Annotated in this window: 42 protein-coding genes and 2 pseudogenes (1 of these 44 running past the window's edge); 24 read left to right on the top strand and 20 right to left on the bottom strand. The window is 56.8% G+C overall.

All coding sequences use genetic code 11. The features are described 5' to 3' along the window. Together KUL93_RS07685 and metG are read left to right on the top strand one after the other, a co-directional pair. Positions 1 to 1,187, top strand: partial view of a heavy metal translocating P-type ATPase gene (locus KUL93_RS07685; RefSeq protein WP_249419358.1) — the final stretch only. The gene continues 1,393 nt to the left of window position 1, outside the view; 1,187 of the gene's 2,580 nt are visible here — the last part of the coding sequence; its start codon lies beyond the left edge, outside the window; the stop codon is at positions 1,185 to 1,187. A gap of 67 nt (positions 1,188 to 1,254) precedes the next feature. Beyond that, entirely contained in the window at positions 1,255 to 3,450 is a 2,196-nt protein-coding gene (gene metG / locus KUL93_RS07680; RefSeq protein WP_217126486.1) for a methionine--tRNA ligase, read from the top strand. Positions 3,451 to 3,557: 107 nt separating this feature from the next. On the opposite strand, the gene dnaE is transcribed toward metG, so the two are convergent. Genes dnaE through KUL93_RS07665 form a run of 3 tightly spaced genes read right to left on the bottom strand, consistent with a single transcriptional unit; the run spans position 3,558 to position 10,394 of the window. Beyond that, the gene (dnaE, locus tag KUL93_RS07675) at positions 3,558 to 7,088 is read right to left on the bottom strand and encodes a DNA polymerase III subunit alpha (protein WP_217126485.1); all 3,531 of its coding nucleotides are present in this window, start codon (positions 7,086 to 7,088) and stop codon (positions 3,558 to 3,560) included. Beyond that, positions 7,085 to 8,065: a quinone oxidoreductase family protein gene (locus tag KUL93_RS07670; protein ID WP_217126484.1), complete on the bottom strand. Its 981-nt coding sequence runs from the start codon at positions 8,063 to 8,065 to the stop codon at positions 7,085 to 7,087. Before KUL93_RS07670 ends, dnaE begins: the two co-directional genes overlap by 4 nt. 13 nt (positions 8,066 to 8,078) lie before the next feature. Next, a complete protein-coding gene (locus tag KUL93_RS07665; protein ID WP_217126483.1) occupies positions 8,079 to 10,394 on the bottom strand; it encodes an NADP-dependent malic enzyme in 2,316 nt (771 codons plus the stop codon). Positions 10,395 to 10,583: 189 nt separating this feature from the next. Between KUL93_RS07665 and KUL93_RS07660 the strand changes: the two genes are divergently transcribed. From KUL93_RS07660 to KUL93_RS07605, 12 genes are all read left to right on the top strand, one after another. Then, positions 10,584 to 11,942: a Na(+)-translocating NADH-quinone reductase subunit A gene (locus KUL93_RS07660; protein ID WP_217126482.1), complete on the top strand. Its 1,359-nt coding sequence runs from the start codon at positions 10,584 to 10,586 to the stop codon at positions 11,940 to 11,942. Further along, positions 11,942 to 13,153: an NADH:ubiquinone reductase (Na(+)-transporting) subunit B gene (locus KUL93_RS07655; protein ID WP_217126481.1), complete on the top strand. Its 1,212-nt coding sequence runs from the start codon at positions 11,942 to 11,944 to the stop codon at positions 13,151 to 13,153. Before KUL93_RS07660 ends, KUL93_RS07655 begins: the two co-directional genes overlap by 1 nt. Then, positions 13,140 to 13,967 carry a Na(+)-translocating NADH-quinone reductase subunit C gene (locus KUL93_RS07650; RefSeq protein ID WP_217126480.1) on the top strand — a complete coding sequence of 276 codons (828 nt, stop codon included), beginning with the start codon at positions 13,140 to 13,142 and terminating at the stop codon, positions 13,965 to 13,967. The genes KUL93_RS07655 and KUL93_RS07650 overlap by 14 nt, the downstream gene beginning before the upstream one ends. Beyond that, entirely contained in the window at positions 13,964 to 14,623 is a 660-nt protein-coding gene (locus KUL93_RS07645) for an NADH:ubiquinone reductase (Na(+)-transporting) subunit D (protein WP_217126479.1), read from the top strand. Before KUL93_RS07650 ends, KUL93_RS07645 begins: the two co-directional genes overlap by 4 nt. Before the next feature lies 1 nt (position 14,624). Then, entirely contained in the window at positions 14,625 to 15,230 is a 606-nt protein-coding gene (gene nqrE / locus KUL93_RS07640) for an NADH:ubiquinone reductase (Na(+)-transporting) subunit E (protein ID WP_217126478.1), read from the top strand. 20 nt (positions 15,231 to 15,250) lie between these two features. Next, complete coding sequence (nqrF, locus tag KUL93_RS07635; protein WP_217126477.1) at positions 15,251 to 16,465, top strand: NADH:ubiquinone reductase (Na(+)-transporting) subunit F; 1,215 nt, start codon at positions 15,251 to 15,253, stop codon at positions 16,463 to 16,465. Between the two features lie 21 nt (positions 16,466 to 16,486). Beyond that, the gene (gene nqrM, locus KUL93_RS07630) at positions 16,487 to 16,684 is read left to right on the top strand and encodes a (Na+)-NQR maturation NqrM (RefSeq protein WP_217126476.1); all 198 of its coding nucleotides are present in this window, start codon (positions 16,487 to 16,489) and stop codon (positions 16,682 to 16,684) included. Next, entirely contained in the window at positions 16,678 to 17,082 is a 405-nt protein-coding gene (locus KUL93_RS07625) for a CBS domain-containing protein (protein ID WP_217126475.1), read from the top strand. The genes nqrM and KUL93_RS07625 overlap by 7 nt, the downstream gene beginning before the upstream one ends. Before the next feature lie 75 nt (positions 17,083 to 17,157). After that, the gene (locus tag KUL93_RS07620) at positions 17,158 to 18,078 is read left to right on the top strand and encodes a branched-chain amino acid transaminase (protein ID WP_217126474.1); all 921 of its coding nucleotides are present in this window, start codon (positions 17,158 to 17,160) and stop codon (positions 18,076 to 18,078) included. 10 nt (positions 18,079 to 18,088) lie between these two features. After that, on the top strand, positions 18,089 to 18,301 hold the full coding sequence (locus KUL93_RS07615; RefSeq protein WP_217126473.1) for a zinc-finger domain-containing protein: 213 nt from the start codon (positions 18,089 to 18,091) through the stop codon (positions 18,299 to 18,301). Next, positions 18,301 to 19,698: a phosphomannomutase/phosphoglucomutase gene (locus KUL93_RS07610; protein ID WP_217126472.1), complete on the top strand. Its 1,398-nt coding sequence runs from the start codon at positions 18,301 to 18,303 to the stop codon at positions 19,696 to 19,698. The genes KUL93_RS07615 and KUL93_RS07610 overlap by 1 nt, the downstream gene beginning before the upstream one ends. A gap of 54 nt (positions 19,699 to 19,752) precedes the next feature. Next, the gene (locus tag KUL93_RS07605; RefSeq protein ID WP_217126471.1) at positions 19,753 to 21,612 is read left to right on the top strand and encodes a GGDEF domain-containing protein; all 1,860 of its coding nucleotides are present in this window, start codon (positions 19,753 to 19,755) and stop codon (positions 21,610 to 21,612) included. 62 nt (positions 21,613 to 21,674) lie between these two features. On the opposite strand, the gene alaS is transcribed toward KUL93_RS07605, so the two are convergent. Genes alaS through KUL93_RS07570 form a run of 7 tightly spaced genes read right to left on the bottom strand, consistent with a single transcriptional unit; the run spans position 21,675 to position 33,300 of the window. Beyond that, complete coding sequence (alaS, locus tag KUL93_RS07600) at positions 21,675 to 24,278, bottom strand: alanine--tRNA ligase (protein ID WP_217126470.1); 2,604 nt, start codon at positions 24,276 to 24,278, stop codon at positions 21,675 to 21,677. Between the two features lie 36 nt (positions 24,279 to 24,314). Beyond that, positions 24,315 to 26,315 carry a VC_2705 family sodium/solute symporter gene (locus KUL93_RS07595; RefSeq protein ID WP_217126469.1) on the bottom strand — a complete coding sequence of 667 codons (2,001 nt, stop codon included), beginning with the start codon at positions 26,313 to 26,315 and terminating at the stop codon, positions 24,315 to 24,317. A gap of 12 nt (positions 26,316 to 26,327) precedes the next feature. Continuing rightward, the gene (locus KUL93_RS07590) at positions 26,328 to 28,526 is read right to left on the bottom strand and encodes a 3'-5' exonuclease (protein WP_217126468.1); all 2,199 of its coding nucleotides are present in this window, start codon (positions 28,524 to 28,526) and stop codon (positions 26,328 to 26,330) included. Beyond that, on the bottom strand, positions 28,526 to 28,906 hold the full coding sequence (locus KUL93_RS07585) for a response regulator transcription factor (RefSeq protein ID WP_217126467.1): 381 nt from the start codon (positions 28,904 to 28,906) through the stop codon (positions 28,526 to 28,528). The genes KUL93_RS07590 and KUL93_RS07585 overlap by 1 nt, the downstream gene beginning before the upstream one ends. Beyond that, positions 28,878 to 31,607 (bottom strand): sensor histidine kinase, encoded by a 2,730-nt coding sequence (locus KUL93_RS07580; protein ID WP_217126466.1) that lies wholly within the window; start codon positions 31,605 to 31,607, stop codon positions 28,878 to 28,880. The genes KUL93_RS07585 and KUL93_RS07580 overlap by 29 nt, the downstream gene beginning before the upstream one ends. Beyond that, positions 31,600 to 31,755, bottom strand: a complete 156-nt coding sequence (locus KUL93_RS07575) for a hypothetical protein (RefSeq protein WP_170141305.1) — start codon at positions 31,753 to 31,755, stop codon at positions 31,600 to 31,602. The genes KUL93_RS07580 and KUL93_RS07575 overlap by 8 nt, the downstream gene beginning before the upstream one ends. Positions 31,756 to 31,767: 12 nt before the next feature. Continuing rightward, positions 31,768 to 33,300: a M48 family metalloprotease gene (locus KUL93_RS07570; protein WP_217126465.1), complete on the bottom strand. Its 1,533-nt coding sequence runs from the start codon at positions 33,298 to 33,300 to the stop codon at positions 31,768 to 31,770. 66 nt (positions 33,301 to 33,366) lie between these two features. On the opposite strand from KUL93_RS07570, the gene moaC reads away from it, so the two are divergent. Then, entirely contained in the window at positions 33,367 to 33,855 is a 489-nt protein-coding gene (moaC, locus tag KUL93_RS07565; protein ID WP_217126464.1) for a cyclic pyranopterin monophosphate synthase MoaC, read from the top strand. A 41-nt stretch (positions 33,856 to 33,896) separates the two neighbouring features. On the opposite strand, the gene KUL93_RS07560 is transcribed toward moaC, so the two are convergent. From KUL93_RS07560 to KUL93_RS11800, 10 genes and pseudogenes are all read right to left on the bottom strand, one after another. After that, positions 33,897 to 34,721, bottom strand: coding sequence for an ABC transporter substrate-binding protein (locus KUL93_RS07560; protein WP_217126463.1), 825 nt, complete (start codon positions 34,719 to 34,721; stop codon positions 33,897 to 33,899). 66 nt (positions 34,722 to 34,787) lie between these two features. After that, on the bottom strand, positions 34,788 to 35,513 hold the full coding sequence (locus tag KUL93_RS07555) for an ATP-binding cassette domain-containing protein (RefSeq protein ID WP_217126462.1): 726 nt from the start codon (positions 35,511 to 35,513) through the stop codon (positions 34,788 to 34,790). Positions 35,514 to 35,515: 2 nt separating this feature from the next. Continuing rightward, positions 35,516 to 36,223 (bottom strand): ABC transporter permease, encoded by a 708-nt coding sequence (locus KUL93_RS07550; protein WP_217126461.1) that lies wholly within the window; start codon positions 36,221 to 36,223, stop codon positions 35,516 to 35,518. A 15-nt stretch (positions 36,224 to 36,238) separates the two neighbouring features. Further along, positions 36,239 to 36,490 carry a hypothetical protein gene (locus tag KUL93_RS07545; RefSeq protein WP_217126460.1) on the bottom strand — a complete coding sequence of 84 codons (252 nt, stop codon included), beginning with the start codon at positions 36,488 to 36,490 and terminating at the stop codon, positions 36,239 to 36,241. A 56-nt stretch (positions 36,491 to 36,546) separates the two neighbouring features. Beyond that, a complete protein-coding gene (locus tag KUL93_RS07540; protein ID WP_119335444.1) occupies positions 36,547 to 36,804 on the bottom strand; it encodes a MoaD/ThiS family protein in 258 nt (85 codons plus the stop codon). A gap of 9 nt (positions 36,805 to 36,813) precedes the next feature. Continuing rightward, on the bottom strand, positions 36,814 to 38,115 hold the full coding sequence (locus tag KUL93_RS07535; RefSeq protein WP_217126459.1) for an NAD(P)/FAD-dependent oxidoreductase: 1,302 nt from the start codon (positions 38,113 to 38,115) through the stop codon (positions 36,814 to 36,816). A gap of 75 nt (positions 38,116 to 38,190) precedes the next feature. After that, on the bottom strand, positions 38,191 to 40,041 hold the full coding sequence (locus KUL93_RS07530) for an aldehyde ferredoxin oxidoreductase family protein (RefSeq protein ID WP_217126458.1): 1,851 nt from the start codon (positions 40,039 to 40,041) through the stop codon (positions 38,191 to 38,193). 13 nt (positions 40,042 to 40,054) lie between these two features. Next, positions 40,055 to 40,528, bottom strand: coding sequence for a 4Fe-4S dicluster domain-containing protein (locus tag KUL93_RS07525; protein WP_217126457.1), 474 nt, complete (start codon positions 40,526 to 40,528; stop codon positions 40,055 to 40,057). A 78-nt stretch (positions 40,529 to 40,606) separates the two neighbouring features. Further along, a complete protein-coding gene (locus KUL93_RS11805; protein WP_430408206.1) occupies positions 40,607 to 41,065 on the bottom strand; it encodes an EAL domain-containing protein in 459 nt (152 codons plus the stop codon). A 154-nt stretch (positions 41,066 to 41,219) separates the two neighbouring features. Further along, positions 41,220 to 42,215 (bottom strand): annotated as a pseudogene (locus tag KUL93_RS11800) (diguanylate cyclase domain-containing protein); the annotation flags it as partial. A gap of 827 nt (positions 42,216 to 43,042) precedes the next feature. Between KUL93_RS11800 and corA the strand changes: the two are divergent. The 9 genes and pseudogenes from corA to KUL93_RS07475 form a co-directional block, all read left to right on the top strand. After that, complete coding sequence (gene corA, locus KUL93_RS07515; protein WP_217126455.1) at positions 43,043 to 44,005, top strand: magnesium/cobalt transporter CorA; 963 nt, start codon at positions 43,043 to 43,045, stop codon at positions 44,003 to 44,005. Positions 44,006 to 44,054: 49 nt separating this feature from the next. After that, complete coding sequence (locus KUL93_RS07510) at positions 44,055 to 47,966, top strand: glycosyltransferase (protein ID WP_217126454.1); 3,912 nt, start codon at positions 44,055 to 44,057, stop codon at positions 47,964 to 47,966. A gap of 3 nt (positions 47,967 to 47,969) precedes the next feature. Further along, a complete protein-coding gene (locus tag KUL93_RS07505) occupies positions 47,970 to 49,130 on the top strand; it encodes an iron-containing alcohol dehydrogenase (protein ID WP_217126453.1) in 1,161 nt (386 codons plus the stop codon). Between the two features lie 18 nt (positions 49,131 to 49,148). After that, complete coding sequence (locus tag KUL93_RS07500; RefSeq protein ID WP_217126452.1) at positions 49,149 to 50,405, top strand: radical SAM protein; 1,257 nt, start codon at positions 49,149 to 49,151, stop codon at positions 50,403 to 50,405. Between the two features lie 47 nt (positions 50,406 to 50,452). After that, positions 50,453 to 51,634: an ATP-grasp domain-containing protein gene (locus KUL93_RS07495; RefSeq protein WP_217126451.1), complete on the top strand. Its 1,182-nt coding sequence runs from the start codon at positions 50,453 to 50,455 to the stop codon at positions 51,632 to 51,634. Beyond that, positions 51,627 to 52,760 carry a Gfo/Idh/MocA family protein gene (locus KUL93_RS07490; RefSeq protein ID WP_217126450.1) on the top strand — a complete coding sequence of 378 codons (1,134 nt, stop codon included), beginning with the start codon at positions 51,627 to 51,629 and terminating at the stop codon, positions 52,758 to 52,760. The genes KUL93_RS07495 and KUL93_RS07490 overlap by 8 nt, the downstream gene beginning before the upstream one ends. After that, positions 52,757 to 53,851 carry an FkbM family methyltransferase gene (locus KUL93_RS07485; RefSeq protein WP_217126449.1) on the top strand — a complete coding sequence of 365 codons (1,095 nt, stop codon included), beginning with the start codon at positions 52,757 to 52,759 and terminating at the stop codon, positions 53,849 to 53,851. Before KUL93_RS07490 ends, KUL93_RS07485 begins: the two co-directional genes overlap by 4 nt. A 37-nt stretch (positions 53,852 to 53,888) precedes the next feature. Next, positions 53,889 to 57,368 carry a glycosyltransferase gene (locus KUL93_RS07480; RefSeq protein ID WP_217126448.1) on the top strand — a complete coding sequence of 1,160 codons (3,480 nt, stop codon included), beginning with the start codon at positions 53,889 to 53,891 and terminating at the stop codon, positions 57,366 to 57,368. 109 nt (positions 57,369 to 57,477) lie between these two features. Next, positions 57,478 to 57,671 (top strand): annotated as a pseudogene (locus tag KUL93_RS07475) (IS481 family transposase); the annotation flags it as partial.

Genomic DNA, 57,671 nt, shown 5'->3' with positions numbered 1-57,671 from the left:
TTGTGATGCTCATCGCAATTGCCGCCGCGCTGATCTGGCTCAACTTCGGGCCGGAACCCCGGATTGCGCATGCGCTCGTGGCGCTCACCTCGGTCTTGATCATCGCCTGCCCGTGCGCGCTTGGGCTCGCGACCCCCATTTCGATCATCGTCGGCGTGGGTAAAGCGGCAGAATATGGGGTGTTGATCCGTAACGGCGACGCCTTGCAAACCGCAAGCAAACTGGACGTCGTCATCGTGGACAAGACGGGAACCGTGACCGAAGGCCGCCCCCGTGTCGTCGCGATCGAAAGCGCTTCGCTCGATGACGCGGAACTGCTCCAACTCGCGGCCGGGATTGAAAACAGCTCGGAACACCCGCTTGCCCTTGCAGTGGTCGAAGCGGCCCGCGAGCGCGGAGTTGGGATCCCGCCCGTTGCGCAGTTCGAAGCCCTCTCGGGCAAGGGGGTGCAAGGGATCGTTGCCGGCAAGCGGCTCCAGATTGGTCAAGCGCGCTGGTTTGAAGCGCAGGGAATCGACTTCAGTGCTTGGCGAGATCGGGCCGATGCTCATGCCCGCAACGCCGCCACCCCACTCTTCGTCGCTGTCGATGGACAACCGGCCGGCCTCATCGCCGTTGCCGACCCGATTAAGCCAGACAGCCGCGACGCCATTGCCCGCCTCCACCAGCTTGGCCTCAAGGTCGTGATGCTTAGCGGTGACGTGCGCACCACCGCTGAAGCCGTCGCTCGCCAAGTCGGCATCGACGACGTGATTGCCGAAGTGCTGCCTCAGGAGAAGGCCAACCACGTCCGCCGGTTCAAGGCACAGGGGCTCAAAGTGGCGATGGTCGGGGACGGCATCAACGACGCTCCCGCGCTTGCCGAAGCGAACGTGGGCTTCGCGATCGGCACGGGGACCGACGTCGCGATCGAAAGTGCTGATATCGTCCTCATGCGGGGCTCACTCCACGGCGTTGCCGACGCCATCGAAATTTCCGCCGCGACGGTGCGCAACATCACCCAGAATCTTTTCGGCGCCTTTCTCTACAACGTGCTGGGGATTCCCATCGCTGCGGGTCTTCTCTATCCGGTCACCGGTTGGCTTCTTAATCCTCTGATCGCCGGCGCAGCGATGTCGCTCTCCTCGGTTACGGTGGTGACCAACGCCAACCGGCTGCGGCTCTTTCGCCCGTCGCGGCGCGGGTAGCCCCTCGCCTCATGCTCTGTGATCCCACGCTATAATTGCTCATTGCACTGCAATACTTGCCGAACCCATGAGCCGAAAAATCCTCGTTACCAATGCCCTTCCCTACGCCAACGGCGACATCCACCTCGGCCACTTGGTGGGCTACATTCAGGCCGACATCTGGGTGCGTTACCAACGGATGTGTGGTCATACCGTCCACTATGTCTGTGCCGACGATACCCACGGCACCCCCGTGATGCTGCGCGCCGAAAAAGAGGGCATCACTCCCGAAGCACTGATTACCCGAATGCGCGAAGCTCACCTTGCCGATTTCAGCGATTTCCTGGTGGCGTTCGACCACTACCACTCGACCCACAGCGAAGAGAACCGCCGCTTCGCCGGAGAGATCTACCGCAAACTCAAAGCGGCAGGCCTCATCGTCGAACGGGAGATCGAACAGCTCTACGACCCGGTCAAAGCGATGTTCCTGCCAGACCGCTTCGTCAAAGGCACCTGCCCGCGCTGCAAAGCACCAGACCAATACGGCGACAACTGCGAAGCGTGTGGTGCGGCGTACGCTCCCACCGAGTTGATCGATCCCTACTCGGCGGTTTCGGGCGCAAAACCCGTTTTGAAACATTCGACCCATTACTTTTTCAAACTCTCCGACCCCCGCTGTGTGGCGTTTCTGCGCGAATGGACGCGCGGCACCAACGCACGGGGCGAAGCGCGGCTGCCGCAACAAGCGGCAAACAAACTCAAAGAGTGGCTGGGCGAAGAGAATGAGAGCCACCTCGCCGACTGGGACATTACCCGCGATGCCCCCTATTTTGGTTTCGAGATTCCCGACGCGCCGGGCAAATATTTCTACGTCTGGCTCGACGCGCCGATCGGTTATTTCGCCAGCTTCGCAGCTCTTGCGGCAAAACTCGGGATCGACCCCACGCCCTACCTCGACGCTGCGGCCGCCGAGCGCGAAGGAACCGAACTCGTCCATTTCATCGGTAAAGACATCCTCTATTTCCACGCGCTCTTTTGGCCGGCGATGCTCCATTTTTCCGGGTATCGCACGCCAACGCGGGAATACGTAAACGGCTTCCTGACCGTCGATGGCGCGAAGATGAGCAAGAGCCGTGGCACCTTCATCACCGCGCGTTCGTGGCTCGATCTGGGGCTCAACCCCGAATGGCTCCGCTACTACTTCGCGACCAAATCGAACGGCACGATGGAAGACGTCGACCTTGGGCTCGACGACCTGATCGCAAAAGTCAATAGCGACCTCGTCGGCAAATTCGTGAACATCGGTTCGCGTCTGGCCGGTTTCATCCACAAGCGGTTCGCGGGTCGTTTAGGGAGAGCGAACGCCGAAGTGCTCGCCCCTTTTGCCGCGCGCTTTCGTGATCCGGCGCTCCATGCGGCGTTCGAAAACGGCGACTTCGCAGCGGTAACCCGTGCGGCGATGGAACTTGCGGAAGCAGCAAACGCCTACATCAACGAAACCAAACCGTGGGCGTTGGCGAAAACAGAGCAGCTCGAGCAGCTCCACGAAGTGTGCACCACGGGACTGACGATGTTCCGCGACATCGCCCGGCTCTTGAAACCGATCCTGCCGCGGACGGTGGCACGCGTCGAAGGGTTTTTGGCGCTGGAACCCCTGGCATGGCAAGGCGAATGGGCGCCACTGCCCGAAGGCCACGCAATCGCCCCGTTTGAGCCGTTGATGACCCGGCTGGAACGCGTGCTGATCGACCAACTGCTCGACGCCAACCGCGCTACGATCACAAAAACCGATGCGCCAAACGCTGCGGCGCACTCGGCAACCGACGCAGCGCGTCCGGAAACCACCCAGCCAAACGCAGCAACGGTCGATGCGTCAGCCGCTTCGCATGGTGCCGCAGAGGGCGCTCTGCCTGCCCCGCAACTTGCGCCTCAGATCACCATCGAGCAATTTGCGGCCGTTGACCTGCGCATCGCCCGCATCGTTCAAGCCGAAGCCGTTCCCGAAGCCAAGAAACTGGTCAAACTCACGCTCGACATCGGTGAGCGCCATCCCGACGGCACCCCGCGCTACCGCACCGTCTTTGCCGGAATCAAAGCTGCGTACCCACCGGAAGCGCTCACGGGGCGGCTCACGGTGATGGTGGCAAACCTGGCACCGCGCCAAATGCGCTTTGGCGTCTCCGAAGGGATGGTGCTCGCCGCAAGCGACGAATCGGGCACCATACCGGGACTCTTTCTGCTGGCGCCCGACAGCGGCGCACTGCCCGGTATGCGGGTGAAATGATCGACCCAAGACCCTCGAAACGATCCGCAACGATCTCAGTAAGCGCGGCATCGTCCTGCTTCTGAATTGCCTTGACTAGCAAATGGGCGACAGACTGCCGTGCCGCTTCAGTAGCGCAACGCGACGCGCAGCTCTGGGAACCCGCGCAATTGCGTAAGGAGCGCATCCTCGGGTTTGACCCGAATCGCGTCACGAGCGGCACGCAGAGTCACCACTGCGCCCTCGAAAAACGCCACGCGCATTTCGATTTTTGCCCCTTCGGGCGACGCACTCGGCACGCGAAACGCTTCGATCGTCTCGCTCAACCGTTGCGCCGCCACCGGAGAATCGACCACCGATTCGGCAATGGTGATCTCGATCGCCTTGAGTTGCCGCGCCCGCCATTGGGAAAGGGAAAGCGCCTCTTCGGCAACGACCCGCACTCCCCCACTATAGTCATCCGGCGAAACCTTGACCCGCACGACGAGCGGTTCATCCACGACCACGATCTGCCGCACCGCGTCATAGACTTCCCGATAAAAAAGCACCTCGCACGGTTCGCTACCATCGTCAAGGGTCACGAACGCCATCCGACCCCGCGCCCCCATTTTGGTTCTGAGCTCGACCACGACGCCACACACCCAAACGGCGTCGCGGCTTGGGGCCAATTGCGCGAGCTTGGTGGGGACCGTTTGCCGCAACTCCGCTGCATACGCGGTAAAAGGATGACCGGAAAGAAAGAAACCCAGCGCCAGTTTCTCCTCTTTCAACCGCTCCCGTTCGGTCCACGGGCGCACTGCCGGAAATTCGGGGGTGTAGGATCCGCTTGCTGCGGGCTCGTCATCGAAAAGCCCACATTGCTGCGCAGACGCCGCCCGTTGTTCCGCTACTTCGAGCGCGAGCCCCACACTCGCAAGTAGCCGTGCCCGATCACAGAATCCATCCGGTGTGCGCAAATGGGCATGGCCCGGAAGCGTATCGAGCGCTCCAGCGCGCACCAACTGTTCAAGCACACGGCGGTTGACCACCCGCCGGTCGACCCGGCGCACCAGGTCAAACAGGTCGTGAAATGGGCCATGTTGTTGCCGTTCCGCGACGATCGCATTCGCAGCCGGTTCCCCCACCCCCTTGATCGCACCCAGGCCGTAGCGGAGGGTCGTCGCGTCGATCGCTTGAAAGCGGTAATCGGAACGATTGACGTCCGGAGGCAAGACGGTCAGGCCATTGGCGCAGGCGTCGTCATAGAAAACCTTCACCGCGTCGGTGTCGTCCATGTCGGAGGAGAGCGTCGCGGCAAAGAAAGGGGCAGGATGGTGGCGCTTGAGCCACGCGGTCTGGTAGGTCACCACCGCGTACGCCGCCGTGTGCGACTTGTTGAACCCGTATTCGGCAAATTTTTCCATCAAATCGAAGAGGCGCATCGCCAGCGCCTCGTCGTAGCCGCGCGCGATCGCCCCTTGACGGAAGATCTCACGGTGTTTCGCCATCTCCTCCGGCTTTTTCTTCCCCATCGCGCGCCGTAAGAGGTCGGCCGCCCCCAGCGTGTACCCCCCAATGATCTGCGCGATCTGCATCACCTGCTCTTGATAGACGATCACCCCGTAGGTGGGCTCAAGACACGCTTTGAGGTCTGGATGAAAGTAGTCGATCGTCTGTTTGCCTTGCTTACGGAGGATGAAGTCATCGACCATCCCGGACCCCAACGGCCCAGGGCGATAGAGCGCGAGCACCGCGATGATGTCCTCGAAGCGGTCGGGCTGCAGCTTCTTGAGGAGCTTCTTCATTCCTTCCGATTCCAGCTGGAAGACCGCGGTGGTATTCGCGTCACGCAGGAGCTGGTAGGTGTGAGGATCGTCGAATCCCATGCGCGCCAAGTCGGGGCGTGCCCCGGTCAGCCGTTCGATCTGATCGAGCGCTTCGCGGATGATCGTGAGGTTTCTGAGTCCCAGAAAATCGAACTTCACCAACCCAACTGCCTCGACGTCGTCTTTGTCGAACTGCGACACCGGGCTGGGGTCATCGCCCTCTTGCACGAACAACGGGCAAAAATCGGTGATTTTCCCCGGAGCGATCAGTACCCCACCTGCGTGCATCCCGACGTTGCGCGTCAGGCCCTCGAGCGGTTGCGCCAATTCGAACAACTGGCGAATCGCCTCCCCGTCTTGGGGGTCTTCCATCAGCTCGTGGAGCTGGGGCTCCAGTTCAAGCGCTTTCGCAAGCGAAACCGGCTTCACCCCTTCGGTAGGTATGAGCTTCGAGATGCGGTCGCACAACCCATAGGGAAGACCCAACACGCGGCCGACGTCGCGCACCACCGCTTTGGAGGCCATCGTACCGAAGGTGGCGATCTGGCTCACCGCCTCGGCGCCATAGCGTCGGCGCACGTAGTCGATCACCCGATAGCGCTTCTCCTGGCAAAAATCGACGTCGAAGTCGGGCATCGAGACCCGTTCCGGGTTCAAAAACCGTTCGAAAAGGAGCGCATAGGAGAGTGGGTCGAGATCGGTGATCCGCAGCGCATAAGCAACGAGCGAGCCCGCACCCGAACCGCGGCCCGGTCCCACCGGCACATCGTTTTGTTTCGCCCAGTTGATGAAGTCGGCAACGATCAAGAAGTACCCGGGAAACCCCATCTGGATGATGGTGTCGCACTCGAACGCCAGCCGTTGCTCGTAACGGGGGCGCTCCCGCTCCCGCTCTTCCGGATCCGGAAAGCGCTCTTCGAGTCGAGCCGCGAGCCCACGCTTTGCTTCGCTGATGAAGAATTCGTCGAGCGACATCCCTTCCGGGGTCGGGAACGCCGGCAAAAAGCTCTTGCCCAACGTGATCGTCAAATTCGCCTTTTGCGCAATGAGGAGCGTATTCTCGAGCGCTTCCGGGAGATCGGCAAAACGATCTGCCATCTCCTCGGCGGAGAGGAAATACTGCGCTTCTGTGAACGGGCGCGGACGGTTGGGATCGTTGAGGACATACCCTTCGGCGATGCAGAACCGCACCTCGTGGGCGGTGAAATCTTCTGGGCGAAGGAACTGGATGGGATGTGTTGCGACCACCGGTACACCCAACTCTGCCGCAAAAGGGACCGCTGCCGCCAAGTATTCCGCTTCGTTGGGGAGACCCGCACGCTGCACCTCGACAAAGAACGCGCCGTCGGGAAAACACCCGGCCCAGTGGGCCAGCGCTGCTTTCGCCCCCCGTGTCTCTCCTGCCAACAATGCTGGCGCCAGCACGCCACGGGCGCCACCCGAAAGCGCCATGAGTCCGGCACACGTTTCACGAGTGAGCCACTCCGGGCGCAAGAGCGCCTGGCCACGATGCTGATTCTCGAGCCAGGCGCGTGAAACCAATTCGCACAGCTGCCGATAGCCGTCGCGGTTGCGAACGATCAAGAGCAGTTCAAGGGCACGTTCGGGGTCATTCGGCGCATCCGGGTGGGCAACACGGGCGTCAACCCCGATAATCGGCTTCACCCCAGCGCTGCGGCACGCCTTGTAAAACTTGACCAGCCCAAAGACGTTCATCACGTCGGTGATCGCCAGTGCGGGCATCCCTTCGGCGGCAGCCCGTTTCACCGCGTCCGGGATTGTGACGATCCCTTCGCGAATCGAAAATTCGGTATGCAACCGAAGATGAACGAAAGGATGCGCCTGCGTGCTCATGGCACCAGGATCGTGCTCGCTACCGTCTGCCGTGACGCCAATGCCCGATGCGCGTCGGCTGCGTCGGACAACGCAAACCGCTGCCCGATCTCGACCGTGAACCACCCCGCTTGCCACGCAGCGAACAGCTCTTCCGCCATTTTGAGGAGGTTGGCCCGCTCGGCCGTATAAGTAAAGAGCGTCGGACGGGTGAGAAAGAGTGACCCTTTCGCGGCGAGCAACCCGATATCGAAAGGGGGCACCTTACCGGAAGCGTTGCCGTACGAGACCATCAACCCCAGCGGACGCAACGAATCGAGCGAGCCTTCGAAGGTTGCGGCACCCACGGAATCATAGACGACGTCGACACCGCGCCCGCCGGTCCATTCACGCACCCGTTCTGGAAAGGACTCCCGGGTATAGACGATCACGTGGTCGCAACCGAGCGCTTTGGCCCGTGCCGCTTTTTCGTCATTACCCACCGTACCGATCACTTGTGCGCCCAGACGCTTCGCCCACGGCACGAGAATCGACCCCACCCCGCCGGCAGCCGCATGGACCAACAGCCACTCCCCTGGTTGTACCTTGTGGGTCTGCCGCAACAGGTACTGCGCCGTGAGCCCCTTCAGCCACATCGCTGCGGCGACCTCGAACGAGACCGCATCGGGCAATTTCACCGCGCGGTCGGCGGGAATGTTGAGCGCTTCCGCGTACGCACCCGGAGTGGGAGTGAGATAGACCACCCGATCGCCCACGTGTAGATCGGTGACCCCTTCTCCCACCGCGACGACTTCGCCCGCCCCTTCTTGACCGAGACCAGAGGGCAGCGGCACGGGATAGAGACCAGTGCGATGGTAGATATCGATGAAATTGACACCAATGGCCCGGTTACGCACTTGCACCGCTCCGGGTCCCGGGGGAGGCAACGAGACCGGTTGCCACTGCATCACCTCGGGCCCACCGTGTTTCGAGATCCGAATCGCGTGAATCGTCGTCATGGCGTACTCCTGATCACGGGTTGATCAAACGGTGGCGCAATTCGTTGGCGTCGACCACCGCCACCGCCGTCATATTGACCAATCGCCGCACCGTTGCCGACGGCGTCAAAATCTGCACCGGCAACGCGGCCCCAAGCAGCATCGGCCCGACCGACACCCCCTGGCCGGAGACCTGTTTCACCAGATTGAACGCGATATTCGCAGCGTCAACGGTTGGCATGATCAGCACGTTCGCTTCACCGCTCAAGGTGCAGTCTTCCTCATCGATCAAGCGAGCGCGAATCTCCGGGGAGAGCGCTGCATCGGCGTGCATCTCGCCGTCCATGTTGAGGTCGGGGCGTAACGCATGCAGGAGATCGCGTGCTTCCCGCATCTTGCGCGCCGAAGGCGTTTGGGCCGAACCGAAATTGGAATGGGAAAGGAGCGCAACCCGCGGTTCGACTCCAAAACGGGCGAACTCGTCGGCTGCCATCGCCGCGATTTGCGCCACCTGCTCGGCGGTCGGGTCGTAATTGACGTAGGTGTCGGCCACCGCCAACGTGTGCTTGCCGGTCATCACGATGTTCATCGCCGCCAAGAGTTTCGCACCCGGCGCCAAACCGATCACGTCGCGGACGTGCTGCAGGTGGTATTCGAATGTGCCAAAGGTTCCGCAGAGCACCGCGTCTGCTTCACCATTTTTGAGCAGCATACACCCAATGAGCGTCGTATCGCGGCGCATACGCGCTTTGGCGATTTCCGGCGTGATCCCGCGCCGCGCCATCATCTTGTGGTACTGTTGCCACAACGGCTTGTAGCGCGGGTCGGACTCGGGATTGACCAGGTCGAAATCGCGTTCCGGTTCCAGCGATAAGCCCAATTTTTTCAGCCGCATCTCGACCACCGCCGGACGACCGATCAGAATCGGCCGTGCCAGCCGTTCGTCGATCACGGCGCGCGCCGCATGCAATACCCGTTCGTCTTCCCCTTCGCAGAAGATCACGCGCTTTTGCGCGATCGGCAGCGAACGCGCCACGGTAAAGATCGGTTTCATCACCACACCGGAGTGGTAGACGAAATTTTGCAGTTGCGCTCGGTAGGCGTCGAAGTCGTCGATCGGCCGTGTCGCAACGCCCGAGTCCATCGCCGCCTTCGCCACGGCGGGCGCGATTCGGACGATCAAGCGGGGGTCGAAGGGCTTCGGGATGAGGTAGTCGGGGCCAAAGATCAATTCGATCCCACCATAGGCGTTTGCGACCACGTCGTTCGTCTCCGCACGCGCCAGATCGGCAATCGCATGGACACACGCGATCTTCATCGCTTCGGTGATCGTGGTCGCGCCCACATCGAGCGCACCGCGGAAGATGAAGGGAAAGCAGAGGACGTTGTTCACCTGATTGGGGTAATCGGAACGGCCGGTTGCGATGATCGCGTCGGGGCGAACCGCTTTCGCCTCTTCCGGCATGATCTCCGGCGTCGGGTTCGCCAACGCAAAAATCAGCGGGTCCTTGGCCATCTTCGCCACCATCTCGGGCTTGAGCACCCCCGCTTGCGACAACCCCAAGAAGACGTCTGCGCCTTCGATCACCTCGGCGAGCGTGCTCGCCGTGGTCCGTTGCGCATAACGCGCTTTGTTGGGCTCCATGTTGGGCTCACGCCCTTCGTAGATCACCCCTTTGGAATCGCAGACGAAGACGTTCTCTTTGCGCAACCCCAACTGGCACATGAGATCCAAGCACGCGATCGCAGCAGCGCCAGCGCCTGAGCAGACCAGCTTGATCGTTTCGATCCGCTTGCCCACGACGATCAAACCATTCAGAAGCGCCGCAGCCGATATGATCGCGGTGCCGTGCTGATCGTCGTGGAAAACCGGGATCTTCATCCGCTCCCTTAGCTTCTTCTCGATATAAAAGCATTCGGGCGCTTTGATGTCTTCAAGGTTCACTCCCCCCAGGGTCGGTTCGAGCGCGGCAACGATTTCGATCACCTTGTCGGGGTCGTTTGCGTCGAGCTCAATATCGAAGACGTCGATCCCCGCGAACTTCTTGAACAGACACCCTTTCCCCTCCATTACCGGCTTTGCGGCGTACGGTCCGATGTTGCCCAAGCCCAACACCGCGGTTCCGTTGGTGATCACCGCAACGAGGTTACCCCGAGCGGTGAGTTCGTAGGATTGCAACGGGTCTTTGGCGATCGCCTCGCACGCGAACGCCACACCGGGTGAATAGGCAAGCGCGAGATCGCGTTGGTTGGAGAGACTTTTGGTCGGGACAACCGAGATCTTGCCCGGGGTGGGGTAGCGATGGTACTCGAGCGCTGCTTCACGAAAAGCGGGGTCGCGCGTGCTCATGGTGGGTATCACTCCATTCAGGATGCATCAGAGCGGGATCCCGACGAGTTTACCGCGCTGATCTCCTTCTTTGATAATTCCTTGATAAAAACAATTGACCGGAAGCTCCCTTCAAAATGAGTCAATTTTGATTCAGAAAAGATAGAATAATGCAATTTTTTGCATACGGGGAAAAAAGAGAGCGCGACCATGCACACTGTGACGCTATCGCGAGGGCTCTCCTTGCCGCTGCCCGGTGCGCCCCAGCAGCAGATCAGCGGCCACACGGCGCCCATTCGCCACGTGGCGCTGCTGGGACCCGATTACCGGGGCATGCGGCCCAAGCTGCTGGTTGCCGAAGGCGACCGGGTGACGAAAGGAGCACCGCTCTTTGCCCACAAAAAATTCCCAACTGTCTTGTTCACCGCACCGGCAACCGGGACGGTTGTCGCGATCGAGCGGGGCGCGCGCCGCGCGTTGCTCAACGTTGTGATCGAATGCGACGCCGACCCGAACGCCGAAGAAACCCGGTTCGAACCGATTGCGCCCGACGCTCTGCTCGACCTCGACACCGAAGCGGTCGTTTCGCGCCTCTGCGCCAGCGGTCTGTGGACGGCGCTACGCACTCGGCCCTTCGGCAAGATTCCTGACCCGGCGAGTCGCCCCGCCGCGATTTTCGTCACCGCGATCGATACCCGCCCCCTTGCCGCCGACCCAGTGGTCGTCATCGGTGAACGTCCCGAAGCGTTTCGCGCCGGGATGGCCATCCTGGCACACCTCACCGACGGCAAAATCTATCTGTGCCAAGCCCCTGGCGAACACCTGCCGATGCCCGAAGGCGCGCGTTACCGTTCCGTGGCGTTTGCGGGTCCGCATCCGGCGGGGCTCCCAGGCACCCATATCCATTTCCTCGAACCGGTTTCACTCGAACGCACCGTCTGGTATCTCAACTACCAGGACGTGATCGCGATCGGGACCCTCTTTCTGGAAGGGCGCATCGACACCGAGCGCGTCGTCGCACTGGGTGGTGAGATGGTGCGGCAGCCGCGTCTCGTGCGGGTTCCGCTCGGGGCAAGTATCGAAGCGCTGCTGGAAGGCGAACTCTGCGACGGCCCTTGCCGTCCCATCTCGGGTTCGCCGCTCGATGGACGCCGCGCGGTCGGGCCGCTTGCGTATCTCGGGCGTTACCATCTCCAAGTGAGCGTCCTACCCGAACCCAAACGCGACGATAAGCCGCTGCTCGGGTGGATCAATCCGCTGCTGCCGCGCTTTTCGCTCTTTCGCGTGCTCTTCAACCGCAACGAGGCGCCACGCTTTACCACGGCCCAGCAAGGGAGTCCCCGGGCGATGATCCCCACGGGCATTTTCGAAGAGATCTGCCCGCTCGAAATCCTGCCTACGCAACTGTTGCGCTATCTGGTCGTCGGGGATACCGACATGGCTCAGAAATTGGGTTGCCTGGAGCTCGAAGAAGAAGACGTTGCGCTCTTCTCATTCGCCTGCGTGGGGAAAACCGACTATGGCGCCTACTTGCGCGCCGCACTCGAAAAGATCGAACGGGAGGGCTAATGTCGCTCAGAGACCGATTCCACCGTTGGGAGCCCCACTTCCTGCCCGGAGGCAAATGGGAGCGGTGGTACCCGCTCTACGAGATGGTCGAAACCTTCCTCTACTGGACCAACCAGCCGACGAAGAGCGCCCCGCACGTGCGCGACGCGATCGACCTCAAGCGGATGATGAGTTACGTCGTGGTCGCGCTGCTGCCCGCCGTGCTCATGGCCTGTTACAACACGGGTTACCAAGCGAACCTCGCCGTGAGCGCGTTCGGCGCCGAAAAGGGCGATTGGCGCGGTGCGCTCTATCTCGCGCTCGGCTTTTCGTTCGACCCGGAAAGCGTCGTCGGCAACTTCGTGCTGGGACTCCTCCATTTCCTTCCCATCTACCTCACCACGCTGGTGGTGGGGGGACTCTGGGAGGTCCTCTTCGCCATAGTGCGCAAACATGAAGTCAATGAAGGGTTCCTGGTCACCTCGATGCTCTACACCTTGACGATGCCACCGAACGCGCCGCTGTGGCTCGTGGCGTTGGGCATCAGTTTCGGCGTCGTCTTCGGCAAGGAGATTTTCGGCGGCACGGGAAAGAACTTCCTCAACCCAGCGCTTACCGGCCGCGCGTTCCTCTTTTTCGCGTATCCGAGTGCGATGTCGGGCGACACCGTTTGGGTTGCCGTCGATGGATACGCCCGCGCCACGCCGTTGGGAATCGGCGCATCCGAGGGCATGGCAGGTATCGCGCAAGCCGGCTACACTTGGTGGGACGCCTTCCTGGGGTTCATTCCTGGGTCGCTGGGAGAAACCTCGGCGCTCGCAATCCTCATCGGAGGGTTGTTCCTCCTCTACACCAAGATCGCCTCCTGGCGGATCGTTGCCGGCGTTGCGATCGGGGTGATCGTGACTACACTGCTCTTCAACTGGTTCGGCCCCGCAAACAACCCGATGGCGGCGATGCCGTGGTATTGGCACTTCGCCGTGGGTGGCTTGATGCTCGCGATGTTTTTCATGGCCACCGACCCCGTTTCCGCGTCGATGACCCAAGCCGGACGCTGGATTTTCGGTCTGTTGATCGGCTTCATGGTGGTGCTGATCCGCGTTGCCAACCCCGCCTTTCCGGAAGGGGCGATGCTCGCGGTCCTCTTTGCGAACGTCTGGGCCCCGTTCATCGACTATCTGGTGATGCGTTGGCATCTCTCGCGTCGGGAGCGTCGCTATGTCCAACTCTGAAACCTTCAACCTGAAAGCGATCTGGGCGCTACCCAACGACGACCTGCGTAAGATCGTCGCCGTGGCGCTCGTCGTCTGCTTCTTCTGCGCCGCACTCGTCTCGGCCACGGTCGTGGCGCTGCGCCCACTGCAACAGCACAATCAAGCAGCATTTCGGGCGAAGAACATCGTCGAAGTCGCCGGCATTTGGCAGCCAGGCAGCCCGATTTCTCCCGCCGAAGCCCTCAAGTCGCTCGAACAGGTGTGGGTGGAGCTGGGAACGGGCCGGGTTCTCGATACGCCGCCGCCCCTACCCGCTGACCCGCAAAAAATCGCGCGTGACCCCAACTGGTCGCAACCGCTTGCGCGCAGCGAAGACCCTGCGCGCATCAAACGGCAGCCCAAAGTGATGCCCGTCTACCTGAAGCGCGACGCGAACGGCAAAGTCACAGTGATCGTACTCCCCATCCACGGCTCCGGTCTTTGGTCGACGATGTGGGGTTTCCTGGCGTTGGAAGGGGATGGCACCACGATCCGCGGTCTCAAGTTCTACCAACAGGCAGAAACGCCGGGTCTGGGCGGCGAGGTGGAAAACCCCAAATGGCGCGCGCTGTGGCACGGCAAACGAGCTTTCGACGAACAGGGTCAGGTAGCGATCCACGTCGTCAAAGGCCGTGTCGATCCCAACACGCCGGAAGCGCAGTTCGCCGTCGATGGGTTGGCGGGCGCGACGCTCACTTCGAAAGGGGTCGATCAAACCGTCCGTTTCTGGTTGAGCGAACGCGCGTACGGACCCTTCCTGCAATCATTGAGAAGCAAGGGGGATGGGCAATGAGCGAAATCAAAAAGACCCTGACACAACCGATCGTAGCCAACAACCCGATCATCTTGCAGGTGCTCGGGATCTGCTCGGCGCTTGCGGTCACCTCGAAACTGTCCACCGCGCTCACGATGGCGATCGCGCTCACGCTCGTGACCGCATTCTCGAACCTATTCATCAGCCTGATCCGTGAGCATATCCCCGGTTCGATCCGCATCATCATCCAGATGACGATCATCAGTACGCTTGTGATCGTCGTCGACCAGTTCCTCAAAGCCTTCGCGTTCGAGATCAGCCGAGAACTCTCGGTTTTCGTCGGCCTCATCATTACCAACTGCATCGTGATGGGACGTGCCGAGGCCTATGCGATGAGCCATCCGCCCGTAGCAAGCTTCTGGGACGGTATCGGCAATGGGCTCGGGTATAGCGCGATCCTCCTTACCGTCGGCTTCGTCCGCGAACTCCTCGGCTCTGGCACGCTCTTTGGCTATCCGGTGCTGCTCACGGTGAACGACGGCGGCTGGTACGTCCCGAATGGGCTTTTGCTGCTTCCCCCAAGCGCCTTCTTCCTGATCGGACTCATCATCTGGGCCGTGCGCACCGGGCAACCGAAACAGCGCGAAACCGCAGAATTCCGCGTCCGCCCGGCGCCGCAGTCGGAGGGGGTGTGAGATGGAACTCCTGAACCTCTTCATCACCGCGGTCTTCATCGAAAACCTGGCGCTCTCCTTCTTCCTGGGGATGTGCACCTTCTTGGCCATTTCGAAAAAGATCGAAACGGCGATTGGCCTGGGGATTGCGGTGGTGGTGGTGCAATCGCTCACCGTGCCGCTCAACAACCTCATCAACCACTATCTGCTCGCCGAAGGGGCGCTCGCCTGGGCGGGACTACCCGATGTCGACCTCTCGTTTCTTGGCTTTCTGAGCTTCATTGGGCTGATCGCCGCTGCCGTGCAGGTACTCGAGATGTTTCTGGACCGCTACGTTCCCGCGCTCTACAACGCGCTGGGAATCTTCCTGCCCCTCATCACCGTGAACTGTGCGATTCTGGGCGGCACGCTCTTCATGGTCGAGCGCGACTACACCTTTGCCGAGAGCGTGGTCTATGGCGTCGGCTCCGGTTTGGGGTGGGCGTTGGCGATCGTGCTGATGGCTGCGGTACGGGAAAAGCTCAAATACGCCGATATCCCGGCCGGTCTCCAAGGGCTGGGCAGCGCCTTCATGACCGCTGGCTTGATGGCGCTCGGCTTCATGGCTTTCTCTGGACTGAAACTCTGACACGCGAACGGAAGTGACTCATGATTGAAGTCGTCTTGGGCGTATTGTTCTTCGTAGCGATCGTTTTGGCGCTGGTGGCGTTCATCCTTGCCGCGCGCAAACGGTTGGTTGCCAGCGGTACGGTTCCCCTCGAAATCAACGGGGAAAGAACCATCGAAGCGCCAGTGGGCAGTAAACTCCTTGGCGCGCTTGCCGACGCGAAGCTCTTTGTGAGCTCGGCGTGCGGCGGGGGCGGTTCGTGCGGCCAGTGCAAGGTGAAAGTGCTCGAAGGTGGGGGCGCGTTGCTGCCCACCGAAGCGGCACACATCAACAAAAAGCAGGCGCGTGAAGGCTACCGCCTCTCCTGTCAAGTCGCGGTCAAACAACCGATGAAGATCGAAGTGCCGGAAGAGGTCTTTGGCGTCAAGAAGTGGGAATGTACCGTCAAGAGCAACCGCAGCGTCGCCACCTTCATCAAAGAGCTGGTGCTCGAACTCCCTCCTGGGGAAAACGTCGATTTCCGCGCCGGTGGCTACATTCAGATCGAAGCACCGCCTCATGTCCGTCACTTCAAAGATTTCGATATCCCCGAACCCTTTCGCAGTGACTGGGAAAAGATGGGGCTCTTCGATCTGGTCTCCCAAGTGGACGAGCCGATCGTGCGCGCCTACTCGATGGCGAACTATCCCCTCGAAAAAGGGATCATCATGCTCAACGTCCGGATCGCCACGCCGCCGCGCCCCGGGCTTCCGCCAGGGAAAATGTCGTCGTACATCTTCGGCCTCAAACCCGGTGACAAGGTGACGATTTCCGGTCCGTTCGGCGAATTTTTCGCCCGTGATACCGATAACGAGATGGTTTTCATCGGGGGCGGCGCAGGGATGGCGCCGATGCGTTCACACATCTTCGACCAACTCGAACGTTTACACAGCAAGCGCAAGATCACCTTCTGGTACGGGGCTCGGTCGAAGAAAGAGCTCTTCTACGTCGACGACTTCAACCGGCTGCAGGAAAAATATCCCAATTTCCGCTGGTTCATCGCACTCTCCGACCCGCAACCCGAAGACAACTGGACGGGCTATACCGGTTTCATCCACAATGTGCTCTACGAACACTACCTCAAAGATCACCCCGCGCCGGAGGATTGCGAATACTACCTCTGCGGCCCCCCCGTGATGACCGCTGCGGTGACGCGGATGCTCCTCGATCTGGGGGTTGAGCGGGAAAACATCCTCTTTGACGATTTTGGCGGCTAATTCGCACTGGGAGCATGGCGCATGAATACCTTTCTCGCTACCCTTGCCGCGTTTCTCCTCTTCATCCTCTTCGCGGCAATTGGCGTACTCTTTGGGCGCCGCGCGCTCCAAGGTTCTTGCGGCGGTCTTGGCCGTTTTGGCATTTCCTGTGACGGGGGATGCAGCCGTCCGTGCCCACGCAAGGCGGCTGCGCAAGAGGAGAAGGAGCGATCATGCTAACCGATTTCTACGTCCGCGATTTCGTCCGCCGCGATCCGCTCGTCTTTCACCCAGAAACCGCGCTCACCGAAGCGCTGGAAGCGCTCGTCGTCCATCGCGTGAATGGTGCGCCGGTGACCGACCGTTTCGGCAAATTGATCGGGTTCTTTTCCGAAAAAGATCTGCTGAAGCCGCTCGTTGCCGATGCGTACCTCAACGAACTGGCCGGCAATGTCGGTGATTTCATGAACCGCACAGTGGTCACCCTTGACGCTGAGGATACCCTCCTCGATGCCGCGCGGGCATTCGCCGAAAACCATTACCATGCCTATCCGGTGGTCGAAGATGGGACGTTGATCGGCGTGTTGGACCGTTCGCGCCTCATCGCCACCATCGCGAAAATTCTCCATACGGTCTAAGCCCGCCCCCTTCTTGGCGTTCGGACGTTGCGCTACAATTGGCAGATTACCACCCATTCTTGAGGAGCTTCGGCGATGTCGATGTCCGATCGCGACGGCACCATCTGGTACGACGGCGAACTTGTGCCCTGGCGCGAAGCGACCACCCATGTACTCACCCACTCGCTCCACTACGGTCTGGCCGTGTTCGAGGGCTTACGCGCCTACGAAACGGAGCGCGGCCCGGCGATCTTTCGCCTACGCGAACACACCGAACGGCTCCTCAATTCCGCAAAGATCTACCTGATGCCGATCCCCTACTCGCTGGAAACGCTGATGGAAGCGCAAAAAGCGGTGGTGCGCGCCAACAACCTCACCTCGTGCTACATCCGTCCCATCGCCTTTTACGGCTCGGAAAAGATGGGGGTTTCGCCGCGAGGGGCCAAGGTGCACGTTGCCATCGCCGCGTGGCCATGGGGCGCTTATCTCGGCGAAGAGGGGTTGCAAAAAGGAATTCGTGTCAAAACCTCGTCGTTTCAGCGCCAACACGTAAACGTCACGATGCCCCGCGCCAAAGTAGCAAGCACCTACGCCAACTCGATCCTCGCCAACCTTGAGGTCACCAGCCAAGGGTACGATGAGGCGCTGCTTCTCGACACCATGGGTTTTGTTGCCGAAGGCGCTGGGGAGAACCTCTTCCTGGTGAAGAACGGGCAACTCATCGAACCTGAGATCGCGTGCGCGCTCACCGGAATCACCCGCGACACCGTCCATCACATCGCGCGTGAGCTCGGCATTCCGCTCGTTTCGCGGCGTTTGACCCGCGACGACGTCTACATCGCCGATGAAGCCTTTTTCACCGGCACTGCCGCCGAAGTCACCCCGATCCGCGAGCTTGACGACCGTGTGATCGGCTCGGGCAGCCGTGGCCCCATCACCGAAAAGATTCAAGCGCGTTACTTTGAGATCGTAAACGGCCGCGCCCCCGAATACGACCACTGGCTGGCGTACGTCTAAGGAGCCCGAAATGAGCGAAAACCCTCTCGATTCGGTCCGAAAAGAGCGGCAAATCCCCGTGACCGCTGCCGATCTGCCGCTCTGCTGCCCGTTACCCGATGAACCGGTGGCGCTCCTGCATCCGCGCGTCTATCTCGACCCGGTCACGAGCGGGAAAGCGGTCTGCCCCTACTGCAGCCGCGAATTCCTCTTTACTGGCGAACCCCCGAAAGGCCACCACTGATGACCCCGTTCGTCCCAGACGCGTCGATCTTCAAAGCCTATGACATTCGGGGGATCGTCGATCGCACGCTGACCTCGGAGGCCGCATTTGCAATCGGCTGGGCGCTGGGGAGCGAAGCGGTCGCGCGCGGTGTTACCGAAATCGTTATCGGTCGCGACGGCCGGTTATCGGGCCCAGCCCTTGCTGACGCGCTGTCGCGCGGCATCCGGCACGCTGGCGTCGGTGTCATCACGATCGGCTCCGTTCCAACCCCCGTCACCTATTTCGCTGCCGAACACCTAGGCACCCACTCGTGCGTTTCGGTCACCGGCAGCCATAACCCGCCCGAATACAACGGCTTCAAAATGGTCCTGGCGGGCGAAACCCTCTACGGGCCGCTGATTGCCGACCTGCGCCGCCGCCTGCACGAAAACGATCTGGTCGTCGCGGCTCAGCCAGCAACCGAACGGGAAATCGACGTCGTCCCCGCGTACCTTGCGCGCATCACGAGCGACGTGCACCTGGCGCGTCCGATGAAAATCGCGATCGACTGCGGCAATGGCGTAGCTGGGGCGGTTGCGCCGCAGCTCCTTACCGCGCTCGGCGCCGACGTGCTCCCGCTCTATTGTGACGTCGATGGCACTTTCCCCAACCACCACCCAGACCCGTCAAAACTCGAAAACCTCCGCGACCTCATCGCGACGGTCACTTCCGGCGACGTCGAACTCGGTTTGGCGTTCGATGGCGACGGTGACCGTCTGGGGGTGGTCACCCCATCGGGAGCGGTGATCTTCCCCGATCGGCAATTGATGCTCTTTGCCGCGGATCTCCTGGCGCGCAATCCGGGCGCGACGATCCTCTACGACGTCAAATGCACCCGCCATCTCGCCCCATGGATCCGCAACCATGGCGGAACGCCGCTCATGTGGAAAACGGGCCACGCGTTCATCAAACAAAAGCTCAAAACAAGCGGCGCGCTCCTTGCTGGCGAAATGAGTGGCCACCTCTTCTTCAAAGAGCGCTGGTACGGTTTCGACGATGGACTCTACGCGGCAGCCCGCCTCTTGGAGATCCTCTCCCGCGCTGACAACCCCAGCGCCCTCCTGGAAAACCTGCCCGATTCCCTCGCCACCCCTGAGCTCAACATCAAAATGGGCGAAGGGGAACCGCACCAGCTCGTCGAAAAACTCCAGCACTACACGGGCTTTACCGGCGCAACCGAAATCATCACGCTGGACGGCGTACGGGTAGAGTATCCCGACGGCTTTGGTCTTGCGCGTGCCTCGAACACCACGCCTGTGCTCGTTTTGCGCTTTGAAGCGGAGAACGAAGCGGCGCTTGCCCGGATCCAACGCGATTTTGCCCAGGCACTCGCTGCCGTGTGGCCGGGGATCGACCTCACCCAGCTCTCCCAGTGATTGTGCTATAGTTCTCCGCCATAACCATAACCACACTACGGTGGAGAACGGGCCGTGCGCCTTGCAACCAAAGTCAGCGCCTTCTACCTTGCGGCAACCGCAGCGCTTGTGGTTGTCCTCACTGCGGTCACCCTGTTGGCCTTTCGCAGTTACTCGCTCACCTCGGCAACGGCGCATGCCCAAACGGCGGCGGAAATCGTCCGGGTCCACCTCACCGAAGCGATGCTACTTGGCACGATCGGTGAGCGGGCGCGCTTTCTCGAGCGCCTCCGCGACGTCCAGAACTTGCGCAATGTCTATGTGATGCGCTCTCATCTCGTCGATGAGCAATTCGGCAAAACCCGCAAGGGGGAGCGCGAACCCGATCCGGTCGAAGCGGCAGTGCTTCGTACCGGTGCCCCCCACTTCGAGATCGTCGAAACGCTCACCGAATCCTATTTTCGCGCCACCATCCCCTACATCGCCACGGCCCATGGCACCCCCAACTGCCTGCAATGCCATCAGGTTGCCGAAGGGTCGGTGTTGGGAGCGATCACGGTCACGATCGACCTCAACATCCTGCGCCAGCACGCAATCGTCACGGTGATGGCGATCGTGCTGGTCATTGCTCTTTTCGCGGTCTCGCTCCTGTGGCTGCTCAACCGCCTGTTGCGTCCTGTGACCCAGACCGCAGACGAGATCGCCGAGGTGGTCCATCAAGGGGTCGAGGGGCGATTCACGCAGCGAATCCATCCGAGAAGTAACGACGAAACGGGGCGAATCGCCCGCGAGGTCAATCGCCTCCTCGATGCGATCGATCGTGCTCTGACGCAGATCAACGAGCAGATCGCTCGGGTCGCCGGTTGGCGGCAACGTCACAACAACCAGTTGCAGGCAGGGGTTGATGCGGTGGCAACGCTAGCGGCGATCGCCCACTTCAAGCAGTCGATCGAAGAGGATCGCGAAGTTGCGGAAATCTACCGCCGCATCCTCTACTTGAGCCGCGAGCGGTTTGCCGTTCCCGAAACGACGCTGCTGGAACCCCACAACGGAGCGATCCGGGTCATTGGCGATGAGGGACAGCCGCTGACCCGCTGCTGCCCAGGCTGCGTCGCTGCGATCGCCGAATCCCCAGAGCTCTGCCGTGCCTATCGCACCGAACATCTGGTCGATGGGCTCTCCGACCCAACCGTGTGCTCCGCACAAGCGGTCACCCCTGAACGGCCCGATTGGGGCTATCTCTGCTTTCCCATCCGCTTTTCGGGAGCAGTTGGCGCGATTGTCCAGTGGCGTTTGCCGCGCGCAGCAGGGGAAACGGCGCTTGTGCGGGCTGAAGCGTTTGAGCGCTATCTCAAAGAGGCGGCTCCCGTTTTGGAATCGAAGCGGTTGATGGCGGAACTCAAAGAGAGCGCGCTGCGCGATCCCCTGACGGGGCTACGGAACCGCCGTTTCCTCGAAGAGTCGGTCGAACTCCTCATCGCCCGAACGCTTCGCGAGCAGCGCCACCTCACGACCATGATGATCGACATCGACTACTTCAAGCAGGTAAACGACACCTTCGGCCATGACGCTGGCGATGCGGTGATCCGCTTTGTGGCAAAACTCCTGCTTGAGTCGGTGCGCTCGAGCGATTGGGTGATCCGCTTCGGCGGTGAGGAGTTTTTGGTGATCCTCGTAGATACACCCGCCGACGCGGCGGTTGCGGTCGCCGATAAGATTCGTGGCAACCTCGAAGCAAGCGCAATTCCCCTTCCCGATGGAACGACGATTCAAAAGACGCTCTCGGTGGGAATCGCCGATTTTCCGAGCGACTCGGACGCCTTCTGGCGGGCGGTGAAATACGCCGACGTTGCGCTCTACCACGCCAAGGCAACCGGGCGCAACCGCGTCGTGCGCTTTACCCCCGAGCTGTGGCAGGAAAACGGGAAATATTGAGGCAGGGTTGCTTGCGCGCTGCGCAAACCGCGCGGGAAGCCCCCCCGCGCGAGCGGCTCCCACTATGCAACAGCAAGCGCCTCGGCCAGACGGGCTGGATCGCCGCCCCCCGCTTGCGCAAACTCCGGCTTACCCCCGCCACGGCCGCCGATGGTCGCGGCAACCCGCTTCACCCAATCGCCTGCCTTCACCTGCGCCACCGCCGCGCGGCCAACCGCCGCAACGAAGACGGCTTTGCCGTCGATCGCTGCAGCAAGGAGCACAGCCGCTTCAGGGCCCAGTCGGTCCCGCGCCGACTCCGCAAGCCGCTTCAACGCCTCGACCGAATCGACCTCGACCTGCGCAACCAACCGTTTCACGCCGTCGCGCACCTCCGACCGAGCAACGAGCGCTTCGGCATACGCCGCCGCAGCACGCTCCACCGCCCGTTCGCGCGCTTTTTCCGCGGCTTTGAGGGCCTCTTGGAGCGCCGTGATCCGCTCGGGCACTTCGTCCCGAGCCACCTTGAGCCGTTCGGCAGCAGCGCCGAGCGTCGCGTCGAGCTGTTGGACGTAGGCCAACGCGACTTCCCCAGCCACCGCTTCGATGCGCCGGATGCCCGATGCAATCGCCGTTTCCAACGTGATCTTCACCAGCCCGATATCGCCGGTACGCGCCACGTGGGTTCCGCCACAAAGCTCTTTGGAACTGCCGATCGACAGCACGCGCACCGTTTCGCCATACTTTTCCCCGAAGAGCATCATCGCGCCCGAGGCTTTCGCGGCCTCCAGCGGCATCACTTGAGCAGAAACGGGAGTGTTCGCGAGCACTTCGTCGAGGATACGGCGCTCGATCGTCGCGATCTCCTCGGCAGTGAGCGGTTTGGGGTGGGAAAAATCGAAACGCAACCGCTCCGGCGCGACTTCGGAGCCCTTCTGCTCGACATGAGGCCCCAGTACGTCACGCAGCGCTTTGTGTAAGAGGTGCGTGGCCGAATGGTGGCGGGCAGTTGCCGCGCGCGCAGCGTGATCAACCCGCGCCGTCACCCGGTCACCGACCCGGATCACACCGGTTGTGACCACGCCATGATGGCCATGGACGTCGGCCCGTATCTTCTGGGTATCTTCGACCGCGAAAAGCCCGTCGGTGGCGCGCAATAGCCCACGGTCGCCCACCTGGCCGCCCGATTCGGCGTAGAACGGCGTTGCCGCGAGCACCACGACACCACTCTCTCCCTCTTCGAGCGCCGCAACCGACGCGCCTTCACGGTAGAGCGCGACCACCTCGCTTTCGGTTTCCAGATGCTCGTACCCTTCGAAAGCGGTTGCTGGCCCGGCGTAGTCGATCGCTTCCAGGTTCACTTTGAACTTACCCGCTGCGCGCGCCATCGCCTTTTGCCGCGCCATCGCAGCGTCGAACCCCGCCGCATCGACGGTGAGGCCGCGTTCGCGCAGGACGTCAGCGGTGAGGTCCAGCGGAAAACCGTACGTATCGTGCAGCTTGAACGCCAATTCACCGTCGAGCATACGCTCACCCCGTGCTTCGAGCTCGGCGACTGCGGCTTCCAGCATCGCCATACCGTTGGCGATCGTCGCGAAGAAGCGCTCCTCTTCGGCCTGCAACGTGGCTTCGACCAACTGCTGGCGCGCCGCGATTTCCGGGTAGGCCTCGCCCATTTCGGCGACGACGGACGCAACCAGTTTCCAGAAGAATGGGGCCCGCACGCCCAGTTTCCACCCGTGGCGGATCGCGCGACGGATGATGCGGCGCAGCACATAACCGCGCCCTTCGTTACCGGGAATCACACCGTCGGCGATGAGAAAGGTTGCCGCACGGATGTGGTCGGCCAACACCTTGAGGCTTGGACTATCTCGGTCGGCACAGCCCGTCACCTCTTGCGCCGCTGCGATCAGCGTTTGAAAGAGATCGATCTCATAGTTGGAATGGACCCCTTGCAAGACCGCGGCGATGCGTTCCAGCCCCATGCCGGTATCGACGCTCGGCTTGGGCAACGGGTGCATCTCCCCTTTTTCGTCGCGGTTGTACTGCATGAAGACGAGGTTCCAGATCTCGATATAGCGATCCCCGTCTTCATCGGGCGATCCCGGCGGTCCGCCCGGGATTTCCGGGCCATGGTCATAGAAAATCTCGGTGCATGGTCCACACGGGCCGGTGTCCCCCATCATCCAGAAATTGTCCGAAGCGTACCGCGCCCCTTTGTTGTCGCCGATGCGCACCACGCGTTCTGCGGGAACCCCTACCGACTCGGTCCAAATGCGGTAGGCTTCGTCGTCCTCGGCATAGACCGTCACCCAGAGCCGTTCGGCAGGAATCGCGAAAACTCGGGTCACCAACTCCCACGCGTAATGGATCGCCTCGTGCTTGAAGTAATCCCCGAAGCTGAAGTTGCCCAACATTTCGAAGAAAGTGTGGTGCCGCGCCGTATAGCCGACGTTTTCCAGGTCGTTGTGCTTGCCGCCGGCGCGCACGCACTTTTGCGCGGTAGTCGCCCGCTTGTAGGGACGTTCGTCAAACCCCAAGAAAACATCCTTGAACTGATTCATCCCCGCGTTGGTAAACAGCAACGTGGGGTCACCGTGCGGGACGAGGGAACTCGAGGGAACGACCTCGTGCTCTTTGCTGCGGAAAAACTCGAGAAACGCTTGACGAATCGCTGCGGTTTTCATCGTGGTTCCGAAAAAATGACCTAAATATCGATTTTATCACTCCGGTTGCTGCATCCTCGCGACAAACGCAGCGTCGCTTGCGCGCGCGCCCCAACCGAAAGCGCCCACCACCGCATGAGCGCCAAACCCGAACAACACCCCGAACACACCACAAGCCACCGGGTCGATTCCCCAAATTCGGGTGTCGCCGGCAAAGCCAAAGACCGGATGGTTGAGGACGTAATAGAGGACGCTCACCGCAAAGCCGCCAACCATCGCCACCACGGCCCCGACACGGGTTGCCCGCCGCCAAAAGATTCCGAGCAAAACCGTGGGAAAAAGGGTTGCTGCAGCCAGAGAAAACGACAGACCCACCAACAGCAGAATGGTATCGAGCCTGAGTGCCGCAACCCATGCCGCGAAAACGGCCGTGAGCAACAGCAAGGTTTTATTCACCAATAAGCGGCGATGGGTGCTCGACTGCGCTTTCATCAAACGCTTGTAATAGATATCGTGCCCCAACGCGTTGGAAATGGTGAGCAGTAACCCATCGGCGGTCGAGAGCGCGGAGGCCAGCGCGCCTGCCGCGACCAACCCCGCGATGGTATAGGGCAACGCGCTCAATTCGGGCAGCGCCAACACCACCGCATCGGGACTCAACCGCAATTCGGCACTTTGGATCAAACCGTCGCCATTGCGGTCGGTGAAGGTTGCCAACCCCAGATTGGTCCAATTCGCCAACCAATGGCTCGCCGCTTCGATCGACGTCCCGAACCACTGCCCCAATTCCACACGGGCAAAGAGCGCGTAGAGTGGCGCACACAGGTAGAGGATCGCCACGAAAAAGAGCGTCCATGCCGTTGAGGTGCGCGCCTCTTCGACCGTGCTCGTCGTGTAGTAGCGCATCAAGATGTGCGGCAACGCAGCCGTTCCCACCATCAAAACGAACATCAGCGCCAAGAAATTGCGCCGCTTCTCGTCTTTTTCCGCTTCGCTTTGGCCGCTCCACGCGGCGAAAAAGGGGCGAAGCGGCAGCGCCGCCCGCTCCGCGTCCGCTAAGCGCGCGATCCAAAACGCACGCGCACTGTCTGCGCCTTTCGTGAGCGCGCGCAACTCGTCCTCCATCGCACGCAAAGATTCAGGGCGCTCTCCTGCTTCGCGCGCAATCTGCCACCGCTCCCACAAACGCAATCGCTCCGGTTCGACCGACTGCGGCCAAGCAGCCAACAACTGGCGGTAATGGTCGGCCTCTGCCTGGAATTGCGCCCGCACCGCGATCTCTGCGGGATCGAAGGTCACCCGCTCTTCGATCGCCCGTTCGGCCTGTGCCAATTGGGGCATCGCCAAATGGGGAATGGGGAGGTCGAACCGCTGCTGCGAAAGTACCACGAGCGGCGCAACGTACGCGACGATCAGGATCAAGTACTGGGAGACTTGCGTCCACGTCACACCCCGCATCCCACCCAGAAACGAACAGACCAAAATACCAGCCAAGCCGATGAAGAGCCCGATTTCGAACGGCACGCTAGCAAAACGGCTTGCGACCAGACCGACCGCGTAGATTTGCGCGACCAGATAGACAAACGAAGCCAACACCACCGCGCAAACAGCCAACCACTCCGCAGTGGGTCCGTAGCGTTCACCGACGAGCTCGGGGACGGTGAATTGCCCGAATTTGCGTAAATAAGGTCCGAAAAAGAGCGCCACCAGCACGAACCCACCGGTCCAGCCGGTGAGGTAGGCCAACCCTTCGAACCCCTGGTGGTAGATCGCCCCCGCCAGCCCGATGAACGACGCTGCACTCATCCAGTCAGCTGCGGTAGCCATCCCGTTGGCGATGCCGGGGATGCGGCGCCCAGCGACGTAGTACTCGACCACGTCCTGGGTGCGCATCGCCACACCAATCCCGGCATAAAGCGCGATCGTCGCCACCAGAAAGCACAACCCGATCACGCGCGGCGCCACACCCCACTTTTCTACCAGCCACGCGGCACAGAGAAAGAAGGCGATACCAATCGCCAAACTCACGAAAAACCGGGCGGTGCGTGGCAACAGCATCACAACCCACCGTCAGTAACGCAATTTCGCGAGATAGGTCTGCTGCGCCGCTTCTCGCGCGGCTTTGAGGGTCCGCACCCCCCGCTCCTCGAGCAATGGGATCATCTTCACAAACGCCTCGGCGGTGACGATCGCATCCCCCAACGCGGTATGGCGCCCGAGGATCCGAATCCCAAACCGTTCCGCCAACGCCTCCAAGCGGTTCGAATCTTGGTTAGGGAAGAGGAAATAGGCAAGCAGCAGCGTGTCGAGCACGGGTTGATCGAAACGAATCCCCAGTTTTGCCTCTTTCAGTTCCAGGAAGCGCATGTCGAACGCCGCATTGTGCGCGACCAACACGGTCCCTTCTGCATAGCGGTGAAAAAGCGGAAGCACCACCTCGGCAGTCGGCTGCCCGACCAGCATTTCGGGTTGGATCCCATGAATCGCGATCGACTCTTTCGCAAGCGGTCGCTGCGGGTCGATCAGTTGCTCGAACGCCTCTTCACGCAACACCCGCCCATTGACGATCCGCACCGCACCGATCTGGATGATCTCGTCCCCCTCAGAGGGCCGAAGTCCCGTGGTTTCGGTATCGAAAACCGTATACGCGAGCTCGGAAAGGCGGCGGTTGTCAAGGTCTCCGACATGCGCGCCCCACGCAAACAGGTCGAAATCGAAAAAGAGCGGCCGTTCGGTTTCTCTTTCCTGCCCCGCTGGCGTCACAGACGTTTGCTGTTCCCCCACCGATCCGTGTGGTTTGGGCGCAACGGCCTCTTCGGCGATCGCCAAGCGGAGAAACGCTTCGTGCCGCGCCTTGACGCGATCGAACCACATCGCCGCACCGTGCCGTTCCAACACCTCACGGACCGTAAACGGATACCGTTCGCCGCGTACGACGACCGGCTCCAGCTCCCAGCTGGAAACGATCTCGGAACTCAACGCCCCACCGTGCCAGACCAGGTCCCAATGAATCCACCCTTTGCCATCTGGCCGAACCCGAAAACGGATCGGGTCGGCGTCGTAATCGTCGCACAGCCGCTCAACCAGTGCCGCGACCATCCGCAGCCAAGAAAAAGCATCGGCTGCAACCCAATGATCGGCCACTGCGTCACATTCCAGCCGGACCGTAACTGAGAGGCGCTCGGAAACGAATCGCTCCGCAAGCGCCACCAGCTCACTCACCGCAATCGGTTCCCTTGGCCAACGGGTCGCCAGTGTCTCACGCACCTCGTTCACCGCGCGATCGAGACGCGTGCGCATCACGGTGAGCTCCCGCGCGATCACGTCACGGAAGCGTGCACCCAACTCGGGACTCAAATCGGGCTGCCCGAGCATCTCTACGGCCATCTGCACGTTTGCCAACGACGCTCGGTTCCCTTCGGTCATCTCGAAAAGCACCTGACTGCGCTGAGCTTCCCGTTCGAGCATTTCGGTCACGTCATCGATCACCAACACGAACCCGCTCAGCGTCGTCTCACCGCTTGCGGTAACCGGCGCCACACGGACCCGTGCCACCCGCCCCGTAGGAGCGACGATCACGAATCGAGCGCGCGGCGCCGTGTCGCCCGCTTGCAGGCGCGCGTTTACGGTGTCGAGCGCGTGCCCCAATACCGCAGGATCGATCCACGTGAACACCGTCCGCCCCAAACCCAATGCACTCGTTGCGGCAACGGCGGTTTGTTCGCCGACGAACGCTGCGACGAGCTGCCGCGCCGCTTCGTTATAGAGCAACACGCGCCCGTCGGGGTTGCAGACGACCACCGCTTCGTCGAGCTGCGCCATCAACGCCGCCAGACGATTGCGTTCCGCGACCGCACTGCGCTTCGCTTCGTCGATGCGCGCTTGCACCTCGGCCGCTGCGGCCTCTTTCGCTTCGGCCAAACGGTTTGCCGCTTCGGCAACCCGGCGCACCTCTGGCGGACCAAAACTCGGGATACGAAAACCGCTCGGAGCCGTGCGCATCACGTCGAGCTGTTCGGCCATCGCCGCCAACCCCTGGACATAGACGCGATAGAGGCGGTGGAGCGCCACCCCGGCGAGCACCAGACTCAAAACGGTGACCGCAGTCCCGATCGGCAACCAATGGGGCGCGATCATCCGCAAGAGGTTGCGCTGGACTTCGTCCATATCCAACCAGACGAAAAAGAGCGTCACGGAAAAAGGGATCGTCACCAACGCCGCAACCACGGCGTAAGTCAGCCAAAATCGTGCGCGGGCACCGATTGCCATCACGCGGCCTCCTGACCAAGATGCCGCGCGATGCGTTGCAGCAGCTCGTCGGTGGAAAAGGGTTTGACGACATAGTCGTCTGCCCCTACCGCGAGCCCTTTCGTGCGCTCGACATCGCGCCCTTTCGCGGTGAGCATGACGATCTTGGGTTGCGGTGTGAGGTCATTCATCTCACGCACGCTCTGACATACCTCGAAACCGTCTTTTCCGGGCATCATGATATCGAGCAGCACCAAGTCAGGCCGCCACGCCGCGATTCGTTCGAGCGCCTCGACGCCGTCGCGAGCCACGGCCACCTCATACCCTGCCCGTTTGAGCAGGAACTCCAACGCGAGTGAAATCGCCTCCTCGTCATCCACCACCAAGATCTTGTGGCTCATCTTCCCTCTCCCGATTTTCTTGTGAAACCGTTCCCCGTGGCAGAGTCACCACGAACCGAGCCCCTCCCAACGGACTCTCGTCGACTGCGATCGCCCCCCCCATGTGCTCGGCAATCCGTTTGGCGATCGCCAACCCCAGCCCTGTTCCCGTGCTGTGTGCGCGGGTCTTCGACGCGCGGTGAAAGCGTTCGAAGATTGCCTGCCGTTCTTCGGGTGGCACACCCGGCCCATTGTCCTCGACGATAAGCCGCCAGGTTTGTGCGTCGGGTTGTAACGTCACCGCCACTTTCCCGTGGGGCGCCTTCATGAATTGTACGGCGTTCCCCACGAGATTTAGCAAAAGCTGAACCAGCCGATCGCGGTCACCGAAACAGATCGCTTCCTCTTGTGGCACCACGACACCCAATTCCCCCCCACGCTCGCGCACCACCGGACGCATCGTCTCCGCAACCTCGTGCACCACCGTGCGCAAATCGACCGCCTCATGGCGCCATTCGGCATGCCCGGAATCGAGCTTCGCCAGATCGAGTACTTGATTGACCAACCGCGTGAGCCGCTCACTTTCACGAACCATCGTTTGGTAAAACTTCCGCCGCGTCTCTCGGTCGATATCCGGGTCCGCCGCCAACAGCTCGGCATAGGCGCGCACCGCGGCGAGCGGTGTGCGTAGTTCGTGGCTCACCGATGCGATGAACTCGTCCTTCATCCGATCGAGCTCGCGCAACCGCTCGTTCGCCTCGCGCACCGCACGCGCCTCGTCGACCAGCGCCATCACCTCGTCCCACGCCGGCGCACGTTCCCCCAGCACACCTTCCAGCACCAACCGCGCCGCTACCCCACCGATCGCCCCGGAGAGCAACCGTTCGGCAAATGCCACGAACGCCTCGTCGACCACGAGCGGGGCGTCCGCTGCCAACCCACGTTCGGCACGAAACGCGCGTAACGCCTCAATCAGTCGCTCCGCAGAGACGAAACGCGCCAGCACCTCCAGCACGGCGCTGCTTTGCGTCTTCGCCCGCCAATGGCTGCGCACCGGAGCCACAGAGGCATCGGCAATCGTCGCCGCTCCTTTCCGCGATGCCCGGAACAACTGATCGGCGACGAAACGGCGCGCGATAGCCCGCGTTGCGCCATCGGGAGGGCGGAGCACGGAAACGGCGATCAGCACGACTCCGTTCGCCAACACACTCCAGACCAAGCTCGCTGTGACTGGCGCCATCCCCTCGACCCCAAACAGCGCTTCCGGGCGCAACCACGCGATACCGGCAGGGCCAACGGTCAGCCACGCTTCCGGAAACCAACCGCTGCGAATGAGAAGCGGCAAAAGCGCCGTGTAGCCCCACACCACCAACCCGACGAACAACCCCGCCGCGACCCCAACCGCAGACGCGCCTGGCCAGAGAAACGCCGCGACGACCGCCGGGGCGAGCTGCGCCACACCCAGGAAACTGACCAAACCGATCGCGATCAGCGCGTGCGACTCCCCGGCCAAGAGAAAAAAGAGGTAACCGGCTGCGATCACCGCGACGATCACCGCGCGCCGCACCCACAAGAGATGCCCGGCTGCAAGCGTTTTCCCGCGACGAAGCCACCAAGGCGCCACCCAATCGTTCGAAATCATCGTCGCCAACGCCACGCTTTCCACGATCACCATACTGGTCGCGGCCGAAATCCCCCCCAAGAAAACCACCACCGCCAACCAGTGCTCATGCAGCGCCAGGGGGACGGTCAAGACGAAACCGTCGGAAGTCACCCCATCGGGTAGCAACACTTTACCGAGGAGCGCCACCGGCACCACGAAGAGGTTGAGTGCCCAGAGGTAGAGCGGAAACTGCCATGACGCACGGGTCAAATGTTCGGCACGGACGTTCTCGACCACCAACACCTGAAACTGCCGCGGCAACAAGACAAACGCCACCCCGGCCAAAACGGTCAGCGCCAACCAGTCGCCGTACCCCATCGCGGCAACCGCGTCGATTTTGGGGACCGCTTGCCACGCCTCCCACCAAGCGGCGCGAAGTGCGCCCTCTGCGTCGCCCAGCAAGACGGCACCGATCACCACCCCAAGCAGCAGAAACGCACCGAGTTTCACCGCCGACTCGAACGCCACCGCGGCCACCAACCCTTCGTGCCGCTCGGTGACGTCCAATCGCCGTGTCCCGAAAAGGGCGGCAAAAAGCGCCAACACCACCACCAACCAGAACGTTCGCGCCGCCTCACCGCCTGCTCCGCCCGAAACGATCTCGAACGCCAGCGCGATCGCCTTCAACTGCAATGCGACATAGGGAATCGAAACCACGACGAGCGCCAGCGCCACCCACCGCCCCAAAAGGGCGCGATGGCCGAAACGGGTGCTCAAAAGATCCGACAGTGACGTGAGCCGCAACGATTTGGCAACGCGCAACATCGGAACGAGCACCAGAGGAGCAGCCAGCATCACGAGGGTCGGTCCGAAGTAGATCGGCAAGAACCACAGCCCCCGCTCCGCCGCAACGCCGACGCTGCCAAAGAAGGTCCAAGCGGTGCAATAGACGCCGATCGAAAGCGAATAGACCCAGGAGCGATCGATCACGGAACGGTGCTGCGCCGCGCGGCGGTCGGCCCAAAAGGCCACGGCAAACAGCAACAGGAGATAGCCAAACGCCGCCGCTGCCGCAACGCCCGGTGCCACCAGCCCCAAACCGCGCGTCGCTTCAGCCATCGCGCCCTGTCCCCGCCGCGAACACGATCGCAACCAACCAAGCGGTGAACACCCAGACGAGTTGCGCACTACCGCTTTCGGGAATCGCCAGCAACGGGTAACTCACCGCCCATAACAACCCCAACGCCAGTGCCACTGCTCGCCCCATCGCACGCACCCCTCAGCGCACGCTACGCCCCCGCTCTCTCTGTTCGGCGCGGATCGCCTCGCGCATGCGGTTCGCCCGCGCCTGCACCTCAGCCACCCAGATATCGTCTTCCCGTCGCGCCAACCGCGCCTTTTCGAATTGATCGAGCGCCGCCTGCCATCGCTCGTCGAGCGCGAACCGCTCCCCTTGCGCCCGATGCTGCCACGCCTGATCCCCACGCGCCGCAGCCACTTCACCCAGTAAGCGCCACGCCAAATCGCGCTTCGGATAGCGCTCGACTCCTTCACGCGCCTGCTGCCACGCCCATTCCCGCTCTCCTGCTGGGATCGCAGTACGCACCGCAGCAGCACGCAGCGCCAGCGATTCGGGCTGCGCCGACAGCGCCCGCCGCAAAACGGCGAGCGCCTCCGCCAAATTGCCCAGAGCACGCCAGGCTTCCGCCTCCCAGAGCGCACGCCACCGCCCCTCGGGCCACTGTTGGACAAAGCGAACGAGCCACTCCTTAGCCGCAGCCCGCTCCCCGGCCCGCAGTGCCGCGCGCACGCGCCACACCTGCCCGACCGGATCTTGCGCCGCCGCACGCGCCTGAGCGAGCGCCTCTCCCGCCGTTCCCCGTTCGGCCAACACGGTGCCGCGAACGAACGCGAACCCCCACGGATCGAGCGCCTCTTTGCCCGCCGAACCGAAACGGGCGCGAAATTCACCGCTCTGAATACGGTTGTCGAGGTCGGCAATGCGTTCGATCGTCAAGGGATGGGTGCGCAGATAGGGGGGAAAACCGGTTTCACCTAAGCGGGTGGCGTTGAGCAACCGCCCAAAGAAACGCACCGCCCCTTCGGGCGCAAAACCGGCGCGGGCCAAGAGTTCCAACCCCACTCGGTCGGCATCGCGTTCGAACGCGCGCGAAAAGGCCAATTGCTGCTGCGCCGCTGCAGCCGAGCCCGCTGCTGCGGCCGCCTCTGGCAACTGTCCGGTACCGGAACGCGCCACGAGCGCCGCGATGAGGAGCGAACCCAACACCCAAAGCGACGCCCCTTTCTGCTGTTCCAGCATCTGCGCGATGTGGTGCTGCGCCACGTGGGCCACTTCGTGCGCCGCTACCGCGGCCAGTTCCGCTTCGCTTTCGGTTGCCGCGATCAACCCGGCATGAAAGCCCAAATACCCCCCCGGGAGCGCAAACGCATTGATGGTCCAATCTTTGAGCAGAAACGCGGTGAAAACCGGGACATCGAGCCGTCCCGTGAGACCGGCGGCAAGCTGCTGCGTCAAACCGGTGAGGTATTCGGCCAGCGCAGGATCGTCCCAATAGCTGGGATCGCGTTCGCGGATTTCGCGCATCGCCGCACGCCCCACCGCCGCCTCTTCCTGCGCCGAAAAGACCGTAGCGCTCGAACCACTCAAGTCGGGCAATTGAAACGCTCCGGCTACCCCCGACACCGCCAGTCCCAGAAACCCCACGAAGCGGCGGCGCATCGATCGATGATGCGACGGGTGGCTGTGCGCCGCAACGCCCCGCTCCGGTTCGCCATACCGCATGTGCGCCATCGCGCCTACCTCAAATCCTGCTTTTTCACTATGATACGCTTTTCAGCGCAAGGACGAGGCACGGCAATGAACGATCTCACCCACTTCAACGCGCAGGGTGAAGCGCACATGGTCAATGTGGCCGCGAAACGGGAAACCCATCGCGTCGCGGTCGCAAGCGGTCGCATTCGCATGGCGCCCGCCACTTTCGACCGCATCCTGGCAGGCGACGCCAAAAAAGGGGACGTGCTGGGCGTGGCGCGCGTTGCCGGCATCATGGCGGCGAAGCGAACCGGGGAACTGATTCCCCTCTGCCATCCGTTGCCGCTGACCCATGTGGCGATCGACTTCATCCCGGAACCCCCCAACACGATTCACTGTACAGCACGGGCAGAGACCGTCGGACGTACCGGCGTCGAAATGGAAGCACTCACTGCCGCAAGCGTTGCGCTCCTCACCATCTACGACATGGTGAAAGCGATCGACCGCGGCATGACGATCGAAGCGGTGCAACTCGAAGAGAAACACGGCGGAAAATCGGGCTCGTGGCAACGCGCATCCGCGGCGCACCCCTGACGCACACGTATCCGCGCGAAAAGCCCACTACACGCGGCGCGTCACGGCGCTGGCCGCAATGGATGCACCCCGTGCACCTCGAACCCGCGCGCAATCGCCTCGCGTGCCTCCCAGAGCCAGCGCGCGGCGCGCCCAACAGGATCCTGCACGCCATTCTTCCACGCGGTTTCCCGAACCAGAATCGCGTAGGGATTGTCGAGCAAAGGGTCGGATGCGATCACCACTTCGAGATTGGGTAGCCGCCCCTGCAGCGCCAACCACGTCCCCTCGTCGACAAGCGTATAGGCGGCCATTTCGTTCGCGATCACGAGCGTCGGCCCCATGCCCTGTCCCACGGAGCGGTAACGCGTCCCCAACCGTGCGCGTGGGTCGATCTGAGCTGCCGCCCACAACGTGCGTTCGCGCGCATGGGTTCCGCTCTGATCCCCACGGGAGACGAAAAGCGCTGCGTCGGTTTCCGCAATGCGAACGAACGCGTCGGTCACCGGGCGCCCTTCCACGTCCGCCGGATCGGCTTTGGGACCAACCAACAGGAACCGTCCAATCAGCCAAGGCTTTCGGAGCCAACCAGGGTGCTGCGCCAAAAATGCGGCTTCTGCTTCGGGGTCGTGCGTGATGCCGAAGTCGGCGTCCCCTCGCCCCAACACCGCAAGCGCCTTCCCGGTACCCAAAGCCAACACCTGCAAAACCACCTGTGCCTCGCGACGCAACTGCGGTGCCAGCCACGCCAACAACCCCGAATGATCGACCGAAGTGGTCGTCGCGAGCCGAACGGCATCGACCTGCGCTTCCTGGCCCCAGCTTCGCGACACCATCCCCATGGTCAAAGCTGCGGCCAACCACCGGCGTCTGCTCCAAGTAACCATGATCTCCTCCATAACTCATCACCTTTCCCATAGACCAGATAAAACCAAAATCACCACCAAGACACCTCATTCCGGCAACCGAAACCACCACGGCGTTTCGCTGCGAATGAAGCGGCGTGCCGCCACGCTCTTCGGCGCGGCGAAAAACTGCCGGGTTGGCGTCTGTTCCGCGATCTCTCCGTCGGCCAAAAACACCACCTCGTCGCTCAACCGCGCCGCCTGCGCCAGATGGTGGGTGGTCATCACGATGCGAATCCCGCTGCTGCGCATCTCTTGGATCAGTCGCTCAACCGCCGCTGTTGCCCCCGGGTCGAGATTCGCCGTCGGTTCGTCCAGCAAGAGCAACTCGGGTTGTGCCAACCACGCCCGTGCCAGCGCCAACCGCTGCCGCTCGCCACCCGACAACCGCAGCGCGGGCTCGTTAGCGCGTTCGGCCAATCCCACCCGTTCGAGCACCGCCGCGATGCGTTTCCGCTTTGCCGACCAGCGCCCCGGCAACGGCAGCGCCGCGAACCAGAGGTTCGTTGCCACCGACGCGCGCAAGAATTGCGGCTGCTGCGCCACCCATCGGATCGCCGCCGGCGGCGTTGTCGCGCCGCCCCAGGTCACCGTTCCGCCAGCTGGGCGCATGAGTCCGGCCACCAACCGTAACAGTGAACTCTTGCCGGCACCATTTTCCCCCAGGATCGCGGTGATCCCGTCACCGGCAATGCGCCAGGTGAGGTTGCGCAACACGGGTTGCGCCTCGCTGGGCCAGGAGACCCCCTGTACATCGACTGGGAGTACCGCCACCCTCACCCCTCGGCGCGCCGCCGTGCCAGCGCCTCCAGACCACTGGCTACCAGGTGAATCGTCGCGACGATCCCTACCAGCACGATGCCCAACGCCAACGCCAACGTCAAATCCCCCTTCGCCGTCTCCAACGCGATCGCGGTGGTCATCACCCGCGTCATTCCCTCGATATTGCCGCCGACGATCATCACCGCCCCCACTTCGCTCGCCGCGCGGGCAAAACCGGAAAAGAGGGCCAAGAGCAACGAAAAGCGGCAGTCGTAGATCAGCGCGAAGAGCCGCTCGGCAAACCCCAACCGCATCATCGTGAGCTCTTCCGCCAACCGCTCGCGCGCCCCCTCTACCACCTGGCGGGTAATCGCCGCAACGAGCGGCGCGACCAACAGGGTTTGCGCCACCACCATACCCGCTGGATCATAAAGCCATCCCAAGAACCCCAGCGGGCCAGCGCGGGAAAGCAACAAAAAGACCACCACGCCGACAACGACAGAGGGCACCCCCAAAAGGCTTTGCAGCAACGCAACCACCAACCCACGCCCGCGAAATTGGGTCGCCCCGAGTACCGCGCCGAGCGGCAACCCGAGCAGCGCGCCAAAAAAGAGCGCCGAGCCGCTTACTTCGAGCGAAAGCCGGACGATCGACGCAAGCGTCTCATCCCAGCGCACGACCAATGTGAGTGCTTGCGACAACGCCTCGAGCGCGTGATTCATGCGCGGCTGCGCCCCTTACCCTCCGCCGCGCCGCATGCGCGCATCCAGCGTTGCCAGCAATTGCTGCGCGGCAGCGAACACCTCTTGCGCGGCGAACACGGTGACCCGAAGTCGGGGGAGCGACAACGCGCCCAGCTGCAACGGGGACACCACCTGCCACTGCCAGCGAAGCGACCCGACCCAGGCAACTTGGGACATCCTATCGACCTCGATATTGGGTGCCGCAGTGCGAAGCGCGCGCAACCACTCAGCCTCGCTTGCGGTCACCTCTCGTTCCTGAAGCGGAACCCAGACGGTCCCATGCTGCTCGGGCATGCCGCGCCCTACCCGCCCGCCACCGGCGGCCAGACCGCGATCTCGTCGCCATCGGCCAGCCGCGTCGTGGCCCGCTCTTCCGGAGCCAGATAGACGCCGTTTCGCAATACCAATTTGGCCTGTTCGGCAGGCACTGCAAAGCGGTCGAGCAACTGCGCCACCGTCGCATCCGGGGCCACCTCGACGACGACACGGTTGCCGACTCGCTCTGCCGCCGGCAAATAATCGGAGAGTGAGGCGAAGAGCTTCAACGTCACCTGGGTCACACTGTCTCCTTATGCAGCCAACAACGCCGAATATTGTGCCCGTGCCAGATAGGCTTCGACGAACGCCAATGGGTTCGCCAACAACCGCTCGTGCCACGGCCCAAGCGCTACCTTCCCTTGGATCAGACCGCGCAAGACCCCTACATGCTCGGTAAGACCGATCGCAGTCGCCCCGATCAGCCGGTCCTTTTGAAACTGCAAGCTGAGGTAGCGATACGCCGCTTCGTCCACCCATTCGACGCCGCTCCCGCCCTGGTTCTCTGGTACCCCCTGCCACTGACCAAACGAGGTCGACACCAGCCCCAAGGTTTCGAGTACGTTGATCGCCAACACCCCTTTGAGGGTAGCGTGCCCTCCGGCCATATTGACCGCAGCGACCCGTGCCTGATCCACCGCGTTGGGTTGAATCGCAGCAACCAAGTGCTGACCCGTGAACAGGTCGGGTGCCTCGGCGCAGTCGCCGGCGGCAAAGATCCCAGCCCCTGCGCTTTCCATGCGCTCATTGACGAGCACGCCACTTGCGACATGCACCGGTGTTCCTTCCAGGAACGCCACGTTCGGCTTGACCCCAGCCGCCACGATCACCAAGTCAGCTGGCAACCGTTCGCCGTTCGACAGCTGCACCAATAGCGGTGCGCCATCCGGTCCCGCAGCGGTGTCGTTACCCTGCCCCGCACCCAGCGCAATGGCGTCGATGCGCGTTTCGGTAAACACCTGCACCCCTTTTTCCTCGACCCAGCGGCGAATCAGGTTTCCCGCCACGGGCGTCATCATCCGCGGCACCATCCGATCACCGAGTTCGACGATCGTGAGCTTTGCACCCGCTTTGACGAATGCTTCCAACAGGATCGAACCGATAAAACCAGCGCCCATCTGCACCACCCGTGCCCCCGGCTGCAAACGCTCGGCAATCGCGCGCGCATGGGCCAAAGTCCAGCACGGAGTCACCCCGGGCAGATCGATCCCGGGAATCGGCGGCAGAATCGGCGAAGAACCCGTAGCCACCAACAAGCGGTCGAAATGCTCGCGATGTCCGTCCGCGAAAAGCACCGTACGCGCGGCCGTGTCCACCGCCACCGCCCGTCCCTCACGCAGCGTAATGCGCTGCGCCGCGAAATACCCCTCTTGTTTGCGCAGATACGTTCCACGCTCGTCGATGTTCCCTTCCAGAAGGTACGGGATCGCCATCCGCGAATAGGGCGGCTCCCCCTCACAACCATAGAGCATGATCTCATCTTCCGGCGCATACCGGCGTAGCGTCTCCGCAGCGACAACCCCTGCCGGGCCATTACCCAAAATCAGATGACGCATCACACAACTCCTCCCAGCAAAAAGGGCTGTCGCATGCCCGCAACAGCCCCATCGGTGTTTACGCTAAGACCCCGTTCACACGTCGACACCCAAACGGGCCAACGTTTCCGGCTTCGGCACACCGTCTGCGGTCCAGCCGCGCACTTCGTAGTATTTCGGCAGCATCTCGCCCAAGCGGTTCACCATCCCTTTCGCGGGGCCAGTCGAGGCCGGCTCTTCGAGCAGCCGTTTCGGCAGCGTGTCGTCCTTTGCGGAAAAGCCAGCTCGCGTGTTGAACCACCGCTCCAGGTTCCAGACCCGCTCGCCCACTTCAAGCAGCCGTTCTGGTGTCCATTCTCCCGGAATCGCCGCGTTGAGCTGCGGCGCGATGTCGGCAACCGTCCAGGCGAAACTGGTAAACACGCAGATCCCAGCGGAATCGAACGCACCGGTGGCATCCTGGAACGCCTTCACCAGCTCCGGTTTCCCTTCCGTGGTAAGCGGGTCGGTCTTCTCCGGAATACCCAGGATTTCCGACGCCACGGTATAGCCACGCAGATGGCACGCGCCGCGGTTGCTGGTTGCGTAGGCCAACCCCATCCCTTGGATCCCCCGCGGGTCGTACGCCGGAAACTCCTGCCCTTTGACCGTCATCGAGAGTTCCGGGTGGCCATACTTCTCACAGAGCCGCTTCGAACCCAGCCCGACGTCGCGACCGAACCCTTCGCCGTTCGCGGTCAGTTCGGCCAATTTCGTAAGCGCTTCCGCCGAACCGAACGGTGCCGGAAAACCGATCTGTTCCGCGGTGAGCACGCCGCGCTCATAGAGCTCCATCACCGCCGCAACGGTCGAACCGAACGAGATCGGATCCATCCCCTGTTCATTACACAAGAGGTTCGCATACTGCAACGCTTCGAGGTCATCGACCCCCGTGTCGGCCCCCAGTGCCCAGGCTGCTTCGTATTCCAAACCTCCGGACGCCCCCCAATATTTCGGGCTGTTTTTCACCGTGAAGTGGTTTTTGTCGATCTTCGAAATCCGTCCACACGCGATCGTGCACCCGAAGCATGCCGCGTTGGTCACCAGTTGCGGTTTACCGTCGCTGGGCCGCGGGCGGTGCATCGCTTCGCCTGAGATCGCATCGGCCCCTTCGAACTGAACTTCGCGCATGTTGCGTGTGGGCAACGCCCCCACTTCGTTGATCACGTTCATCAACACCTGGGTGCCATATTTCGGTAGCCCTTGGCTGGTCACCGGGTTGATCGCCAGCACCTGTTTGGCGGCGTTCGTTGCCTCGAGGAACCGTTTGAGATCTTTGACCTTGACCCCTTTGGTGCCGCGCACCGCCACCGCTTTGAGGTGCTTCGAACCCATCACCGCGCCCACGCCGGAACGCCCGGCCGCGCGGTGCAGGTCATTGACGATGCACGAAAAGAGCACCTGATTCTCCCCAGCACGGCCAATCGAAGAGACGCGAATCAGCGGATCTTGGTGTTTCGCCTTGATCCACTCCTCGGTCTCCCAGACGCTTTTGCCCCACAGTTCGGAGGCGTCCCGCAGTTCGGCCTGGTCGTCCTCCACGTAGAGATAGACCGGTTTTTCGGCACGCCCTTCGAAAATGATCATGTCCCAACCGGCAAATTTCAGCTCGGCGCCGAAAAATCCCCCGGAGTTGGAACAGGCGATCGCGCCCGTGAGCGGCCCTTTCGTCACCACCGTGTAGCGCCCACCGGTCGAGGCAATCGTCCCCGTGAGGGGCCCGGTAGCAAAGATCAATTTGTTTTCGGGCGAGAGCGGATCGACCTTTGGATCGACCTCTGCCACCAGATACCGGCTTGCCAACCCCCGCGACCCCAGGTACAACTGCGCCCACTTTTCGTTGAGCGGTTCGGCTTGGCAGGTCCCCGTCGTCAGATTGACGCGCAAAATGCGGTTTGCGTAACCCATCGCACCCTCCTCCTTACGCCAACACCGCAGCGGCGGTTTTCGCTGCCCATTGTTGCATTTTGTTCAACCCCGCCCAGTCGGCCTCCACATAGGTGATCGCGCCGGTAGGACACGCCGCGGCGCACGCTGGATCTCCGCCGCAGAGGTCGCACTTCTGCACCTTGCCGGTCTCCTGCACGTAATTGATCGTGCCAAACGGACAGGCGATCGTACACACTTTACATCCCACGCAGGTCCCTTCGTCGACCACCTTGGCCCCCGTGCCTTGGTCCAGACGGATCGCATCGACCGGGCACGCGTGCAGACACCACGCTTCGGCACATTGGGTACAGGTATAAGGGACTTTTCTGCCTTCGTGCTCGAAATTGAACACCTTGATGCGGGATTTGCTCGTTGCGATCACGCCGTAGTTTTCGATCGAACAAGCCATCTCGCACTGCAGACAACCGGTGCATTTCACCGGGTCAATCGCCAGAACCTTCCACATGCAAGTCTCCTTCTTTGGTGTGAATACGCAAAACGGGGTACCAAGTGACGTACAGCTTACGACGTGATAAGAAAAAATTCAAGAGCGATTAACAGAACTTGTGCGCCGCAACATCCAATCACGAAAAGCCGAAAACGGCATTGGACGGGCAAAGAAATAGCCCTGAGCAAAAGCAACTCCGTTGCGCCGCAAAAAGTCGGCTTGCTCTGCACGCTCCACCCCTTCGGCGACGGTATCCATCTGAAGCGCTTTCGCGATCCGCACGAAGCTTTCGACCAGCGCATCGGCTGCCGACGACGAACCGATCGCCTGAACGAACATCGCGTCGATCTTCAACAGGTCGAACGGCAGCGCGCTCAGATAGGCCAACGACGAATAGCCTGTTCCGAAATCGTCGATCGCCAACCGCACCCCAAGCGCTTCCAACTCGGCCAATCGCGTGCGCGCTACGGGCATATCTGCCATCATCGACTCGGTCAGTTCGAGTTCCAGCGCCGACGGCGGGACATCGAAGCGCTCCAGCACCTCCTTGACCATCGTGGCAAAATCGGCCCGCGCCAACTGAATCACGGAAATGTGGCTGCCACCACAAAGAGAGCTCCCCACGCGCCTCCGCACCATTGAGTGCGCTTCGGATCCACTCTTGCGCATGAAACGCTTCGTCTTTTTCCGGTGCATAGCACACCACCTGCCCACGCCCTGCCGCTTTTGCCCAATACATCGCCAGGTCGGCGGCACGCAACAGTGCTTGCGGGTCGCTTCCATGCTCAGGAAAGCATGCAATTCCAATACTCGCGCTGGCATGCCAACAGCCATGTTCCAGCGTGACCGGCTCAGAGAGGCGGCTAAGCAACATTCGCGCCACCGCGATCGCTTCCGTTTCACTCGCACCGTCGAGCAGCACCGCAAACTCATCGCCACCGAGACGCGCCGGCAGATCGCTGCGCCGCACCGTCGCTTTCAAACGCGCCGCCATCTCGATCAAGAAGCGATCACCCGCCTCATGCCCATGGGTGTCGTTCAACGTCTTGAAATGGTCGAAATCGATGAAAAGCACCGCGAGCCGTGTCCGCTGCCGTGCCGCGCGCAGTACTGCTTGCTTGAGCGATTCCACGAAAAGACGACGGTTGGGAAGATCCGTGACCGGGTCATGTAGCCCTACGTACGAGAGCCGCTCTTCCAACGCGTTGAGCGCGGCTATTTGCTGATGCAGAACCTCGCGTTGCTTTTCCAACCGCCCCACTGCCACCCGCAACCGCCGTCGCAGCCCGTCGAGCGCTTGCGCCAAAAGATAAAGTTCCCAAACGGCTTGCTGACGCGGCACCGCAGTATCGAACTGCTGTTTGCCGATCGCCTCTGCCGCAGCAGCCAACGTCTGAAGCGGCTTTGCCAACCGCTTGGCCCAACGCACGCTCAACACCCGTGCCAACAAAAAACTGAACGCCACCACCAAAAGCCAACCGCCAGCCCAGAGGTACCAATCGGGGATCACATGCGTAAGTGGCGTAAACAACCACACCTGCCACGCCAACCCAGGAACCGTCAAAGCGTGAACCGTACCCACCCACCACGTACCGGTGTCGAAAAAGAGCGTGGCCTTCCCAAAATGGCGCAACAGCTCAGACCATGGGGATTGTGCCAGTGGCAATTGCGGCAACACGTCATTCTCACCGGCTTCAGATGCCATGGCAATCCCTTGCGAATCGGCGATCACCCGACCCGCGCCGTCGCTGATCACAACCCGCCCTGTCAGCTGTGCGGCGGCATCCCTCGCTACCTGTTGCCACTCGACCAACCGGACGTCGAACCCCATTGCAGCAAAACCGGCGCGGTCATCCCGCCACCCGATCGACGCCGTTACCCCAGTCTCCTTGGTCGTGAAAAAGCGGTACGGCTCCGTCCATACCACCTGACCTGGATGTTCTTGTGCCAACCGATACCACGCGCGATCCCGGGGATCATAAGGCAGGCAACGCATTTCCTCTCGGACCGTTTTCCCTTGCTCGTCGAGGAACAGAAAACGGTGCCGATCCCCCCACTCCGTCCGGTCGGTCAACCGAACCAGAGGGGGCAACTCCGGTACCGCCAGATAGAGCCACCCCACCCCCGCCTCGTTTCCCGCAACCATGGAAGTCACGATCGGAACGGTTTCGATGACCGTCCGGGCGCGAGCGATGAAACGGTCGAGCCCGTCATACGGCTTTGGCCCAAAATTCGCTGGGGGCGCCACCCGCAACAGCGTCGTCAAGGGAGCGAACGACGCGCGCATCTGTTGTTCCACCGCAGCGGTCCGGGCGGCAAAAAGCGCATTTGCCCGTTCCACCAGGAGCGGCGCGACCACCAATACCAGTAGTCCAACCCCCGCCACCAGCGCGGTCAAGAGCGCCACGGCAAAAAGCCGCAGCGACAAATAGCGGGAAAAACGGACCGGCCGCTGCTTCATCTCACCCTTCGTCACGGTTTCGTCAATGACATACACTATAATAGCCGCAAAATAGGTCAGGGTCACACCACATGCTCCGCGCATTCACCAGCAAGAACGGCTGTCTCAGCGAACTCCGCCTTTCGGAAAACGCGTCCGAGCGTCCCGATTCGCTCAACCGCGCCCTTTGGATCGACGCGATCGACCCAAGCCCGGAAGAGCGCGCTCAGATCGAGCGCATCATCAACGCCGAACTGCCCGACGTCGACGACGTCGAAGAAATCGAAGCCTCAGCCCGCTTCTTCGAAGACCAACAAGGGCTGCACATCCACTCGCTGTTCCTTGCCCAGGAAGAAGGACGGCACATCACCTCAACGGTCGCATTCATTTTGCAACCGCAGCGGTTGATCACCTTTCGCGAAGAAGAGCTTGCTGACTTTCGTCTGCTGCGCATGCGCGCCCGGCATGGACAAATCCCGGCCAGCGACCCGATGACGCTACTTGTGACCATTCTCGAACAAAAAGTCGAGAACCTGGCCGACACCATCGAAGACCTTCACCGACGGCTCGAGGACGTCAGCGTGATGGTGCTCGAAGAAGAGAATGCCGACTTGGAAGAAGCGATCGACCGCTTGGCCAAAATCGAAAACAGCAACGGACGGATCCGGCTCTGTCTAATGGATACCCAGCGGGCGCTGGGTTACCTCCTGCGGCAACTCAAAAACAGCAACCCAGAACTGCAAGAAAACTGCCGCGAAACGATGCGCGACATCGAAACCCTGATGAGCCACACCACCTTCGTCTTCGAAAAAGTCAACTTTCTCATGGACTCCGCACAGGGGTTCATCAACATCCAGCAAAACCAGATCATCAAAATCTTCTCGATCGCTGCGGTGGTTTTCCTGCCGCCCACGCTCGTTGCCAGCATCTACGGCATGAACTTCGATCACATGCCAGAACTGCATTGGGAGCTAGGCTATCCTCTGGCGCTCCTGATGATGGTGATTTCGGGAATCGCACCCTACCTTTACTTCAAGCGCAAAGGGTGGTTGTAACGCGGTTGCGGCTCGTTATAATAAAGAAAAACGCAGGAGGAGGCCCCGAATGCCCATTATCGAAACCCAAAACTTTGGGCAAAAAATCACTGTTGGCGTCTGCTCGCCGCATTCGCTTTCCCACTTCCTCCCCAACCTGCGTATCCTCAATCCGCTCAAAGCGCTGGCGCACCACGTCCGCTTTCGCCTCATCCCCTCCCCCAGTCAATTCGAGGAGGGCTGTGACCTCTACCTCATTCACCGCGACTTCGTCAACGTCCATCATTACGAATTCGTCACCGAAAAGCTCGTCCCTAACTACCCCTGCCTCTTTGAAATCGACGACAACCTCTCCGCGCTGACGCCCAACCACCCCGAATTCAATTACTATGCGTCAAGCATCATCGGCGCAATCGACAAGTTCCTCAAAAATTTTCCTGAACTCCCTGTCATCACCACCACCCAACCCCTTGCTGAAACCCTGGGGGCGCCGCATCGACCGTGCCACCTCTTCACCAATCACCTGCCCGCCCAGTTCATCGCGGAAGCTCGCCGTGCCCGGCCAGCGAAACAGAGCGATGCCCCCATCCGCATCGGTTTTGCTGGTACCGCCAGCCACACACTGGACCTCAAAAAGATCGAAAGCGCGCTTCTGCGCATCGCCAGCCTCTACCGGGAGCGGGTGGAGATCGTCCTGATGGGGGCCTGGACCCAAGACCTTGAAGCGTGCGAACACGTCCGCCTCATCAAAACCCCCGTCGACTATTGGAACTACCTCCCCACGCTCGCCAAATTTAACCTCGACATCGCGCTGGCGCCGCTCGACGACACCCCGTTCAACCGCTGCAAATCGGACCTCAAATGGGTCGAATACAGCGCCTTGGGGGTTCCCACCGTCTGCTCGGACGTCGCGCCGTTTAGCGAAGCCAAAGCGCTTGGGTTGGCCAAAGTCCTCCCCAACGATCCGGAAGCTTGGTTCGCAACGCTCATCGACCTCATCGAAAACCCCGCAACGCGCAAGGAACTGGGCGAAGCTGCCTACGCCTACGTGCGCGACCACCGCACCCTCGAAAGCCACGCTGCCGAGTACGCCGCGATCCTCAACACCGTCTTACCCCCCGAAAAAGAGCTTCCTCCGCCCCACGAGCTGACCATTTCCCCCGTCACCATCCCCACACCGGAAGCGATCTACAACCCCGAAGACCATTACGAAGCGTGGCGCAAACGCCGCTCTCTGCAAGAAGCAGACGCAGAGGTTTTCGCAGAACGGATGATGCGCTGGGCCCAGCGGCCAGTGATCACCCTCATCACTTTTGCAAAGCAGAGCGACTTCCCGCTTCTTGCGCAGACCACCGATTCACTGCAAACGCAACTCTACCCCCACTGGCGCTGGATCGTCGTCTCAGACCAACCGGTTCCCGATCCTATTTTCGAACAAGCCGATTTCCTGGGTTGGCTGCAACTCGACACCCTCGACGCACCAGAAATCGTCGCGCAGGCGGTCAATGCGCTACTGCCCGAATATGGCGGGGATGCGGTTGCCATGCTCCCCCCCGGTTTTCAACTCGCGCCCGAAGCGCTGCTCCTTGTTGCCGAAGCGTTGGTCGACCACCCCCAAGTTGCCGCGGTCTATAGCGACCACGACCATCTTCAAGGAGAGACCCGCTTCAGCCCTTGGTTCAAACCCGACTTCGATCGGACACTCCTCTACGGCTTCGACTACATCGGCCCCGCCGTATGGTTTCGCACCGAAACCCTCATCGCGCTGGGGGGCTTGCAACCCTACCCGAACGCCGAACGGTACGACGCCTTGTTGCGCCTCAGTGAAAGACCCGAAGCGCGTATCCACCACATCGCTGAGCCGCTCCTCTCCATTCCGGAAGCGACGAACCAACGACCTGCCCCCGTCGATTCCGAACCCAGCGCCGAATCGCCAGAGGCGCTCGCGCGCCGCTTAGCGCTCGAAGACCATTTTGCCCGTACCCAGCAACCGGTCACGATTCTGCCCGGGCTTCTACCCGACACCTGGCGGATCGAACGGCAAGTGAGCCTCTTGCCCAAAGTGAGCGTGATCATGCCGGTTGCCGACGTCTACCACCTGGCCGAAGCGGCGGTGACCTCACTCATCGAACACACCCAATACCCCGATTGGGAACTGATCCTGGTCGATCACGCCACCACAGACCCCGACATCGCCGCGCTCTTTGCCGAAATCGGCGCGCACCACCCGAACGTCACAATCGTGCGCGACGAAAACCCCTACGCGCTGGCGCGCCTCTACAACGTCGGCGCAGCGGCAGCAAACGGTGAGATCCTGGTTTTTCTCCACTGCGACATCGAAGCTCGCGAACCCCATTGGCTGGAGCGGCTGGTGCGCGAAGCCCTCGACCCCAAAGTAGGGGCCGTTGGGCCGCTCCTTGTGCAGCCCGAATTCAGCCTGATCGACAACGCTGGCTACTGGCTGGGCGGTAGCGACCTCTGGGCTCCGGCACGCCCTGCCTACCGCGGAACGAGACTCAACGACACGGGCGCACTCAAACAGCTTGCACTCCCCCACCGGGTGAGCGCCCTCTCCTCGGTGGGATTTACCACCCGTAAAACCCTCTTTCATCAACTCGGCGGCTTTGATCAAGAAACCTTTGCGCTGACCGACTTTGAAATCGACTATTGCCTCAAAGCCGAGGCAGCCGGCTTCGAAATCCGTGTCCAACCCTTAAGCCGCCTCATCCACCACGAGAGCGCCGTCGTTGGGCGGATGTTGCGCAAACCCTTGGCGCTTCTTCAGCACCAAGAAGCACGTACGCAAACCCACCGTGCGCTCTTTGCGCGCTGGGGCGAACGGCTTGTCGTCGATCCGTTCGCATCTTTGCACTTCGACTACGCCGCCACAACCCCTACGCTCGACCTCAATTTCCCGCTCTCTTGGCAGCGCCACCACACCAACCGCATCAAAGTGCTCGGCTTCCCCGTCAGAGGGGGAAGCGGCCAGTACCGCGTTCGCATGCCGCTGAAAGCCTTGGTGCGCGCCGGATGGGTACAAGCCGAATCGGTACCCGAAGAGGTAGCGCGTTTGCCGAGCGTAAGCGAACTCGGCAAACTCAAACCGGATGTGATTTTGCTCCACCAACGGCTCGGACCAGCAGTCGAAGAGACCGTTGAAGCCTGGAAAAGCCTCTACCCCAACCTGCGTCTCATCTTCGGCATGGACGATCGCTTAGACGCTGTTCCGCAAAAAAGCAGTATGTACCACCTTGCGCGCCGCACCACGCCAGACGCACGGGCGCGCCTACGCAAAATGTTTGCGCTTGCCGATGCGGTCGTCGTTAGCACCGACCCTCTTGCCGAACTGGTGACCGATATCGCCCCTGGCACCGAGGTCCATGTCATTCCCAACGCGATTGAATGGGAGACGTGGGAGCCGCTCTACCAAGAACTCGAACGGAAACGGCAGGATCCCGAACGACTCACACGCAAACCACGCGTTGGCTGGGTCGGTGCGATGCAACACCGTGGCGATTTGGAACTGCTGATCCCAGTGATCGAAGCCACAAAAGACGAAGTCCATTGGGTTTTCATGGGCATGTGGCTTCCTGAATTCGAACACCTGGTTGCAGAAAAGCACGGCTGGGTAGACTTTCACGACTACCCCAAGAAAATGGCAGAGCTCGATCTCGATCTTGCCTTGGCACCACTTGAGTACAATGAATTTAATGAGGCAAAAAGTAACTTGAGAATTATCGAATATGGGGCTTTGGGATATCCGGTAATTGCCACAGATATCAGGCCATACCAAACCAATAATCCCCCAATTGTGCGTCTTCCAAACAAACCAAAAGAATGGATAGAAACAATAATATCCCAATTAAAAAATAGAAAACTAAATGGAAAAGATCTCCACAATTGGGTCATTTTAAACTATATAATTGACAAAACGATCACAAAATGGAATGATTTGTTTTTAGAAAATATAACCAAAAGGTGACTTATGAATAATTTTTACTCATATAATCCCACAAAGATTATTTTCGGAAGAGGATCAATAAGTCTTATTAGGAACGAAATGAAAAATGAAAAAAAGATATTATTACTATGCGGAAAAGAATCAATCAAAAAAAACGGAGTTCTTGAACAGATACGTAAGGCTCTACAGGATAAAGAGGTTATTGAGTTTTTCGGTATTGAGCAAAATCCAGACATAGAAACTTGCATGAAAGCATTAGAAATAGCTAGAAAAGAAAACATTGAATTTATTTTAGCAGCCGGAGGTGGTTCTGTTATTGATGCAGCTAAGTATATTGCATTGGCATTTTACTATGAGAAAAAGGATCCATGGCAGATTCTCCTTAAAAATGAAACTGAACCAAATAGAGTATTACCATTTGGATGCATTCAAACAGTACCTGGTTCTGGCACTGAATTTAACAATGCATTTGTACTGAGCAATCGTTCAAAAAAATTAAAAATTTCTTTCTATTCACATAAACTGTATCCAAGATTCAGTGTTCTAGACCCAGAAACCACCTTCACTTTATCACAAAAACAAACAGCGTTTGGAATCGTTGACATGTTTGTACATGTCTTAGAGCAGTATATAACTTGGCCCAGAAAAGCACCATTACAAGACAGACTTGGAGAGGCGCTGCTTGTTACAATAAAAGAGATTGCACACGATTTACTAGCCAATCCAAACGACTACGAACTTAGAGCGACATCGATGTGGTGCGCAGCACAAGCAGCCAGTGGTCAACTTAGTAGAGGCGTACCCACAGATTGGGCAACGCACTTCATTGGCCATGAAATTACAGCACTATACGATTTAACCCACGCACAAACACTGGCATTAATCCTTGGTGGTGTATGGGAGTGGAACTTTGAATACAAAAAAAAGATGTTGGCTCAATATGCTAATCGGGTATGGGGTATGGTAGGCGATGAAGATCTACTCGCAAAAATGGCTATTATCGAAACAGATAATTTTTTTGAAAGCCTAGGCGTACCAACTCGTTTCTCATCTCTATCTCTCGATGCGAAAAAAGTGGCAGCTGATGTTATCAGCAACCTCTCAAAAAGAGAATTTACCCCACTCGGAGAAAACAGAAGTATAAATATCAATGCAATCAAAGAAATAATTCTTTCTCGATCATAAATTACAGGAAAAATGAACATGATCACACCAGAAGATTTTAAAAAAATCATTCGTACAAAAAAAATATTTATCTATTCAGCCAACCTTGAAGGCAAAGGTTTTGTGAGACGTCTTGACTTTTTGAATCTCAAAGTTAATGGTTTTATTGACTCAAGAAAATTTAAAGACTCAGTGCATTTTGGATACCCAGTCATTCACCCGGATGATTTCTTTTCGAATTTTACACCTAATGAAGCTATAATTATAATCACAGCAAAGCATAGAGAAATTAGACGATTGGCACAAGAATTTTGCATTAAAAACGGGTGGGTTCGCGGAGAAACGTTTTTCTTATCAACGGATCTTTGTGATTTTTACCCAACAATTGAAGTCTCTGGAATATGTAATCTGAAATGCATTACATGCAACATGGGATTACCGGGAGCAAACAAACGCGGCGGGATGATGTCAGCAGAAACATACGAATTAGTTCTTCATAAATTGTCTAACGAAATACCTTTTTTAAACTCAGTATATTTGTATCAATGGGGGGAACCACTTCTCAATCCAGACTTACCTAAAATTGTTGAAATTTCTCATAATAAAGGAATATCTGTTGAGATTTCAACTAATTTAATGGACATAAGAAATCTCGAAAAACTTATTAAAACTGAACCAGACGTATTAATAGTACCTTGCTCAGGAACCGGAAGAAATTTTGAAATTGCACGAACAGGCGGAAAATGGAAGAAGTTTGAAAAAAACCTATATAAGCTTAAAGAATACATAGAAAAACATTCACCAGCTACTTTTGTCAGAATTTCGTACCACATTTACAAAGACAATATAAACAAAGATTTCGATGAGGTTAAAAAAATTGCAGAACAGCTCGGTTTCTACTTTGAACCTATTCTAGCCCACGTATTTCCTGAAAAAATGCTACATCATGTTCTCTATGGCGTGCCTATCCCAGAAACGATGAAAATTGCAAATGATCTTCTTCTTTACTCCATTGAAGAACAGTTAGCTTACGCACAGTCTGTAAAAGATCGGCCATGCTTCATGATCAAATGTTTCCCGACAATCAGATGGGATACATCAGTAGTTCACTGCAGTAATCTTATGGAGCCCACTTTGACACGGAGCTTTCTAGACATCCCGCTTGAAGAAATTCTAAAAAATCGCAAAGCAAATGGATTCTGTAATAAGTGTATGCAACATGGGATGCATCGGTTTTTTGATGTCGCAATTAAAGTTGTAGAAAAAGAAGGAGTTCGAACGATTGAGCGAATTTAATTTGTTTGTATATAACAGACCAATAAAATTGTGAAGGATTAACAGAAATGAAAAAAACTCTTTTATTAGGATCAAGTTATAGCGCTATCCCTCTTTTCTTTTTACTCAAAAAGAAAGGGTTCAAAGTTCATGTATGCGGCAACAAAAAAAATGATCCATGCCATAAATTTGCAGACAAATCCTATTACGCTGACTATTCCAATTATCAAAACATTATTAAAATAATTGAAAACGAACAATTCGATTACATTATTCCAACATGCAATGATTACTCTTATTTGACTGGATCAATACTATCAGAAAAATATAATTTTCCTGGTTTTGATACATTCGAAACTACAAAAAAATTACACCATAAAAATGAGTTTAGAACCATAGCAAAAACTCTTAAATTACCTATACCAGAGTTTCAAATTATTAATATAGAAGATATCGACCAAATAGAAATAAATATAAATGCTCCATATTTAATAAAACCGATTAATCTATTTAGCGGAATCGGAATTCAGTTCGTGAATAATGATCAAGAAATAAAAACTATCATTAAAAAAATTAGCAAAAAGTACAACACAAAAATCTTAATTGCAGAGAAATTTATAGAGGGTAAACTTCATAGCCATTCTGCTTTTTTAGAAAACAAAGCTATTGCTTTAGATTTTTTCGTCGATGAATTTTGTACAACATATCCATATCAAGTTAACTCTTCATACTACCCTTCAACACTCTCTAAAACTGCAAAAAAAATTGTAAGAGAAAATATAAACTTGCTTGCAAAAAGTCTTAACCTAACAGATGGCTTAATACATACTCAGTTTATATCAAACGGGAACTATATCACATTTATTGAAATAATGAGAAGGTGTCCAGGAGACTTATTTGGTTTGCTATTAGAAAAGGCTACCGGTTTCAATTACTATGAAAGTTTTTTAAAGCCATTTATAAATGAAAATTTTCAGTTTTTTAGAAATCGAAAAACTAAACATGTAGGCAGATATACAATAACAGCTAACAAGAAATTATCAATTTACGGTGTTTCATTTAAAAATATACCATTTAGTAAAGTTGATTTTTTTCCATTAAAGAAAAGTGGAGAATTTTTAAATCCAGCACCACATGATAAGTTTGGCATTGTTTTTATTGAATTTGATAGTTCAAAACAAATGCGCGAATTGATGCCGATAATTAAAAAAAGAATTAGTGTCATTGAAGAAAGGACCAAAAGTGTCTAAATTCGATAGTTTACGAGTTGCATTTATTGGTGGTGGAATTAACTCTGCAGTTGGCAGAGCACATAAAATAGCGATAGAACTCGATGGTAAGTTTAAACTGACAGCAGGATGCTTTAGTCGAAATATTGAAATTTCAAAAGAAACGGCGAAAGCATATGGTATACCTATAGACAAAGCATATGACGACATTGAAAAATTAATCGAAAATGAGTTGGAAAATATAGATGCGATAGTTATCTTAACACCGCAACATCAACATTTCAGCCATATAAAAATGTGCATCAAAAATAAAATTCCAGTAATATGTGAAAAAACACTTACATCAACCACTAACGAAGCAATCGAACTCAATAAAATCTTAGAAGAAAATAGTGGTTTTTTAGTCGTAATAAATAACTATACTGGATACCCAATGGTACGCGAATTACAGGCAAAAATAATGGAAGGTAAGTTAGGAAAAATTAATCAAATACTTTGTGAAATGCCGCAGGATTCTTTTGTACGATTATTAAACAATAACCAACCACTAACTCCACAAAACTGGAGACTCATTGATCGTGAAATTCCAACTATTTCACTTGACTTAGGAATTCATTTATACATGATTACCTATTTTTTAACTAACTCGCAACCTATTGAGTTATTTGCAATTGCCGAAAATTTCGGCAATTTCAAAATTACAGACACGATACATTGCATATCAAAATTTGAAAAAAATATTATAGGTAACTTTTGGTACACGAAAACCGCATTAGGTTACAGAAATGGACTTAAAATTAGAATCTTCGGATCTAAAGGAAGTGCAGAATGGATACAAGAAAATCCAGAGTACTTATTTTTAACAGATCTGCACGGAAATACGATCCGGGTAGATCGAGCTTCCCCAATCGTATCGGTCGCAAATCATGAAAGATATCAAAGATTTAAAGCTGGCCATCCATCGGGATTCATAGAGGCATTGGCTAATTATTATTATGACATCGCCATTTCATTACGTCAATTCAAATTACAAAAAAAACATTCTAACAAATATATATTCGGTATTGAACACTCAATAGATGGTTTGCGTTTTCTTGAAGCCATAGCAAGATCTGCAAAAAAAGGAACAGTGGAGAAAGTATTATGAGATTTAATACGTTTGATATTTATAAAGCAGCTATTAATCATCGTTTTCCTAGTGAAAAAGAGAACTCCTGCAAAAGATTTCTATATGAATCAAATCTACCGAAATTTGTTCTTGGCAGAAATAAATATACTGAAAAGATTTGTTCAAAACTTAAAATAAACGGCGTTGTTGACGATTTCACAACAGAAACATCATATTGCAATCTTCCTATATTTAAAACTCATGAATTGCCAAGAAATGCTATTGTTTTAAATGCTGCAGGAGAACGGCCTATTCAAGCGAAAAAAAAATTAGATGCTCTTGGCATAGAAAACATTGATTATTTTTGTTTTTTAAAAGTTACAAAATTAGAACTTCCGGAAATCAATTTTAATGAAGAATTTGAGAATGAATTTTTGGAAAACGTTCAAAATTATCAATGGCTTTTCAACATAATCGATGAACAAGAATCTAGAGAAATTTTGTATTATTTAATAATCTTTAGGTTGACATATGATCTGACGCTTATAGAAAAAGTCAAAGTGAATCGTAATAAACAATATTTTGAAGATTTTTTGAAATTAAAAAAATATGATGAGGTTTTTATTGATGCTGGTGCCTATCAAGGAGAAACTTCCCGTTTATTTGCAGAAAAGTGTTCTCACTACCGATCTATCCATCTATTTGAACCATGTCTTGAAAACTATCAAAAATGTCTTGAGAATTTGAAATCATTTCCAAATATTTATTGTTATCCTTTTGGATTATATGATAAATCGACCAAAGCTAAATTTTTTAGAAATGGCTCATCATCTCATTTATCAAATAATGGAAATGCCATAGTGGATTTGGACTTACTCGATAACATTTTGATTGAAAAACCTACATACATAAAAATGGATATTGAAGGGGCGGAACTAAATGCATTAAGGGGAGCAAAAAAAACGATTACAAATTCCAACTGTAGATTAGCTATTTCTGTTTATCATCGACCTGGCGACTTTTGGAAAATTCCTCGCCTAGTTTTAGATTTTAAAAATAATTATGAAATCAAATTGAGACATTATAGCGAATCAATAACTGAGTCAGTGATGTATTTTATTCAAAAATAGTTAATAAATAGTTAATTTATGAAGTATGGAAGTTGTGATGAGTAAGCAATATCCGCGCGTCGCTTTGTACATTTCAGTTTACAATCATGAAAAGTTCATCGAAGACGCATTAGAGTCCGCCATTTCACAAAACTACCCGAACCTACTAATTTATGTTACTGACGACGCATCCACTGATTCCTCATTTGAAATAATCAAAAATTTCTTTTTGAAAAAAAAATGCAAACACGACTATAAAATAATAAGAAGAAAAAAGAACCTTGGTGTGACCAAACACGGTCTCATTGCAGTACAGGAACTTTCTAAACTGGTTGATTTTATTGTTCCTCAAGGCGGTGACGATATCTCTCTGCCCAACAGAGTATCTGTATTAACTGAAATATGGACAAAACTTGGCTGCAATAAATTCGCACTGATCCATACACCAGTTGAAATCATTGATAACGAAAATCGCAGTAAGGGGATTTGGTTTCCGCCGATTAATCAGAGGATTCTTGATGAAAAATCGATAGCGCTTAATCCTACTTCACACGGACTTGTAATTGGAGGATCAGCCGCATTTACTCCGTCGCTAATTTTGGAATCACCATACATCTTCCCAAATATCTATGATGATCAGACTATTACTTTCAGAGCCTATTTAAAAAAATCATTAATTTACTGGTTTGAGCCACTTCTAAAATATCGTTTTGGTGGAGGAATCTCAACATCACCTGAAAATAAAACACAGTATGAATGGCGTATTGCGATTTCCACCTTAGACACATTAAAACAAAGAAAAATCGATGCAGAAATTTTTTGTCGTAATGATCTTTCAAAATATATAGAATCTGAAATTAAAAAATGGGAAAATATTGCAGAAGATGCAAAAAGGAAAATAAAACTCGATCAATATCATAAGTGGTTAGAAATGCGATCATTGCAGCTTGTAGATGCTGAGGTAATAGCTGAGCGGATTTTTACTTGGGAGAAAAAACCATTGGTCGCAATAATAACCTTTGCCTCATCAAAAGATTTAGATCTACTAGCAGATAGCTCTGATTCTCTAAGAGATCAGCTATATTCGAATTGGAGATGGATCGTGGTTTCTGACATACCACCTCCAAATCCACTTTTTAATTCAACTGATTTTCTAAGATGGATTCATGTTAATACATTTAATCCAGAAAATGCGTTTCAATTTGTTGTACAAAATTTACCAACAGATCTGATAGGCGATTTTTTTTCAATACTTCCCCCAGGATTTAAACTATCTCCAGAATCTTTGTATCTCATTTGTGATTATTTTATTGCAAACAAGAACGCTGCAGCAATCTATTGTGATCATGATTACGTTACTTCTGGTATACGAAAAAATCCGAAATTTAAGCCGGATTTTGATAGAATCTTTTTTGAAGAGTTTACCTATATTGACCAGACAATCTGGTTTAAAACATTACTTATTAGCCAGATCAGATTTACACCTTTGCTTTCTTTTATTCAAGCAGTTCTTCACTACAATGAATTAGGTGAAATATTGCATATTCCTGAAGTTTTGGTTAGTATTCCTTACTGCAATAAAGTAGATAACGATGTTTGTAGTCCAAAACTAACAAAAGACCAATTAGTTATTGAACCTTTTGTCAGCATTGTAATGCCTATTCCAAATCTTTTCGATTTGATCATTAATACTGTTCCAAAACTTATTCATGAAACTCGATACCCTAACTATGAATTAGTGCTTGTATTGCATAAGATTTCTGACATTAGAATTATTGAGTTTATTAATACTATTACTGAACTTCATAAAAATACAAAAATAATTACTGACGACCTTGAGTATTCATTGTCTCGCCTTTACATGGTCGGTGCTCAGCACGCTAAAGGAGATATTCTCGTTTTTCTACACGCTGACGTTGAAATTTGTCAATCTAACTGGCTATCCCAACTGGTTTCTGCAGCTATTAGACAAAACATTGCTGCAGTTGGCCCTTTAATTGTTCAAAGAAATTACCACTTAATAGAGTCTGCTGGAGTTTGGCTTGGATCAAGCAGATTGTGGGATGTTGCAAGACCAGCCTATGCTAACCAGCCGATTACCGAAAAAGGCTTTTACAATGAATTGGATTTTTTACATAAAGTAGACGCAATTACCTCAGTATGTTTTTGCACAAAAAGAACTGTTTTTGAGTCACTTGGCGGTTTCAACTTCAGCAGTTTTCCAATTGCTGATTTTGAGATTGACTATTGTCTAAAAGCTAAAAAATCAGGTCTTGATGTACTTGTTGAACCGCTAAGTAAAATTAAACATTATGACAATGCTATTTTATCGGAATTATTAAATACATATGTTGCTCAAGAAAAACACTATGAAGAAATTGAAAGAAACCATCAAACACTTCTCTCCATTCATAGAGACAACTTTCAATTCTGTATCTCCTCATCCATACATTTCGACTTTTCTAAAACCACGCCAGATCTTGATCTAACATTTCCAATCTCTTGGCAACACTACCAAAAAAACCGTTTAAAAATTCTTGCTTTTTCAAACGATGACAAATGTCACAACAGCCGAATCTATTTACCATTTAAAAAACTTGTTGATAATGGTTGGGTCCAAGCAAAAATACTCTATAAAGTTCGTCTTCCAAGCGTCACTGAAGTTATGAAAATGCAACCTGATACTATTTTACTTCACCATTGTCTTGAAACAGATTTGCACAAAAGAGTAATGGCTTGGAAAAGAATACACTCAAATCTAAAAATCTATATAAGCATTTCTGATATCAGTATAATTTTCTCCAGACAACTTGCCACAGTTTTATACGAGTATCAACAAGAATACATCGATGGAATTATTACCAATCACTCTTACATTTCACAAAAACTCATAAATATTTCAAAAAAAATTCCAATCTATACAATTCCTGATGCTATTGACTACCAAAAATGGTGTTTTTTTTATGAAAAAAAAATAAAAACACAAAACTTTCTTTCAACCTATAAATTAAAAAGCGGCTGTCTTTTGATAAATGAAGCTTCGATACAAGTTATCTTAGAAATTGTAAAAAGAACATGCGAATTTGTAGATTGGACTTTTTTGTTTCTCGACGATTTTAAAGAAAAAATTACTACTCAATATAATCTAGAAAATGTACATTATTGTTTTTTGAAACCCTGCGATAATAATCCTGAAGAATTATTCGAACTCGACTTGCAATTAGTAATTTTACCAGACATTTCCCCTGATGATTTACCTAAATTCTTGCCTTTGATGATTGAATTCGCCGCCATTGGTACTCCTTTACTTTCCTCAGACTCAATTTCACAGTATTTAGAAAATTCACCCATTAAATTTCTTCCTAAAGAAATCAATATTTGGATAATCGAAATCCTTCATTATTTCAATGATCGTTACTCTCTTGTCGAAGATGCTGAAAAATTTAACAGCTGGGTTGCCAACAATTTTTCAATTGATAATATTATATATTTGTGGAATGATATTTTGGTATCTGGCAAAAATTTCCTATCAGCTTAGCTGTCAGATCCCATATCATTATACGAAGTCGTGCTAAACTTTTCGAAGCGTACCGACTCCTTGAGCGCTTGTTCCAAGGCTGGAAAGCATTGAACGAAGGAGCATAGCCATGCCGCGCATTCATGCCAACGCCCGAACGACACCGCGGATTCGTCTCGAGATCCAAAAAGCACCGGCTTCGGTCAGTCACCGCGAGCTTGCCCTGACCTTCCTCAACCCCAATCTGAGCCGCTCGGCGCTCGATCGCTGCCTGCGTCGCCACGGGGTCTCGAACCTCAGGGCACTGCAAAAGGAACGCGAAAC

Origin of the sequence: Hydrogenophilus thiooxidans, from assembly GCF_019049855.1 — a bacterium.
Classification (GTDB): Bacteria; Pseudomonadota; Gammaproteobacteria; order Burkholderiales; family Rhodocyclaceae; genus Hydrogenophilus; species Hydrogenophilus thiooxidans.
This window is presented reverse-complemented; position numbering and strand designations above follow the sequence as displayed.

What these genes read in the sequence shown, in the direction of transcription:
- metG (WP_217126486.1), top strand. Translation starts at nt 1,255, where the DNA reads ATGAGCCGAAAAATCCTCGTTACCAATGCCCTTCCCTACGCCAACGGC.
- dnaE (WP_217126485.1), bottom strand. Translation starts at nt 7,088, where the DNA reads ATGAGCACGCAGGCGCATCCTTTCGTTCATCTTCGGTTGCATACCGAA.
- KUL93_RS07670 (WP_217126484.1), bottom strand. Translation starts at nt 8,065, where the DNA reads ATGACGACGATTCACGCGATTCGGATCTCGAAACACGGTGGGCCCGAG.
- KUL93_RS07665 (WP_217126483.1), bottom strand. Translation starts at nt 10,394, where the DNA reads ATGAGCACGCGCGACCCCGCTTTTCGTGAAGCAGCGCTCGAGTACCAT.
- KUL93_RS07660 (WP_217126482.1), top strand. Translation starts at nt 10,584, where the DNA reads ATGCACACTGTGACGCTATCGCGAGGGCTCTCCTTGCCGCTGCCCGGT.
- KUL93_RS07655 (WP_217126481.1), top strand. Translation starts at nt 11,942, where the DNA reads ATGTCGCTCAGAGACCGATTCCACCGTTGGGAGCCCCACTTCCTGCCC.
- KUL93_RS07650 (WP_217126480.1), top strand. Translation starts at nt 13,140, where the DNA reads ATGTCCAACTCTGAAACCTTCAACCTGAAAGCGATCTGGGCGCTACCC.
- KUL93_RS07645 (WP_217126479.1), top strand. Translation starts at nt 13,964, where the DNA reads ATGAGCGAAATCAAAAAGACCCTGACACAACCGATCGTAGCCAACAAC.
- nqrE (WP_217126478.1), top strand. Translation starts at nt 14,625, where the DNA reads ATGGAACTCCTGAACCTCTTCATCACCGCGGTCTTCATCGAAAACCTG.
- nqrF (WP_217126477.1), top strand. Translation starts at nt 15,251, where the DNA reads ATGATTGAAGTCGTCTTGGGCGTATTGTTCTTCGTAGCGATCGTTTTG.
- nqrM (WP_217126476.1), top strand. Translation starts at nt 16,487, where the DNA reads ATGAATACCTTTCTCGCTACCCTTGCCGCGTTTCTCCTCTTCATCCTC.
- KUL93_RS07625 (WP_217126475.1), top strand. Translation starts at nt 16,678, where the DNA reads ATGCTAACCGATTTCTACGTCCGCGATTTCGTCCGCCGCGATCCGCTC.
- KUL93_RS07620 (WP_217126474.1), top strand. Translation starts at nt 17,158, where the DNA reads ATGTCGATGTCCGATCGCGACGGCACCATCTGGTACGACGGCGAACTT.
- KUL93_RS07615 (WP_217126473.1), top strand. Translation starts at nt 18,089, where the DNA reads ATGAGCGAAAACCCTCTCGATTCGGTCCGAAAAGAGCGGCAAATCCCC.
- KUL93_RS07610 (WP_217126472.1), top strand. Translation starts at nt 18,301, where the DNA reads ATGACCCCGTTCGTCCCAGACGCGTCGATCTTCAAAGCCTATGACATT.
- alaS (WP_217126470.1), bottom strand. Translation starts at nt 24,278, where the DNA reads ATGAAAACCGCAGCGATTCGTCAAGCGTTTCTCGAGTTTTTCCGCAGC.
- KUL93_RS07595 (WP_217126469.1), bottom strand. Translation starts at nt 26,315, where the DNA reads ATGCTGTTGCCACGCACCGCCCGGTTTTTCGTGAGTTTGGCGATTGGT.
- KUL93_RS07590 (WP_217126468.1), bottom strand. Translation starts at nt 28,526, where the DNA reads ATGGCAATCGGTGCCCGCGCACGATTTTGGCTGACTTACGCCGTGGTT.
- KUL93_RS07585 (WP_217126467.1), bottom strand. Translation starts at nt 28,906, where the DNA reads ATGAGCCACAAGATCTTGGTGGTGGATGACGAGGAGGCGATTTCACTC.
- KUL93_RS07580 (WP_217126466.1), bottom strand. Translation starts at nt 31,607, where the DNA reads ATGGCTGAAGCGACGCGCGGTTTGGGGCTGGTGGCACCGGGCGTTGCG.
- KUL93_RS07575 (WP_170141305.1), bottom strand. Translation starts at nt 31,755, where the DNA reads ATGGGGCGAGCAGTGGCACTGGCGTTGGGGTTGTTATGGGCGGTGAGT.
- KUL93_RS07570 (WP_217126465.1), bottom strand. Translation starts at nt 33,300, where the DNA reads ATGGCGCACATGCGGTATGGCGAACCGGAGCGGGGCGTTGCGGCGCAC.
- moaC (WP_217126464.1), top strand. Translation starts at nt 33,367, where the DNA reads ATGAACGATCTCACCCACTTCAACGCGCAGGGTGAAGCGCACATGGTC.
- KUL93_RS07560 (WP_217126463.1), bottom strand. Translation starts at nt 34,721, where the DNA reads ATGGTTACTTGGAGCAGACGCCGGTGGTTGGCCGCAGCTTTGACCATG.
- KUL93_RS07550 (WP_217126461.1), bottom strand. Translation starts at nt 36,223, where the DNA reads ATGAATCACGCGCTCGAGGCGTTGTCGCAAGCACTCACATTGGTCGTG.
- KUL93_RS07535 (WP_217126459.1), bottom strand. Translation starts at nt 38,115, where the DNA reads ATGCGTCATCTGATTTTGGGTAATGGCCCGGCAGGGGTTGTCGCTGCG.
- KUL93_RS07530 (WP_217126458.1), bottom strand. Translation starts at nt 40,041, where the DNA reads ATGGGTTACGCAAACCGCATTTTGCGCGTCAATCTGACGACGGGGACC.
- KUL93_RS07525 (WP_217126457.1), bottom strand. Translation starts at nt 40,528, where the DNA reads ATGTGGAAGGTTCTGGCGATTGACCCGGTGAAATGCACCGGTTGTCTG.
- KUL93_RS11805 (WP_430408206.1), bottom strand. Translation starts at nt 41,065, where the DNA reads ATGGTCAAGGAGGTGCTGGAGCGCTTCGATGTCCCGCCGTCGGCGCTG.
- corA (WP_217126455.1), top strand. Translation starts at nt 43,043, where the DNA reads ATGCTCCGCGCATTCACCAGCAAGAACGGCTGTCTCAGCGAACTCCGC.
- KUL93_RS07510 (WP_217126454.1), top strand. Translation starts at nt 44,055, where the DNA reads ATGCCCATTATCGAAACCCAAAACTTTGGGCAAAAAATCACTGTTGGC.
- KUL93_RS07505 (WP_217126453.1), top strand. Translation starts at nt 47,970, where the DNA reads ATGAATAATTTTTACTCATATAATCCCACAAAGATTATTTTCGGAAGA.
- KUL93_RS07500 (WP_217126452.1), top strand. Translation starts at nt 49,149, where the DNA reads ATGATCACACCAGAAGATTTTAAAAAAATCATTCGTACAAAAAAAATA.
- KUL93_RS07495 (WP_217126451.1), top strand. Translation starts at nt 50,453, where the DNA reads ATGAAAAAAACTCTTTTATTAGGATCAAGTTATAGCGCTATCCCTCTT.
- KUL93_RS07485 (WP_217126449.1), top strand. Translation starts at nt 52,757, where the DNA reads ATGAGATTTAATACGTTTGATATTTATAAAGCAGCTATTAATCATCGT.
- KUL93_RS07480 (WP_217126448.1), top strand. Translation starts at nt 53,889, where the DNA reads ATGAGTAAGCAATATCCGCGCGTCGCTTTGTACATTTCAGTTTACAAT.